The 50,598-nt window shown below is 68.7% G+C and carries 44 protein-coding genes, 1 tRNA gene and 1 pseudogene (1 of these 46 running past the window's edge); 28 read left to right on the top strand and 18 right to left on the bottom strand.

Annotated features, from left to right (window positions below):
• A partial coding sequence (locus tag ACFPN1_RS11900; protein ID WP_386755218.1) for a hypothetical protein occupies nt 1-225 on the top strand: 225 nt, incomplete at its 5' end.
• 84 nt (nt 226-309) lie between these two features.
• On the opposite strand, the gene queA is transcribed toward ACFPN1_RS11900, so the two are convergent.
• Together queA and ACFPN1_RS11890 are read right to left on the bottom strand one after the other, a co-directional pair.
• Entirely contained in the window at nt 310-1,350 is a 1,041-nt protein-coding gene (gene queA, locus ACFPN1_RS11895) for a tRNA preQ1(34) S-adenosylmethionine ribosyltransferase-isomerase QueA (RefSeq protein ID WP_386755217.1), read from the bottom strand.
• Nucleotides 1,351-1,404: 54 nt separating this feature from the next.
• Entirely contained in the window at nt 1,405-1,836 is a 432-nt protein-coding gene (locus ACFPN1_RS11890) for an Lrp/AsnC family transcriptional regulator (RefSeq protein WP_386755215.1), read from the bottom strand.
• Between the two features lie 121 nt (nt 1,837-1,957).
• Between ACFPN1_RS11890 and ACFPN1_RS11885 the strand changes: the two genes are divergently transcribed.
• Complete coding sequence (locus tag ACFPN1_RS11885) at nt 1,958-3,457, top strand: aminotransferase class III-fold pyridoxal phosphate-dependent enzyme (RefSeq protein WP_386755214.1); 1,500 nt, start codon at nt 1,958-1,960, stop codon at nt 3,455-3,457.
• Between the two features lie 365 nt (nt 3,458-3,822).
• Nucleotides 3,823-4,455, top strand: coding sequence for a uracil phosphoribosyltransferase (gene upp, locus ACFPN1_RS11880; RefSeq protein ID WP_386755213.1), 633 nt, complete (start codon nt 3,823-3,825; stop codon nt 4,453-4,455).
• A 7-nt stretch (nt 4,456-4,462) separates the two neighbouring features.
• On the opposite strand, the gene ACFPN1_RS11875 is transcribed toward upp, so the two are convergent.
• The 7 genes from ACFPN1_RS11875 to rsmD form a co-directional block, all read right to left on the bottom strand.
• Nucleotides 4,463-5,191: a TMEM43 family protein gene (locus ACFPN1_RS11875; protein ID WP_386755212.1), complete on the bottom strand. Its 729-nt coding sequence runs from the start codon at nt 5,189-5,191 to the stop codon at nt 4,463-4,465.
• Nucleotides 5,188-6,078, bottom strand: coding sequence for an MBL fold metallo-hydrolase (locus ACFPN1_RS11870; protein WP_386755211.1), 891 nt, complete (start codon nt 6,076-6,078; stop codon nt 5,188-5,190). Before ACFPN1_RS11870 ends, ACFPN1_RS11875 begins: the two co-directional genes overlap by 4 nt.
• 79 nt (nt 6,079-6,157) lie before the next feature.
• Nucleotides 6,158-7,873, bottom strand: coding sequence for a gamma-glutamyltransferase (ggt, locus tag ACFPN1_RS11865; protein ID WP_386755262.1), 1,716 nt, complete (start codon nt 7,871-7,873; stop codon nt 6,158-6,160).
• A gap of 51 nt (nt 7,874-7,924) precedes the next feature.
• The gene (locus tag ACFPN1_RS11860) at nt 7,925-8,176 is read right to left on the bottom strand and encodes a YfhL family 4Fe-4S dicluster ferredoxin (protein ID WP_187711589.1); all 252 of its coding nucleotides are present in this window, start codon (nt 8,174-8,176) and stop codon (nt 7,925-7,927) included.
• Nucleotides 8,177-8,371: 195 nt separating this feature from the next.
• Nucleotides 8,372-8,863 carry a hypothetical protein gene (locus ACFPN1_RS11855; RefSeq protein WP_386755210.1) on the bottom strand — a complete coding sequence of 164 codons (492 nt, stop codon included), beginning with the start codon at nt 8,861-8,863 and terminating at the stop codon, nt 8,372-8,374.
• Nucleotides 8,864-8,921: 58 nt separating this feature from the next.
• Nucleotides 8,922-9,425 (bottom strand): pantetheine-phosphate adenylyltransferase, encoded by a 504-nt coding sequence (gene coaD / locus ACFPN1_RS11850; RefSeq protein ID WP_386755209.1) that lies wholly within the window; start codon nt 9,423-9,425, stop codon nt 8,922-8,924.
• Between the two features lie 30 nt (nt 9,426-9,455).
• The gene (gene rsmD, locus ACFPN1_RS11845; protein WP_386755208.1) at nt 9,456-10,091 is read right to left on the bottom strand and encodes a 16S rRNA (guanine(966)-N(2))-methyltransferase RsmD; all 636 of its coding nucleotides are present in this window, start codon (nt 10,089-10,091) and stop codon (nt 9,456-9,458) included.
• A 65-nt stretch (nt 10,092-10,156) separates the two neighbouring features.
• Here rsmD and ftsY point away from each other — a divergent pair, with 65 nt between their 5' ends.
• The 4 genes from ftsY to ACFPN1_RS11825 are packed head-to-tail and all read left to right on the top strand — an operon-like array spanning nt 10,157 to nt 13,955.
• Complete coding sequence (gene ftsY, locus ACFPN1_RS11840; protein ID WP_386755207.1) at nt 10,157-11,320, top strand: signal recognition particle-docking protein FtsY; 1,164 nt, start codon at nt 10,157-10,159, stop codon at nt 11,318-11,320.
• Nucleotides 11,320-12,600 carry an AsmA family protein gene (locus tag ACFPN1_RS11835; RefSeq protein WP_386755206.1) on the top strand — a complete coding sequence of 427 codons (1,281 nt, stop codon included), beginning with the start codon at nt 11,320-11,322 and terminating at the stop codon, nt 12,598-12,600. The genes ftsY and ACFPN1_RS11835 overlap by 1 nt, the downstream gene beginning before the upstream one ends.
• Nucleotides 12,597-13,679 carry an A/G-specific adenine glycosylase gene (mutY, locus tag ACFPN1_RS11830; RefSeq protein ID WP_386755204.1) on the top strand — a complete coding sequence of 361 codons (1,083 nt, stop codon included), beginning with the start codon at nt 12,597-12,599 and terminating at the stop codon, nt 13,677-13,679. Before ACFPN1_RS11835 ends, mutY begins: the two co-directional genes overlap by 4 nt.
• 3 nt (nt 13,680-13,682) lie before the next feature.
• Nucleotides 13,683-13,955 carry an oxidative damage protection protein gene (locus tag ACFPN1_RS11825; RefSeq protein ID WP_386755203.1) on the top strand — a complete coding sequence of 91 codons (273 nt, stop codon included), beginning with the start codon at nt 13,683-13,685 and terminating at the stop codon, nt 13,953-13,955.
• A 21-nt stretch (nt 13,956-13,976) separates the two neighbouring features.
• Here the strand turns inward: ACFPN1_RS11825 and ACFPN1_RS11820 are convergent, their stop codons facing one another.
• Nucleotides 13,977-14,408 carry a DUF6491 family protein gene (locus ACFPN1_RS11820; RefSeq protein WP_386755202.1) on the bottom strand — a complete coding sequence of 144 codons (432 nt, stop codon included), beginning with the start codon at nt 14,406-14,408 and terminating at the stop codon, nt 13,977-13,979.
• A gap of 154 nt (nt 14,409-14,562) precedes the next feature.
• Here ACFPN1_RS11820 and ACFPN1_RS11815 point away from each other — a divergent pair.
• Nucleotides 14,563-14,638 (top strand) — tRNA-Phe (locus ACFPN1_RS11815).
• A gap of 237 nt (nt 14,639-14,875) precedes the next feature.
• Here ACFPN1_RS11815 and ACFPN1_RS11810 read toward each other — a convergent pair.
• Together ACFPN1_RS11810 and ACFPN1_RS11805 are read right to left on the bottom strand one after the other, a co-directional pair.
• Nucleotides 14,876-17,917 (bottom strand): DUF7948 domain-containing protein, encoded by a 3,042-nt coding sequence (locus tag ACFPN1_RS11810; RefSeq protein WP_386755201.1) that lies wholly within the window; start codon nt 17,915-17,917, stop codon nt 14,876-14,878.
• 238 nt (nt 17,918-18,155) lie between these two features.
• Nucleotides 18,156-20,645, bottom strand: a complete 2,490-nt coding sequence (locus ACFPN1_RS11805) for a S8 family serine peptidase (protein ID WP_386755200.1) — start codon at nt 20,643-20,645, stop codon at nt 18,156-18,158.
• A gap of 361 nt (nt 20,646-21,006) precedes the next feature.
• Here ACFPN1_RS11805 and ACFPN1_RS11800 point away from each other — a divergent pair, with 361 nt between their 5' ends.
• The 10 genes and pseudogenes from ACFPN1_RS11800 (at nt 21,007) to dxs (ending at nt 34,448) form a co-directional block, all read left to right on the top strand.
• The gene (locus ACFPN1_RS11800; protein WP_386755199.1) at nt 21,007-21,867 is read left to right on the top strand and encodes a DUF6689 family protein; all 861 of its coding nucleotides are present in this window, start codon (nt 21,007-21,009) and stop codon (nt 21,865-21,867) included.
• A 65-nt stretch (nt 21,868-21,932) separates the two neighbouring features.
• Nucleotides 21,933-22,826 carry an FHA domain-containing protein gene (locus ACFPN1_RS11795; protein WP_386755198.1) on the top strand — a complete coding sequence of 298 codons (894 nt, stop codon included), beginning with the start codon at nt 21,933-21,935 and terminating at the stop codon, nt 22,824-22,826.
• On the top strand, nt 22,823-26,152 hold the full coding sequence (locus ACFPN1_RS11790; protein ID WP_386755196.1) for a protein kinase domain-containing protein: 3,330 nt from the start codon (nt 22,823-22,825) through the stop codon (nt 26,150-26,152). The genes ACFPN1_RS11795 and ACFPN1_RS11790 overlap by 4 nt, the downstream gene beginning before the upstream one ends.
• Complete coding sequence (locus ACFPN1_RS11785) at nt 26,070-26,861, top strand: sensor histidine kinase (protein WP_386755195.1); 792 nt, start codon at nt 26,070-26,072, stop codon at nt 26,859-26,861. Before ACFPN1_RS11790 ends, ACFPN1_RS11785 begins: the two co-directional genes overlap by 83 nt.
• 100 nt (nt 26,862-26,961) lie before the next feature.
• On the top strand, nt 26,962-27,615 hold the full coding sequence (locus tag ACFPN1_RS11780; RefSeq protein ID WP_386755193.1) for a response regulator: 654 nt from the start codon (nt 26,962-26,964) through the stop codon (nt 27,613-27,615).
• Nucleotides 27,616-27,856: 241 nt separating this feature from the next.
• Entirely contained in the window at nt 27,857-28,321 is a 465-nt protein-coding gene (locus tag ACFPN1_RS11775) for an LEA/WHy family protein (protein WP_386755261.1), read from the top strand.
• Nucleotides 28,322-28,458: 137 nt separating this feature from the next.
• Nucleotides 28,459-30,264, top strand: coding sequence for an acyl-CoA dehydrogenase C-terminal domain-containing protein (locus ACFPN1_RS11770; RefSeq protein ID WP_386755192.1), 1,806 nt, complete (start codon nt 28,459-28,461; stop codon nt 30,262-30,264).
• 224 nt (nt 30,265-30,488) lie between these two features.
• A pseudogene (locus ACFPN1_RS11765) lies at nt 30,489-31,064 on the top strand (HNH endonuclease); the annotation flags it as partial.
• Nucleotides 31,065-31,216: 152 nt separating this feature from the next.
• Entirely contained in the window at nt 31,217-32,338 is a 1,122-nt protein-coding gene (locus ACFPN1_RS11760; protein WP_386755191.1) for a hypothetical protein, read from the top strand.
• 205 nt (nt 32,339-32,543) lie between these two features.
• Entirely contained in the window at nt 32,544-34,448 is a 1,905-nt protein-coding gene (dxs, locus tag ACFPN1_RS11755; protein ID WP_386755189.1) for a 1-deoxy-D-xylulose-5-phosphate synthase, read from the top strand.
• A gap of 132 nt (nt 34,449-34,580) precedes the next feature.
• Here the strand turns inward: dxs and creD are convergent, their stop codons facing one another.
• From creD to creB, 3 genes are all read right to left on the bottom strand, one after another.
• Nucleotides 34,581-35,966: a cell envelope integrity protein CreD gene (creD, locus tag ACFPN1_RS11750; RefSeq protein WP_386755188.1), complete on the bottom strand. Its 1,386-nt coding sequence runs from the start codon at nt 35,964-35,966 to the stop codon at nt 34,581-34,583.
• An 87-nt stretch (nt 35,967-36,053) separates the two neighbouring features.
• Nucleotides 36,054-37,496 carry a two-component system sensor histidine kinase CreC gene (creC, locus tag ACFPN1_RS11745; protein WP_386755187.1) on the bottom strand — a complete coding sequence of 481 codons (1,443 nt, stop codon included), beginning with the start codon at nt 37,494-37,496 and terminating at the stop codon, nt 36,054-36,056.
• A 7-nt stretch (nt 37,497-37,503) separates the two neighbouring features.
• On the bottom strand, nt 37,504-38,169 hold the full coding sequence (gene creB / locus ACFPN1_RS11740; RefSeq protein ID WP_386755185.1) for a two-component system response regulator CreB: 666 nt from the start codon (nt 38,167-38,169) through the stop codon (nt 37,504-37,506).
• A 122-nt stretch (nt 38,170-38,291) separates the two neighbouring features.
• Here creB and ACFPN1_RS11735 point away from each other — a divergent pair, with 122 nt between their 5' ends.
• A complete protein-coding gene (locus ACFPN1_RS11735) occupies nt 38,292-39,149 on the top strand; it encodes a 23S rRNA (adenine(2030)-N(6))-methyltransferase RlmJ (RefSeq protein WP_386755184.1) in 858 nt (285 codons plus the stop codon).
• A gap of 45 nt (nt 39,150-39,194) precedes the next feature.
• Here ACFPN1_RS11735 and ACFPN1_RS11730 read toward each other — a convergent pair whose 3' ends face one another.
• The 3 genes from ACFPN1_RS11730 to ACFPN1_RS11720 form a co-directional block, all read right to left on the bottom strand.
• A complete protein-coding gene (locus tag ACFPN1_RS11730; protein ID WP_386755183.1) occupies nt 39,195-40,109 on the bottom strand; it encodes a cation diffusion facilitator family transporter in 915 nt (304 codons plus the stop codon).
• A gap of 94 nt (nt 40,110-40,203) precedes the next feature.
• Nucleotides 40,204-41,514, bottom strand: coding sequence for a chromate efflux transporter (gene chrA / locus ACFPN1_RS11725; protein ID WP_386755182.1), 1,311 nt, complete (start codon nt 41,512-41,514; stop codon nt 40,204-40,206).
• A complete protein-coding gene (locus ACFPN1_RS11720) occupies nt 41,498-41,860 on the bottom strand; it encodes an MmcQ/YjbR family DNA-binding protein (protein WP_386755181.1) in 363 nt (120 codons plus the stop codon). Before ACFPN1_RS11720 ends, chrA begins: the two co-directional genes overlap by 17 nt.
• A 62-nt stretch (nt 41,861-41,922) precedes the next feature.
• Between ACFPN1_RS11720 and ACFPN1_RS11715 the strand changes: the two genes are divergently transcribed.
• From ACFPN1_RS11715 to aqpZ, 9 genes are all read left to right on the top strand, one after another.
• Complete coding sequence (locus tag ACFPN1_RS11715; protein WP_386755179.1) at nt 41,923-42,537, top strand: GNAT family N-acetyltransferase; 615 nt, start codon at nt 41,923-41,925, stop codon at nt 42,535-42,537.
• Nucleotides 42,538-42,617: 80 nt separating this feature from the next.
• Nucleotides 42,618-42,890 carry a DUF4242 domain-containing protein gene (locus tag ACFPN1_RS11710; RefSeq protein WP_386755178.1) on the top strand — a complete coding sequence of 91 codons (273 nt, stop codon included), beginning with the start codon at nt 42,618-42,620 and terminating at the stop codon, nt 42,888-42,890.
• Nucleotides 42,891-43,025: 135 nt separating this feature from the next.
• Nucleotides 43,026-46,616, top strand: a complete 3,591-nt coding sequence (gene mfd / locus ACFPN1_RS11705; RefSeq protein ID WP_386755177.1) for a transcription-repair coupling factor — start codon at nt 43,026-43,028, stop codon at nt 46,614-46,616.
• Nucleotides 46,617-46,699: 83 nt separating this feature from the next.
• On the top strand, nt 46,700-47,218 hold the full coding sequence (locus ACFPN1_RS11700) for a histidine phosphatase family protein (RefSeq protein WP_386755175.1): 519 nt from the start codon (nt 46,700-46,702) through the stop codon (nt 47,216-47,218).
• Nucleotides 47,218-47,904: a deoxyribonuclease V gene (gene nfi / locus ACFPN1_RS11695; protein WP_386755174.1), complete on the top strand. Its 687-nt coding sequence runs from the start codon at nt 47,218-47,220 to the stop codon at nt 47,902-47,904. The genes ACFPN1_RS11700 and nfi overlap by 1 nt, the downstream gene beginning before the upstream one ends.
• A 79-nt stretch (nt 47,905-47,983) precedes the next feature.
• Nucleotides 47,984-48,373 carry a hypothetical protein gene (locus ACFPN1_RS11690; protein ID WP_386755172.1) on the top strand — a complete coding sequence of 130 codons (390 nt, stop codon included), beginning with the start codon at nt 47,984-47,986 and terminating at the stop codon, nt 48,371-48,373.
• Entirely contained in the window at nt 48,370-49,230 is an 861-nt protein-coding gene (locus tag ACFPN1_RS11685) for a pirin family protein (RefSeq protein WP_386755171.1), read from the top strand. The genes ACFPN1_RS11690 and ACFPN1_RS11685 overlap by 4 nt, the downstream gene beginning before the upstream one ends.
• 215 nt (nt 49,231-49,445) lie before the next feature.
• Nucleotides 49,446-49,886 (top strand): hypothetical protein, encoded by a 441-nt coding sequence (locus ACFPN1_RS11680; RefSeq protein WP_386755170.1) that lies wholly within the window; start codon nt 49,446-49,448, stop codon nt 49,884-49,886.
• Between the two features lie 109 nt (nt 49,887-49,995).
• Nucleotides 49,996-50,598, top strand: partial view of an aquaporin Z gene (gene aqpZ, locus ACFPN1_RS11675; RefSeq protein ID WP_386755169.1) — the 5' portion only. Its footprint extends 108 nt past the window's final position; the window shows 603 of its 711 coding nt (coding positions 1-603); it begins with the start codon at nt 49,996-49,998; its stop codon lies beyond the right edge, outside the window.

The raw sequence follows: 50,598 nt of genomic DNA, 5'->3' as shown, positions 1-50,598 counted from the left end.
CTGTTGCTGTTGCTGTTGCTGTTGCTGTTGCTGTTGCTGTTGCTGTTGCTGTTGCTGTTGCTGTTGCTGTTGCTGTTGCTGTTGCTGTTGCTGTTGCTGTTGCTGTTGCTGTTGCTGTTGCTGTTGCTCGTCATTCCCGCGAAAGCGGGAATCCAGCGACTTTGCTCTTCGGACTTATTGCGCCACGTACCGAAAGACACTGGATTCCCGCTTTCGCGGGAATGACGACTCAAATTTCCACTGCCCTTCGGACTGTTCTGCAGTACGTACCGAAAGACACTGGATTCCCGCCTTCGCGGGAATCACGACCTAATGCGGAAACAACAACATCGCATCGCCATACGAGAAAAACCGGTACCGATCCCGGATCGCATGCTCATACGCCGCGAACATGCGCTCCTTGCCGGCAAACGCCGACACCAGCATCAGCAGCGTGCTTTCCGGCAGATGGAAATTGGTGATCAGCGCATCGACCGAGCGGATGCGATAGCCGGGCAGAATGAACAACCGGGTCTCGCCGGCGAAGGGCCGCAACTCGCGATCGCCGGCCTCATTCGGGCGCGTCGCGCTTTCCAGCGCGCGCACCACGGTCGTGCCCACGGCCACCACGCGCCCGCCCGCCTCGCGCGTGCGCCGGATCTTCTCGACCAGTTCCGCCCCGACGTTGAGCCACTCGCTGTGCATCACGTGCTGGGCAAGGTCGTCCACGCGCACCGGCTGGAACGTGCCCGCGCCCACGTGCAGCGTGACATGGCCGAACTGCACGCCCTTCGCGCGCAAGGCATCGAGCAGCGCATCGTCGAAATGCAGGCCCGCCGTCGGCGCCGCGACGGCACCGACTTCGCGCGCGAATACGGTCTGGTAGCGCTCGTCGTCGTTCGCGCCCGGTTCCCGCTGGATATAAGGCGGCAGCGGCAGGCGCCCCGCGTGCAACAGCCACTGTTCCAGCGATTCGTGCACATGGAAGCGGACCAGATAGAACTCGCCTTCGCGGCCCAGCACTTCCAGCTCGCCGCCCGCGTCCAGCGCGATGCGCGCGCCCGGCTTGGGCGACTTGCTCACACCCAGTTGCACGCGGGCATCGCTGCCGCCGAGCAGGCGCTCGATCAGTATCTCGACGCGGCCGCCAGTCGCCTTCTGCCCGAACAGGCGCGCGGGAATCACCCGCGTGTCGTTGAACACCAGCAGGTCGCCTTCGCGCAGCAGCGATGGCAACTCCCGGAAGGTGCGGTCCTGGAACGCGGCATCGCCGGGCGGCACCACCAGCAGGCGGCTGGCCGAACGTTGCGGCAGTGGCGCCTGGGCGATCAGCTCCGGCGGCAGGTCGTAATGGAAATCGGACTTCTTCAAGGCGATGGCGCGCAAAAGAATCGGCAATTGTAGGGCGTTGGGCCGGCGCGCCCGTCAGCGTTCGAACTTGGCCGACAGGATGATCGAGGACGTCGTCCGCTCGACGCCGTCGATGGCGCCGATCCGGTCGGTCAGCTCGTCCATCTCGGCCGCGGTCGGCACCACGCCCATCGCCATCAGGTCGAACGGCCCGCTGACCGAGTGCAGCGCGCGCACCTCGGGCATGGCGCGCAGCGCCTCGACCACGGCCGCCATCTGCTTGGGCAGCACGGTGATCATGATGTGGGCGCGGATGTGGCTGCGTTCGGCCGCATCGTTGACCCGCACCGTGTAGCCGCCGATCACGCCCTCCCGCTCGAGACGCTCGATGCGGCTCTGGACCGTGGTCCGCGACAGCTTCAGCCGGCGCGCGATCTCGGCGGTGGACGCGCGCGCGTTCTCGCGCAGCACGGTCAGCAACTGCTGGTCGGAGGCGGTGATCTTCACAAAAGCGCGGCCTGATTCGTCGGATTGACGAAATATACGATTATTTCGTCCAAATCCGTACTACCGATCGACGAATTAATCCCGATAATAGGTCGGATTGGCCCCAGACCCGGAGACTCCCATGGCAGCCGTTACCGACAAACTCGCGCCCCTGCGCGCCCATGCCGGCAAGCGCCGCACCGTGGGTCTCGATGACGGGGTCATCGCCCGCTTCGCCGCCTCGCACCCCGACCTGGTGGAGGCCATCGACGCCGCCGTGGCCGAATACGAAGCCATCAAGGCCGACTTCGCCGACCTGCTCGACCTGGACGAAGACGCGCAGCTGCGCGCCGTGCAGGCCGGCTACGTCAACTTCTACCCGGACGACGGCGTGAACCCGTACGTCGCCCTCACCGCCCGCGGCCCGTGGATCGTCACGCTCAAGGGCGCGGTCCTCCACGATTCGGGCGGCTACGGCATGCTCGGCTTCGGCCACGCGCCCAAGGCCGTGATCGCGGCGATGGCCAAGCCGCAGGCGATGGCCAACATCATGACCCCGTCGCTGTCGCAGCTGCGCTTCGAGCAGGCGATCCGCGCCGCCATCGGCCTGAACCGCGGCGCGTGCCCGTACGAAAAGTTCCTGTGCCTGAACTCCGGTTCGGAGTCGGTTTCGCTGGCCTCGCGCATCGTCGATGCCAACGCCAAGACCATGACCGACGCCGGCGCGAAGCACGCCGGCCGCGCGATCAGGCGCCTGGTGGTCAAGGGCAGCTTCCACGGCCGCACCGAGCGTCCGGCGCTGTACTCGGATTCCACGCGCAAGACCTACATGCAGCATCTCGCCAGCTTCCGCGGCGAAGACACCGTGCTGACCGTCGAGCCGTATGACATCGACGCGCTGAAGAAGGTGTTCGCCGACGCCGATGCCAACGGCTGGTTCATCGAGGCGATGTTCCTCGAGCCGGTGATGGGCGAAGGCGACCCGGGCCGCAGCGTGCCGGTGGCGTTCTACAACGCCGCGCGCGAGCTCACCAAGACCCACGGCTCGCTGCTGCTGGTCGACTCGATCCAGGCCGGCCTGCGCGCCAATGGCGTGCTGTCGATCATCGACTACCCCGGCTTCGAGAACGTCGAAGCGCCGGACATGGAGACCTACTCCAAGGCGCTCAACGCCGGCCAGTACCCGCTGTCGGTGCTGGCCGTGAGCAAGCGCGTGGGCGAGATCTACAAGAAGGGCCTGTACGGCAACACCATGACCACCAACCCGCGCGCGCTCGACGTCGCGGTGGCGGTGCTCAAGCAGGTCACGCCGCAACTGCGCGAGAACATCCGCGCCAAGGGCAAGGAAGCGACCGACAAGCTCGAGCAGCTGAAGGCCGAGCTCGGCGGCATGATCACCAAGGTCCAGGGTACCGGCCTGCTGTTCTCGTGCGAGCTGTCGAACGAGTTCAAGTGCTACGGCGCGGGCTCGACCGAAGAATGGCTGCGCGAGCACGGCATCGGCGTGATCCACGGCGGGGTCAATTCGCTGCGCTTCACCCCGACCTTCGGCATCACCAGCGAGGAAATCGACCTGCTGGTCGGCATGGTCGCCCGCGCGCTGAAAGAAGGCCCGCGTGCGCAGCAGGCGGCTGCGGCCTGAGCGCGTTTCCCTCCCCCGATTTGCGCTCCGGAAGGCCGGCTCTTGCCGGCCTTTCTGTTTCTGGATGCGCACACAGGTGGGAGAAGCGAGTCGAAACGGTGTGCTGTTGCGTCCCCTCTCCCCGCCTGCGTGGAGCGGGTGCCGAAGGCGGGTGAGGGGGCGCGAGCGCGAGCTGCTGTTGCTTTTGCATTTTTGCTGAAGCCAGAAACAACTCGCTACGCTCGCCGCCCCTCATCAGCCCTGCGGGCAGCTTCTCCCGCGCGGCGGGGAGAAGCGCGAATCAAACGCGGCGCGCGCGCAGGGGGGGCCCTTCTCCCCGCGCACGGGAGAAGCGAAAACAAGAGCGCTGCGCTAACCTGCGCCGCATGAAAATCATCGAAGTCCGCCATCCCCTGGTGAAGCACAAGCTCGGCCTCATGCGCGCCGCCGGCATCAGCACGAAGGAGTTCCGCGAACTTGCTTCCGAGGTCGCCACGCTGCTCACCTATGAAGCGACCGCAGACCTGGAAACCGAAGACGTCGTCATCGAAGGTTGGGCCGGCCCCGTCGCCACGCAGCGCATCAAGGGCGCCAAGGTCACATTGGTCCCGATCCTGCGCGCGGGCCTGGGCATGCTGCCGGGCGTGCTCGAGCTGATTCCGGCCGCAAAGGTCGGCGTGGTCGGCCTGCAGCGCGACGAAGGCACTCTGCAACCGATTGGTTACTACGAAAAGCTCACCGGACGCATGGACGAACGCACCGCGATCATCCTCGACCCGATGCTGGCGACCGGCGGCACACTGATCGCGACCATCGACATGCTCAAGGCCGCGGGTTGCCGCCGCATCAAGGGGCTGTTCCTGGTCGCAGCACCGGAAGGCCTGCGCGCACTGGAAGCACGCCATCCCGACGTCGAGATCTACACCGCCGCCATCGACGAGCGCCTCAACGAGGTCGGTTACATCCTGCCGGGACTGGGCGACGCGGGCGACAAGATCTTCGGCACGCGGCAAGCCTGACCGCGCGCTACTTCCCGTGACGATGCCGCCGGCGACGCGCGGCGACCATCACCGCGATAACCACCACCAGGCCGCCGCCGAAGAACGGCCACACGCGCTGGGCATGCTGCGGCTGTGCCGATACCGACGGTGGCGTGTTCACCCGCGGCGCATCGGGATCCTCCGCCAGCCGCCAGACGCCATCGCGCAACACGATCTTGCCGCCCAGCGGCGGCAGGACCAGCTCGCGCCAGGTGATGCGCAGGTCGCCGATCTCCGGTTCGAGCGGATTCTCGGCACTGCCCAGGCCCTCGCCTTCGGGCTGGAACGACGCCGCCAGATTGGCCGGGAGCCGCGAGAAGCCGGGCCGCAACGTGCGCCATTCGCCCAGGGTGCGCAGCACCGCGGGATCGAGCGGCTTGCCGTCGAGCGTTGGCTTCTCCGCCCACCAACGGCGGTTCTCCAGCGGCAGCGCGCGCGGATTGGCGTGGGCCGCATCGAAGCCGCTGGAATCGATCAGCGCCCCATGCCACACCCGCTCGTAGCCGTCCTCGCCGATGCGCCACTGGTACATCTCGACGCGACGATCGAGGCCGAATTCGCGCGTGGCCACCTTGAAGTCGGGATCCACGATCGGCGCGCCCGGGTCGGGGAAATCTTCCGGCTCGGTCTGCGCCGCCACCGGCGTGGCGAACGCGGCCGCAAGCAGCGCTGCCACTCCCAGGAGCACGGCGCGCGGCGCGGCCACGCGGATCATGCCGCCAATGCCCGCGCGTGCAGTTCGGCCACTTCGTGGGCCGTGCCGAACCGGCCCTTCTCGTCCCTGACCACCTGCGCCAGTGCGCACCCGGGGTCGTGGGTGAAGAACAGATGCACGTTGCGTGCGAGCTTGTCCTCAAGGAACTGCTTCTTCTCGTCGATGAGCAGTTCCGCGTTGCGGTCGTAACCCATCGTGATCGGCACGTGGACCCACGGCCGCCCCGGGATGAGATCGGCGCAGAACACCACCCCGCCGTGTGCATCGCCGTCGACCATCTCGGGGCCGACGATCTCCGAAAGCATCAACCCCGGCGTGTGGCCGTCGCTGTAGTGGAAACGCACCGCGTTGCCGAGCAGCTTCGAATGCGCGCCTGCGACGAGTTCGAGGCGGCCGGTGGCTTCGAGCAGTCCCGGCAGTTCGGCGATGAAGCTCGCGCGGTCGCGCGGATGCGGATGCCGCGCGCGTTCCCAGTGATCGCGCCCGACGACGTAGCTGGCATTGGGGAACACCAGCCGCGGCGCGACGCCCTCCTCCCACTTCGCCAGCACGCCCCCGGCATGGTCGAAATGCAGGTGCGACAGCACGACGACGTCGATGTCTTCCGGCTTGAATCCGGCCGCGGCCAACGAATCGAGCAGCACGTGCCGCTCCTCGTTCACGCCGTAGCGCTCGCGCAGCTTGGGTTCGAAGAAGGCGCCGATGCCGGCTTCGAACAGCACCGTCTTGCCGGCCAGCGGCGTGGCCAACAGCGCACGGCAGGCCAGGTCGATGCGGTTCTGCGCATCCGGCGGCGACCACTTCTCCCACATCGCGCGCGGCGCGTTGCCGAACATCGCGCCGCCGTCGAGCTTCTGGCTGTTGCCGGTGAGGGACCAGAGTTTCATCGCCACGCATCCGATGGGGGATGCGCGGATTATCGCCCCGATCGCAGCTCGCGCGAAGCGGGCGCCGCTGCGCGCCGGATCAACGCTTGCCGCGCGTCAGCACTTCCGCGCTGCCGACCGGATTGCGCGGATCGGAGCCGCCTTCGAGCACGCCGCTGCGCTTGTCCCACGACACCGTCTGCAGGTTGCCCCACGTCGACTCGGCCGCGTTGACCGTGTGCCCCATCGCCTGCAGCGCCGCCACGGTGGCCGGATCGATCGCCCCCTTCTCGGCGGAAATCACGTCGGGCAGCCATTGATGGTGGAACCGCGGGAGCGCGGCGACCTGCTGCGCATTCAGGCCTGCGTCGTAACCGAGGATCCCCAGCAGCACTTCGGTGATGATGCGGCTGCCGCCGGGTGCACCGAGCACCGCGAGCTTGTCCGCGGACTCGATGAAGCTCGGCGTCATGGAACTGAGCATGCGCTTGCCCGGCTCCGGCGCATTGGCCGCGAAGCCCATCACGCCGAATGCGTTCGGCGTGCCGGGCCGCAGGGCGAAGTCGTCCATCTCATCGTTGAGCAGCACGCCGGTGCCGGGCGCCACCATGCCCGAGCCGTACAGCAGGTTCACCGTCTGCGTCGCCGACACGCGATTGCCTTCGGCATCGAGGATGGAGAAATGCGTGGTCTCGTCGTCTTCGAGCGGTGCGGGCTGTCCCGACAGCAGCGCACTGGGCGTCGCCTTGTCCGGATGGATGGTCGCGCGCAGGCCGGCGGCATAGTCGGGACTCATCAGGCGCCGCATCGGCACCTTCACGAAGTCCGGATCTCCCAGGTAGATGGTGCGATCGCGGTAGGCGCGGCGCATCGCTTCGACGACCACGTGATGGCGATGCGCATCGTCGAGCGCGGCCAGATCCCAGCCTTCCAGCACCTGCAGGATTTCCGCGAGCGCCACGCCACCCGACGACGGCGGCGGCGCCGTGGTGATCTCCCAGTCGCGGTAGCGGAACCGCAGCGGTTCGCGTTCCTTCACGCGATAGCCGCCGAGTTCGTCCGCGCGCCAACTCCCGCCTTCTTCCTTCACCGCGGCCAGCAGCCTGTCGGCGGTTTCGCCGCGATAGAAGCCGTCGAAACCCTTCGCGGCGATCAGTTCGAGCGTGTGCGCCAGTTCGGGCTGCCTGAGGACCTCACCGACGGTCGGTGGCGTGCCATCGGCCAGGAACACCGCGCGCGTGCCGCGATAGCGCTCCATCACCGCGCGCCGGCTCGCATAGCCCTTTTCCAGGCGCGGGTAGATCGGGAAGCCTTCGCGCGCCACGCGGATCGCCGGCGCCAGCGAGGTCGCCAGCGGCAAGCGGCCGTACTTGCTCGCCAGGTGCACCAGCGCCGCGGGCAGGCCCGGAATGCCGGCCGACCACGGTCCGTTGGTGGCGCGGTCGCGATCCAGTTCGCCTCCGGCGTCGAGGAAGGCGGCGGGCGTCGCGGACGCCGGCGCGGTCTCGCGCGCATCGACGAAGATATCGCGGCCGCTCTTTGCATCGTGCAGCAGGAAGAAGCCGCCGCCGCCGATGCCGGAACTGATCGGCTCGACCACCGACAGCATCGCCGACACGGCGACGGCCGCGTCGAAGGCGTTGCCGCCGGCGCGGATCATCTCCATCCCGGCCTGCGTGGCCAACGCATGCCCGCTGGCGATGGCGGCGCCGGGCGGTTTCGTTGCCTGCGATGCGCGGGGCGCCTGTGCGGCGAACGTCATCGCCGGTACGCACAGCAACATCAGAAAAAGCAGCTGGCGCAACGGCCGAAGCATCTTCGTCACAGGCGGTCACTCCTCCGCTGGGCGGGGTTCGTGACAGCTGCGTCAGCCCTGCGCCTGCAGGCGCGCCAGCTTGGCCAGCAGCTGTTCGTTGGATTCGGGAAAAGCGGGATCCGGATCGATGCATTCGACCGGGCAGACCACCACGCATTGCGGTTCGTCGAAATGACCCACGCACTCGGTGCAGCGCGCGGGATCGATCACGTAGATGGTTTCGCCCTGCGAGATCGCCTGGTTCGGGCACGCGGGCTCGCAGACATCGCAATTGACGCAGAGTTCGTTGATCTTCAGCGCCATGGTTTCAGATTGGCGGTAACGCCTACTCCTCTTCGACGGAATCCCGTCGTTCCAGCGGAAGCTGGAACCCATTTTGTTGTTGCCTTTGCGTTTGCTCATCGGTAACAGCAACGGCAACCGCAAAATGGATCCCCGCTTCGCGGGTTGACGCAATGGCAAAGGCGTCCGCGCCAGCGGCGCGGACGCGCCATTGCGTCACTTGGCTTCGACGAACTTGTAGCTGGCACCCGTCGGCTCGACCGCCGCCTTGACGCGGTCGCTATCGGCCTGCGCGCCGATGAAGAGCACCTTGACGCCCTTCATGCTGTCCGGCGCGGCCTTGGCGAAGGCGGCGACGGCCAGGTCGGCGCTCTTGGCCGAATTCGGGCCGCCGAACGCGAGCAGCGTGCCTTCCACGCCGCCGCGCGACATGTCGGTCTCGGCCTTTTCCAGCTGACGGTCGTACGCGCCCTGGAAGTCGGCCGACGAGTCGGCCGGCAGCGTGTAGACGTAAGTGCTGGTCGCGTTGTCGAGGTTGCGGGTGACGACGTCGGTCAGGTACGCGTTCCACGCGTTTTCGTCGGTGGCGACGGTCGGCATGGCCACCGGAGCCTTGACGGTTTCCTGCGCGGTTTCCTGCTTCTTGCACCCGCCCAGGAAGGGCAGCGCGAGGCAGGCGGCGAGCAGCAGTCGGGTCGAAATCTTCATCGGGCGTTCCCCCAGTCTTGGTGATGCGTGGTTGTAGTGCGTGGTTGATGCGGGTGGATCATGCAACGTGGTTCTGCTGCCACTGCGTCTGCAGCGCGGCGGCCACCGCCGGCGGCACGAAGCCCGAGACGTCGCCGCCGAGGCGGGCGATCTCGCGTACCAGCGACGAGGAAATGAAGCCGTATTGCTCTGCCGGCGTCAGGAACAGCGTTTCGACGCCCGGAATCAGGTGGCGGTTCATGCTCGCCAGCTGGAACTCGTATTCGAAGTCGGACACCGCGCGCAGGCCACGCATCAGCACGCCCGCGCCCATTTCCTCGACGAAATGCGCCAGCAGGCCGGAAAAACCCCGCACTTCCACATTGCCGTGGTGGGCGATCGCATCGCGGGCGAGCTGCACGCGCAACTCGAGCGGCAGCGCCGGGCCTTTGCCCGGACTGGCGGCGACGCCGATGATCATCCGCTCGAACAGCGGTGCGGCGCGGTCGACCAGGTCGACATGACCGTTGGTGATCGGATCGAAGGTGCCGGGATAGACGGCGATGCGGTTGCGGGCGGTCATTCGCGGGAGGGTCGCTCTGGAGTGGCTCGCTCAGATTGGCGATGTGGCGGCTGGCCCGGCCGGACTGTCCGCAAGTGTAGCAGTGGCCTCCGGCCGCCGCCGGTAGAGCGCGTAGTGGACCTCGCGGGTGCGGCCCTCGCGATGCAGCGACCATTCCTGCGGCGGGGCGGCATCCGCCGTGGGCGGCGCCTCGACATAGAGCCAGCCCTCCGCGGAGAGCTTGGGGGTCAGCGCCGGCAGGATCGCGCCCCAGAAGTTCGCATCGAAGGGCGGATCGACGAAGGCGATGTCGAAGCTCCCGTGCGCCTGCCCGTGCAGCCAGGCCATCGCATCCGCCTGCACCACATGCGCCGCCTCGCCGCCCTGCAGTCGCGCGGCGGTACTGCGCAAGGCCGCGGCGAGCTTTGCATCGCGCTCGACCAGCACGGCGGAAGCGGCGCCGCGCGAAAGGGCTTCCAGCCCCAGCGCCCCGCTGCCCGCGAACAGATCCAGCACCCGCGCGCCCGGCACGGCCGCCTGCAACCAGTTGAACAGGGTTTCGCGCACGCGGTCGCTGGTCGGCCGCAGACCCGGCGCCGGCGGCACTTCCAGGCGCGTGCCGCGCCAGCGGCCGCCGATGATGCGGACCTTGCCCGGCACCGCGGACGCGGACGGCGGACGGTTCATCGGGCGAGGCGGGGTCGGAGGGCTATCATGTGCGCCATTCTCGCGCACTCCCGCTTTTGCCCGCGATGCTCAATTTTTTCCGCCGCAAGAAACCCGAAGCGCCGCCCGCGACGCCGAACGATCCGCGCTCGCCGCAACCGGGCCTTCCGGCTGCGGACGAGATGCCGCCGATCGCGGACACCATGGGCGCCGCAACCTCGCACGAACCCGTGCCCGCCGAAGTCATCGCCGCGGCGATGGACGTCGAACCCGCCCCGGCTCCCGTCATCGAAACACAGGAAGCGCCGGCTGCCGCCCCGGGAAAGAAGGGCTGGCGCGAACGCCTGCGCGGCAGCGCCTTCGCGCGCACGCTCGGTGGCCTGTTCTCGCGCAATCCGCGCCTCGACGACGAACTGCTCGACGAAATCGAGACCGCGCTGTTGATGGCCGACGTCGGCGTCACCGCGACATCGCAGATCGTCGATGACCTGCGCAAGCGGATGAAGGCGCGCGAATTCGCCGATGCCAATGCGTTGCTGGCGGCGCTGCGCGGCGATCTGGTCGCGATGCTGCGCCCCGTCGCGCAGCCGCTGCAGATCGAGCGCGATGCCCGGCCGTTCGTGTTGCTCACGGTCGGCGTGAACGGCGTCGGCAAGACCACCACCATCGGCAAGCTCGCGAAGCGCTTCAAGGACGAAGACCGTCCGCTGATGCTCGCGGCGGGCGACACGTTCCGCGCGGCGGCCGTCGCGCAGTTGCAGGCCTGGGGCGAGCGTAACGGCGTGCCGGTCGTCGCCCAGGGACAGAACGCGGATGCCGCCTCCGTCGCCTTCGATGCGCTGCAGGCCGCCAAGGCGCGCGGCACCGAAGTGCTGATCGCCGACACTGCCGGACGCCTGCACACGCAGCAGGGATTGATGGCCGAGCTCGGCAAGATCAAGCGCGTCATCCAGAAGCTGGATGCATCGGCACCGCACGAAGTGCTGATGGTGATCGACGGCACCACCGGCCAGAACGCGTTGTCCCAGCTGCGCCAGTTCCACGCCGCCGTCGGCGTCACCGGACTGGTGGTGACCAAGCTCGACGGCACCGCCAAGGGCGGCGTGGTGTTCGCGCTGGCCCGCGAATTCGGTATCCCGATCCGCTTCGCCGGCATCGGCGAGCGACCGGAGGACCTGCGCGTGTTCGACGCCGAAGCCTTCGTCGATGCGCTGCTGCCGGACACCCTGGGGACGACCAGTCCCGAGTGATGACGCGTCGTCGTCGCCTCCTGCTCGTCCTCGCGCTGATCGCGGCTGTACTGCTGCTGGCAGCGGGCTGGCTGTCGCGTCCGCGGACAATCGCGGGCCTGGTCACCGGCCAGGTCGGCAACGCCCTGGGCCTGGAAATCCGCGCCGAAGGCGCCACGCACTACCGCCTGCGCGGAACACCGCAACTGGTACTGCGCGAGGTCAGCGTGCGCGAGCCGGGTTCGACGCAACCGCTGCTGACGGCACGGCGCATCCTGGTCGCATTGCCCTGGTCGACCCTGCGCGCCGGCGGCAGCGCGCTGGTGGCACAGCGCGTCGAACTCGATGCACCGCACCTGGACCTGCCGGCGCTGCAGCACTGGCTCGCGTCGCGACCGCCTTCGGCAAAGCGCCTGCCCACGCTGACGCGGGGACTGCGCATCCGCCAGGGCGAGATCGCCAACGATGACTGGCACATCGACGGCATCGACGTCGACCTGCCGCTGCTGGCACCTGCGCAACCGCTGCGCGCGCGCCTGCGTGGCCGCTACCGCGATGCACCGCTCGCTATACCGGTCGATGTCGCGGTGGCAGTGATCCACCCGGAGGCGTTGATCGCCGACCGCGCGACGGGGTTCGCCGCGTACGGCCGGATTTCCGTCGAACGGGGCGCGCAATGGCGCCTGCCCGCGTACGTGGCGCTGTCCGGACCGTTGCGGCTGGGCGCCGACGAACTGCACGTCGTCCCGGCACGCCTGGGCGTGGCGGCCAGCTACGAATCCGCCGCGACGCACATTCCCTTCGCGCTGGGCCTGCACGGGCCGTTACGCTTCGATGAAGCCACCTGGACGCTGGCGCCGGTGGGACTGGCGCTGCGCGGCCGCGACGCGGCACACGACGATCCCGTGCCGACGCTCGACGCGCAGGGAACGCTGGCACTGGGACGCACGCTCGTGCTGCGGCTCGACGGCGCACTCGCGGGATGGCCGCCGTCGTGGCCGGCGCTGCCGCCGCCGTTGGGCCAGTCCCAATCCGCGTTGCCGTTCGCGTTGCGCTACGACGGCTCGCCTGCGCTCGACGATGTCGCCGCGTTGCGCCTGCGGCGCGACGCCACGCGCTTCGACGGCCGCTTTCGTCTGCCCGAAGTGCTGGCCTGGATCGATCAAACGGACGGCACGCCGCTACCGCCACTGTCGGGATCGCTGCAGGCGCCCACCATCGAAATTTCAGGCGCACGACTGGAAGGCGTGCAGGTGGAAATGGACGCGGGCGAACGCCCGTCGGAACGCACTACGCCATGACTTCGCACCACAAGACTGCAACCGTTTCGATCGCCCCGGCTGAAACGGAAGCCTTCGCCACGCGCCTGCTGCGCTGGTTCGATCGCAATGGCCGGCACGACCTGCCCTGGCAGCATCCGCGCACGCCTTACCGCGTGTGGCTGTCGGAGATCATGCTGCAGCAGACCCAGGTCAAGACGGTGATCCCCTACTTCGAGCGCTTCGTGGCCGCGCTGCCGACGTTGCCCGCGCTCGCCGCAGCAGCGCAGGACGAAGTCATGGCCTTGTGGTCGGGGCTCGGTTATTACGCGCGAGCCCGCAACCTGCAGGCCGCCGCGCAACGCTGCGTGGAACGGCACGACGGCGAACTGCCGCGCGACCTCAACGCGCTGACGGGCCTGCCCGGCATCGGCCGCAGCACCGCGGCCGCCATCCTTTCGCAGGCGTGGGGCGACCGGCACGCGATCCTCGACGGCAACGTGAAACGCGTGCTGTGCCGCTACCACGACATCGCCGGCCATCCGGGACTGCCGGCCGTGGAGAAGCAGTTGTGGACGCATGCCGAGTCGCATCTGCCGGATGCACGCATGGCCGACTACACGCAAGCGCAGATGGACCTGGGCGCCACGCTGTGCACGCGCAGCGACCCGGCCTGCGTGCTGTGCCCGCTGCAGGACAACTGCGTGGCGCGTCGCGAAGGACGCGTTGCCGAATTGCCCACCGCCCGCCCCGGAAAGGTCGTGCCGCAGAAGCACGCATGCATCCTCTGGCTGGAAAACAGCGATGGCGCCGTGCTGATGCAGCGACGGCCGCCGACGGGCATCTGGGCCTCGCTGTGGACGCTGCCGCAGGCGGAGGATGCCGCGGCATCCCGTGCCTGGTTCGAACGCGCGCTGATCGGCGACTACGACGCCGCCGAAGCGCTGCCGCCCATCGACCACGCGTTCAGTCATTACCGTTTGCGCCTGCATCCGTTGCGCCTGCGCGGCATCGCGCTCGATCGACGCGTCGGCGACAATGACGACCTGCGCTGGGTCATGCGCGACGAATTCGCGGGGCTGGGCATGCCCGCGCCGATCCGCAAGCTGCTGGAATCCTGATCGATGGCACGCATCGTCCATTGCGACTACGAACACCGCGAGACCGAGGGCTTGGATTTCGTGCCGTGGCCCGGCGAGCTGGGCAAGCGCGTGTTCGCCCACATCGGCAAGCCGGCGTGGGCGAAATGGCTCGCGCACCAGACGATGCTGATCAACGAAAACCGGTTGTCGCCGATGAATCCGCAGCACCGCGCCTTCCTCGAAGGCGAGATGGAGAAATTCCTCTTCGGCGGCAACGCGCAGAAGCCGGCCGGCTACGTTCCACCCGAAGAATGACCTGGTCGGTGTCGCGTCGCGTTAGCCGTTGTCGCGCTGCCGGCGCATGTCCTTCTCGGCGGACTTGATCGCCTTCACGTCGAGCGGCCGGATCTGACCGATGTGGCACGGAATCGGATTCGCGCCACCGTGCGTCCGCGGGATGACCTTGTCGAAACGCGAATACACCGTGCCGGATTGGTTGGTCAGGCCGATCGCGCTGGCGAAGTCGAGGTCGGGGCACGGCCCATCGACTTCGAGCAGGTACGCGACGTTGGGACGGGTCCAGACCGCGACCGCCGTATCGCCCAGCGGAGTCCATCCATCGATACGCCCCAGATAATGGAAGCTCGGCACCGGTGCCAGCGCATGGGCACGGTAGAGCGCGAGCTTCTCGGTATCGGTCATGCCGCCGCTGGCGCAGGCGGAAAACGCGAACGCGAGCGCGGCGAGAGTGATGTGCGAAAGCTTCATGGCAGCCTCGGAAAGGGAACCCTCGCCATCATGCGCCCGCACGATGGCGGCGGAAGACGCGGGGCATCCGGTGTTCAGCGCAGGTCCGGCTTGCCAGCACGGCCGGCGCACCGTATCATTTCGGTTCTTCACGGCCGTTGTGCGGCTTGTGACCGGCCGGGTAGCTCAGTTGGTAGAGCAGGGGATTGAAAATCCCCGTGTCGGGGGTTCGATTCCCTCCCCGGCCACCATTGAATTCATCAAAACTAAAACGGGCCTTTCGGCCCGTTTTTTTTGCGACCACCGTCGTCAAATCCAATTGCCCGGCGCGGCCACGAAAAGCGAGGTCGCCATCGACGACGTAGCACGGCCATTGCGACCCTTGCGAATCTGCCGCCAGGTCCACCCGCAGACAGGAAAGGCCGGCATCTGGGATACCGGCCTTCTGTACGCGTCACGCGGTCAGCTCACGACGCTCACCGCGACTATCAGGGGACAACCTTCCAGGCCTGGTTGGTCTGCGCACCGATCGTCACGCGGTAGTTGGGATTCCCCGAGCGCCACATCACGTTTGTTCCGGTGTTCTTGTTGCGCCAAAGAATGTCGGACCGCCCGTCCCCGGTGTAATCGCCCACCGCAGCCAGGTCGAAGTCCGGCCCCACTGCCGCAGCCGGAGGCTGGCTGGCGTAATCCGCTCCACGCCACATGGTGACCACGCCGGTATTGGCGTTGCGCCAAAGGACGTCGGATTTTCCGTCGCCGAGAAAATCCCCGACCCCGACAACCTTCCACGCAAGGTCGGTCACGGCAGTCGCCACCCGCGATGTGGAAGAGTTCGCCGACATCCAGATGACATTCGATCCGCGAACGTTGTCGCGCCAGAAGACGTCCGAGGCGAAATCCCCGTCGAAGTCACCGATGCCGGCTACGGTCCAGTTGGTGCCAGCTGCACGCATTGTCTGCGTCGTGGTCGAATCCCCCGACAGCCAGATGACATTCGCACCGGTCTGGCCATTTCGCCAGAAGATGTCGGAACGCCCGTCCAGATTGAAGTCGCCGATTCCGGCAACCTGCCAGTTCTGGTCTGCGACGGTCAGCAGCGACGCTGCGCTGGTAGCGACTCCTCCTTTCCACAGCACATTGGCACCGGTGCCGGTGTTCCGCCAGAGGATGTCCGCGTGGCCATCGGCATCGAAATCCCCCGTTCCCGCCACTTTCCACTGCGCAACATTCTGCGGGGCGACAGCCGTCACGGCCGTCGAACTCGCCGAACGCCAGATCATGTTGTCGCCGGTCGTCGCGTTTCTCCAGAGGATGTCGTCGGTCTTGTCCGCATTGAAGTTGCGCGCATTCGTGCGCAGGCTGCGGATCCCATATCGGGTGATGAAGGCGTCAGCGCCGCCGCTGTTGCTCGACTTGAAAGGCACGTTCGTGGCGAGGTTGGTCGAACCTGTCACGCCTCCCACGAAGATGGTGCTCGATCCGTAAAGGGCGACGGCGGAGCCTTGGTCGGTGCCGCCGCCACCGAGATACGAGGCCCAGAACAGCTCGCCCTCGTCGGAGTAGCGCGCGGTCATCGCGTCATAGCCGCCGCCATTCGTGGACTGGAGGCCAAAGTATGGCGACGTTCCGAAGACGTTTGTGGAGTTGGTTGTACCGATCACGTAGGCAGTGCCGAATTCGTCGACTGCGACGTCTTCGAGCCGATCGTCGGCGGATCCGCCGAAGTACGTGCTGTAGCTGACCGTTGGGGTGGATCCGAGCGCGATCTTGGCGATGAAGCCATCGGTGGCGCCGGCGGGCTTCGGCTGCCAGGCCTTCACCGTCGGGAACGGTGCCGACGAAGTGCCCAGCGTCGCGCCGACCACCACCGCATTGCCGTCGGAGTCCACAGCGATCCCATGGCCTGCGTCCGCGTTCGCGCTTCCCAGGTACGTGCCGAAATGCAAATTGACGTACGGTGCCGAAGCCACCGGGTTCAGTACCGCCACGAACGCATCCGCGCCGCCGTTCAGAGCCGTCTGGACGGCACCGGCGGTCGGGAAATCGGTCGAGGTGGTTTCGCCGGTCAGGTAGATGCCGCCCGCATGGCCCGGAGCACGATCGATCGACATTGCATTGATCTGGTCGCTACCCGCGCCACCGAAGAACGTGCTGAACACCATCGCAGTGCCGGCAGGAGTGAGCCTGGTGAGAAACCCGTCGCGCGTGCCGCCGATGGATGTGTCCAGCGCGGACGCGCTGGGGAAGTTGGCGGACGCCGTTGCACCGGCGACGTAGGTGTTGCCGGACCGGTCGAGATCGATTGCGGTGCCGGTATCGACGCCACTACCTCCAAGGTAGGTGCTCGATTGCAGTGCGCCAGCTGCATTCAACCGGGCGACGAACGCGTCTTCAGCGCCGTTGTCGGCGGCGTGCGTGGCCTGCAGCGCGGACAACACGGGGAAGTTCGTCGACTTGGTGGAACCGGTGATGACCGCATTGCCTGCGCCATCCACCGCGATCGCGCCGCCGGCGTCCGCGGCTCCGCCCCCGAGGTAGGTGCTGTAGACGAGCGCGTTGCCGTCCGCGTTGAACTTGCTGACGAATACCTCGTCCGCACCGCGATTCGCTGTCTGCGCGCCATTCTTCAGCGGGAAGTTCACCGATGTCGTAGTGCCGATGGCGTAGAGATTACCCGCAGCGTCGGTCGCCAGCCCGGCGATGCCGTCGTCGGCGCCGCCGCCGAAGTAGGTCGCGTATCCCACGACCGGATCGATCACCAGCGGCCGGGTCGCGTCGTAGCGCGCGACTTCGAAACCGACCCGGTTACCGCCCAGCAGGCGGTAAGCGCCCTGCACGGGGCGACGCTGGCCGTCGACTTCCTGGTACAGCACGGGCTTGTGCTGGACGAGATCGCCGCTGGCCGTACGCAGCAGCAGGTTGCCCTTGTCGTCCAGGCGCATGGAGTCGATGCCGGCGAACTGCACGGCGATGCGGGCCGGATCGCGACCGGGCGCGACGACGAAGTCGTATTCGAGTTGCTGCTGCTTGCCGTAATAAACGAGGTCGATGCCCGGGTAGACATCGCGATACCGGACCTCGCCGTAGTGCTGCACGTTGCTGTGCCACTCGGCCGGTGTTGCGCCGTGGTAGTAGTTGCTGATGCCTTCCTGCTCGCGTCCGCCCTCGACGACCGGGCGCGGATTGGTGCCGAGCAGCGACATCCGCACGATCGCGGGCGCCCTGGCCGTGGAAGCACCATTGGAGGCGTGCGTCAGGCTCAGGACCGCCTCGGTGGGCGTCAGGAACAGGCCATAGCCGGGACCCCGCGCCAGGAACAGGACTTCCGCGTCCGTCTGCCCCACGTTGCGCTCGAAGGCCATCGGAGCCTGGCTGAAGGCGGCCTCCGCGCTGGCTGCCGCCGCCGGAATTGCTTTCGAGAGAACCGGAGCTTCCGAGAAAACCGGAGCTTCTTGCGAACCCCTGCCAAACCACAGTGCGACAGCAATGCCTGCGGCGAGCGCCGCAAGCCCAAACTTCTTGTTCATTATTCACCCGGAATGGCAGGTTCTCCGGCGCATTCTACCGATCGACCAGTGCCCGTCCATTGGCACGGGCAGGTGCCGCCGACACCTGGCGGGGCGCGTTCAGCGAAATCGGGCGGCCTTGTTGCGGCCCGCCGGCACCCGACCGCCCACGGACGGTCCGCACGAGGCACCGGTGCCGGGACGAAAAAGCCCGCCGGATGGCGGGCTTTTTCCACATGCGGACGGAAGCCGGCGGTACTCAGTCTTCCGCTGCCTGATACGCAGCCTGGTAGCGGCCGGCCGCCACGGCATACGCGGCGCGCGTGACCGTCTTCGACGGATCGAAGTACGCATGCAGCGTCGGCTGCAGGTCGAACGGCCCCTGCGTGACGGTGAAGCGAGCGTTGATCAGGCCCTGGTCCAGTGCCAGTTGCGCATAGCCGCGCAGGCTCGCCGGGATCGAAGCCGCATCGTCGACGGGAATGCGCCTGCCGTCGTAGAACACGGTGAGGTTGCCTGTGAACGCCCGCGCTTGCTCCTGCAGGCCCAGCGATTGCACTAGGGAATACGCGAGGCTCGCGCGGGTGACGTAGTCGTTCGGGCGGAACTGGCCATTGACCAGGCCCATCACGCCGTCGTGCGAATTGCCCAGATCGCGCAGCGGCGCACCCTTGGCGACCGCAGCTTCCGCATAGGCATAGACCGGCGAGCTCGTCGACACGTCATTGAAGCTGCGCACGCCGTTGAACGGGAGGTGCTGGCGCACGCTGGCGCCCATCAGCAGGTACTGCGCCATTTCCCCGCGTCGGAGCGGCTGGTCCGGACGGAAGTTGCCGTCGGCATAGCCGTCCATCAGACGGTTGGCGATGGCGAACTCGATCGCCTGGCGGGCGGCATGGCCGGAGATGTCGTTGAGTCCGGTGTAGCCGCCGCTGCGCAGGAAGCTGATCTCGCCTTCGATTGTCCCGGGCAGCGCATAGCCATTCGTCACCTGCAACGGATCCAGACCGGTGCCGGAAACGGAACCGATGCCGCGCACGGTCACCGTCCAGGTGCCGGCCTTGCCCGGCGCGCCCGTGGTCACCGTGTCGCCCAGCACCGGCAGCGCGATCGCGGAGCCGTAGCTGATGCCGTCCGGATCGGTGAGGACGATGGCGACGGTGTTGGCGTCCACGGTGGCGCGCGCGGCGACCCAGGCGATGTCGCTGCCCACGGTGAAGCTCTGCGACTCGACCGTGCCCACGGGCGCGAAGTCGATCGAGAAGGGAACGTTCGGCACGCCGCCCAGCAGGATGACGTTGCTGTTGAACGTCCGCAGCGTGTTGACCGTCGCGCCGAAATCGTTGCGCAGTCCGCTCGCCGCGGCCAGGGCCTCGTAGGCATTGACGTGCCCGCTGCCGGCTTCCCACGCCAGGCGGCCGGTCATGTTGGTGGCAGTCCGGATCAGGATGTCCTTGACCTGCGCCGGGGTGAGGCCCGGATTGGCCTCCAGCATCAGCGCGATGATGCCGGCGACATGCGGCGTCGCCATCGAGGTGCCGCTCATGTGCGTGTAGAACGGCAGATACTGCGGCTCGAGCGTTTCGGCGTCGTGCTGCGCTTCCAGTGGCGGCAGGACGCCGAGCAGGTCGCGGGTCGACACGATGTCGACACCCGGTGCCACGATCGTCGGCTCGTTGACGTAGGTCCAGGTCTTGCCGTCGGCGGTGGTGAACGTGCCACTTTCCCCGCGTTTGCCGCGCGAGGAGAAACCGGTGAGCACGCCGTCCTTCTCGCCGGCGCCGACGGAGATCACCCACGGCGCCTGCGCGTACGGGTTGTGCGTGTCTTCGCCCGGACCGTCGTTGCCGGCGGCGAACACGCTGACGATGCCGCGCTTGTACAACTCGTAGCTGGCGATGTTGACGGGGTTTTCCGGATCGAACGCGCCCGACGACCCCCAGGAATTCGACACGACGCGGATCGGCGAGGCGTAGTCGAACTGGTGCGTGGCCGCGTAGTCGAGGCCGCCGACCGCATCGAGCACGAACAGCACGGCGCCCGAGCCATAGCCGACCAGGTCCGCTCCCGGCGCCGCGCCGCGGTACAGGCCGTTGCTGCGCGCGCCGTTGCCGCCGACGATGCCGGCGCAGTGGGTGCCATGGCCCGACCCCAGGTCGGTGTTGGGCACATTGTTGAGATGGGTGATGGGCACGATGCCCGGCGCGGTTTCCCCGGCGACTTCCGCCAGCACGTTCTGCGGCGCGAGCACGTTGTCGACCACGTGCGTGCCGAGCTTGACGTCGTCGTGGGTGGCATCGATGCCGGAGTCGTTGACCATCACGGTCACGCCGCGTCCGCTGAACGGCAGTGCGCGCCCGTAATCGCCCGGATTGTCCTGGGCACGGGCGACACCAGTGATCTCGCGCGCTTCGGTGTTGAAGTAGCGCAGCGGCGCATTCCAGTAGATCGAGGCGACGTCGCTACGCCGGGCCAGCGCGCGGATCTCCGCGGGAGTGGCCAGCACGCCGGCGATGGGCAGCGTGTGCAGGGTTACGCCGCGGGTGATGCCCAGCGACTGGAGGGCCGCGACCTGGCCCGGCGTTACCGCCGCGGATTGTTTGTAACTCACCACCACCTGCAATTCTTCGGTGGCAGCGGCGCCGTCCATGCGCGAAACCAGTTGCGGATCGAGATGCGCATCGGCAAGGGCGACGCCACTGGCCAGCAGGCCGATGGCGAGCGCGCTCAACTTGACGCTGCGACGCATGGAAGGAGCACGGAACGGCATGACGGGGACTCTCGGGGCGCTCGCGAAGTGGAGCACCGCAAGTGTTGGAGCCGTGCGCGAAGGCGCCCATCCGGGAGAGCCTCCATGCGGCGAGGGGGAAAGCCCCCAGCGCTCACCTGACGCATGCGTGGGGCTCACGGCCGCTTCATCCCGCTGAACCTCGCGCCAACCTGGGGGATTCCCCCTACAGACGGGCGACAGGTCGCCACGTACGCTCCGTGTGCGCGGCTGTGGCCATCGGGATGGGCAGGGATCGCGCCAGGCGCGCCGCCCGGGCCCCGCGGCGCGCGATCCGGAATGGAGCCGGATCATCGGGGATCGCTTTGCGGAGCAGTCTGTGATGAGTTCGCTCTTGTTCCGGAACCGCCCTGGCGTGTTCTTCTTCGTCGCGTCCGTGCTCGTCGCCTCGGTGTTCGCCAGCGGCACTGTCGCCGCGCAGAGCCTGCCCGTCGGCGTGACTGCCTCGGGCAACCATGCCGACATCGTCATCGGTACGCCGACCAGCCCGGTGGCCGAGGTCAGTCTCGATTTCCAGGACGCCACCGGCCTGAGTCCCGCAAGCCTGGGCGTCAGCGCGCAGCAGGTGAACCTGCTTGATCCGACGCTGCTCGCGCGCCTTCCCGACACCAGCCTCACGACCCCGCCGGGCGCCCTGCCCTTGCTCATCACCATCGAGCCGCCGGCCATCGGTGGCCTGCGCTTCCGCAACACCGGCCGCCTCGAAATCCACACCCACGCGATCCCCTACGCCGTCGGCAGTTCGTTCCGCGTGCTGAAGGCGCCGCTGGGTGGCGCGTTCCGCGACGTGACCGACGAAATCGCCCCGGGCAGCGTGCGCGCGCGCACGACCTACGGCGGCTTCTCGCAATTCCTGATCGTGACCGATCTGCGCACCAGCGGCGCGGTCATCGACGAGAAACTCGCCTGGTTGCGCGGCAAGGTCGCCGCACTGCCCGTGGCCGAACGCGGCGCGCTCTCCGCCTTCCTCGACCAGGCCGAAGCCGCGGTGGACGAGAACGACTTCGCTACCGCGATCGACGCGATCGACGCCTTCCGTTCGCGCGTGCAGGCGCGCGCCGGAACGTTCATTCCCAACGAATGGCGCGCCACGCACGACGTCGACAACCAGGCCGGCGACCTCGTCGCCGGTGCCAATACCCTGCGCTTCAGCGTCGCCTACCTGCGCGACTACGGGCAGTAGGCGACGCGGACCGGCGCCCGGGTCGGCTTGCGCCTGCGCCACGGACCCCGCGCTAAGATGCGGCCATGCAGGCCCGCCTGATTGCGTATCCGCCCGATACCGCGGCCGTGAGTCGATGGCTGCAGCCCGATCGCGGGTTGCGCATCGGCCGCGACCCGGGCTGCGATCTCGTCATCGCCCATCCTTCGGTCTCGCGCACGCACGCCGAGCTCTACCATCGCGACGGTCGCTGGTGGCTGCGCGACCTGGGCAGCAAGAACGGCAGCTTCGTCGATGGCATTGCGGTGGCCGACCATCCCCTGCCCGCCCAGTGCTGGCTGCGCCTGGGCGACAGCTACTGCGATTTCGGCGAACTCGACGACCGCCAGGCGGAAGCCCTGCGCGATCGCCAGCACGACCGGCGTGCGCTGTCGCAGGCGATGGCGCTGCGGGTTTCGCAGCAATCCGATCCGGACGCGCTGCCCGCGCATGTGTTGCGCGGCGTGATCGAACTGTCCGGCTGCACGCGCGGCTTCATGCTGCTCGCCGACAGCGCGGGCGAACTCGTCGTCGGCGCCGGCCTGCAACTCGACGGCGATGCGCTCGACCAGCGGGTGTTCCCCGGCAGCGTGGGCGCGGTGGAACGCGTGCTCGCCAGCGGCCAGCCCCTGGTGATCAACAACATCGGCAGCGATGCGTGGCTGTCGGCGCGGGCGTCGGTGATCGCGGGCGGCCTGACCACGCTGGTGTGCCTGCCGCTGTTCGACGGAAGCCGTGTTTTCGGCGCGGTCTACGCCGACCGGAGCGGGCCGGGCGAACCCATCACCGACTTCGACCTGGAACTGCTCGGCGCTTTCGCCGAAAGCGCGACGCTGTACCTGCTGACGCGGCGCGCGATGCGTTCCATCGACGACGCGCCGCGCTGGCAGGCCGTCGTCGGCGACCGGAAATCTGCGACCCCCCTGGATACCTCGACATGAGCGAGCCGACCGCCACCGGCCTGCATGCCCAGCACCAGCACGCGCCCGGCACGGTAGTGGCCGGGCGTTTCCGTATCGAGGCGATGCTGGGTATCGGCGGCATGGGCGTCGTGTATCGCGCTACCGACCTCGCTCTGGACGTTCCGGTCGCGCTGAAACTGTTGCGTCCCGAACTCGCCGCGCGCCCCGATGCCTTCGAGCGCTTCCGCCAGGAACTGCTCGTCGCGCGGCAGGTCTCCAGCCCGCGCGTGGTGCGCATCCACGACCTCGCGCAGCACGAGGGACAGTGGCTGATCAGCATGGACTACATCGATGGCGAGGGCCTCGACCGCCGCCTCGATCGCGATGGCGCGCTGGCGCCCGAAGTTGCCGCCGGCATCGCGCGGCAACTGGCCGAAGGCCTGGCCGCAGCGCACGCGCGCGGCGTGATCCACCGCGATCTCAAGCCGGCGAACGTGCTGATCGATCGCGACGGCAATGCCTACATCAGCGACTTCGGCGTCGCCCGTTCGCTCGCCAGCAATGGCCTGACCCGGACCGGCGCCGTCGTCGGCACGCCCGACTACCTGTCGCCGGAACAGGCGCGTGGCGACACCGTCGATGCGCGCAGCGACCTCTATGCGCTGGGACTGATCCTGTACGAAATGCTCGCCGGCGCGCTGCCGTTCCAGGGCGGCACGCTGAGCGAAATCCTCGCCCAGCGCATGCTGCGCTCGCCGCCGCCGGTGACGCAGGCCAGGCCGCAGACCCCGGCGTGGCTGGCGCGACTCACCGATCGCCTGCTGCGCGTGCAGCCGGCGCATCGCCTGCAGAGCGCGCAGGCGGTGATGCGTGCGCTCGATACGCGCGAAGTGCCGCGCGACTTCACCCTTACCCGCCGGAATGCGATCGCTGCCGCCGTCCTCGTCGCGGCGCTCGCCGGCGGCGGCTACTTCGTCTGGCAATCGCTGCATCCACCGCCGCGCGCGGAAGTCACCGAAGCGAAAATCGCGGCTGTCGCGCCGCTGCATCGCGTGCTGGTGCTGCCGCTGCAGGCGCCCGCCACCGCCGTGGACGCGGCGCATGGCGCGGCGCTGACGGCACTGCTGCGCGACGCTCTGCAAGCCACGCCGGGCCATGCGACCGTCGACGACGAACGCACGCACCAGGCTCTGCGTCAGCTGGATCCCACCGGCGCCGCCCGCGTCGACGGCGCGGCACTGCAGCGCAGCGTCGGCGCGGATCGGATCCTGCGTGTGTCGCTGCAACCGTCCGGCACGCGCTGGCAGGCGATCGCACGGCTGCAGCAGAACGGGAAGCAGGACGCGTCGTTCGCCGCCACGGCGGGCGATCCCGACGCTGCGTTCGCGCGCCTGGCGACGCTGCCCGGACTGGCGGCCGCACTCGGACGCAAGTCGGCGCTCCCGTTTGCCCTGCCCTGCCCAGACGCCTGCGGCAAGCAGGCGCTGGACGCCTTCGGCCAGGCCCTGCTCGCGCAGCAGCGCAGCGCGCCCGCCGTCGCGCTCGCGCAGGTGCGCAAGGCGACGAGCGCGGCTCCCGGTTTCGCATCCGCATGGCTGCTGCAGGCGGAAACGGCGCTGGCCATCGGCGAAGCCGACATCGCCTATGAAGCGATCGAAGCCGGCCAACGCCGTGCGGATGCCGCGCGCGCGGTGTCGCTGCAGCACCGCTTCCGCGCCGAACGCGCGCTGCTCGACGGCGATCCACCGACCGCCGCCGCGGAGTGGCAGGCGCTGCGCGCGCAGTCGCCGGACGACACCTTCGCGGAACTCGGCCATGCACGGGCGCTGGGCGCAGGCGGCGACTTCAAGGGTGCGATCGCCGCGCTGCAGGCGCTGGTTGCGCGCGATCCGAACGATCCTCGCGCCTGGTTCGAACTGGGCAAATTCTCCATCCTCGCCGGCGGCGCGCAGCGCGCGGTCGACGATTACCTGGTCCGCGCCCTGGTGCTGTACAAGCGCAGCGGCAATCGCTACGGCGAAGCGGAAACCGCCAACGCGCTCGGCATCGGCTACGCGCGCCTGGGGCAGACCGCCGATGCGGAGAAGCAATATCGCGAAGCGGTGGATCTGCGCCGCGCAGTCGGCAACCGCCGCGGCCTGGCCACCAGCCTGCGCAACCTCGGCAACATCTTCAGTCAGCAGGGCAAGTTCGCCGAAGCCGCCACGGTGCTCGGGCAGGCCGCGGAACTGCATGCGGCGCTGGGCGACCGCGGCGGCCTGGCCGCGGTCGAGAACGAGCGCGGCATCCTCGCCGAGGAACGCGGCGACTATCCGGCCGCGCTCGCGCATTTCCGCGCGGCCCTGCAGACCTGGCAGAAACTCGGCGAGAAGAACGGGATCGCGCAGGCGCTCAACGACATCGGCTTCGCGCACTACCAGCTCGGCGCTTACGACGACGCGCAGGCCTACCTGGTGCAATCGGCCAATGCCTACGGCGAACTCGGCGACCAGACCGGCATCATCCGCACGCGCCAGAACCTCGGACTGCTGGCAATCGCGCGCGGCCACTGGAGCGAGGCCCGGCGCCAGCTCGAAGGTTCGCTCGAGGCTGCCGAACAACAGCAGATGCTCGAGGAAGCCGCGGTGAGCCGGCGCAACCTCGCCGAACTCGAACTGCACCAGGGCCACATCGAACAGGCCATCGCGCAGGCCACCAAGGCCGAGACCCTGTTCCGCGAACGCGAAGACGATCGCGGCGTCGCCGATGCCGGCCTGCTGCGCGTGCAGGCATTGCTGGCCGCGCGCGCGGACGCGGATGCGGACAAGGCACTGGCCGGACTCGCCGACGCGATCGCGTACGCATCGGCGGAACAACGCGGCATCGCCGCGTTGCTGCAGTCCGAACTGGCGGCGCGGCGCGGCGACGAAGCCGCGGCGACGAAGGCGGCCGCGCTGGCCGCGCAACTGGCGCAGGCCTCCGGCGTGCGCCAGCTGCAACTGCAGGTCGCACTGCAGCGCCCGCAATCCGGCATCGAACTGGACCGCGATACCGCTGCACTGGGCAACGTTCCGCTGCGGCTTCGCTACCTGCTGACCGCGATGCGCGGCGCAGCGCAACGCCACGACGACAAGGCGCTGCTGGCCGCCTATCGCGAAGCCACGCCGATCCTGCGCCGTGGCGACTACCTCGAGGCGTGGCGCCTGCACGACCTGGCCCGCCGTGCCTGCGTGGACAGCGCCGGCCGTGCTTCGACGTCCTGCGCAAGCGCCGCGGACAGCGCATTGGGCGCGCTGCGTGCGCATGTCCCCGCTGCGCTGCGCGACGGATTCGACCGTGCGCTGCCACGGCACGACGACCTGCCGCTGGCCGACGCCGATGGATGATCTCGCCGCGTTGCGCCAGCAATACCAGGCCCTGCTCGATCGCCTGCAGCGCAACGAGCGCGAATTCCGCCGCCTCGGCCGCGCGGTGTGGCGCGTGCAGGAAGACGAGCGCCGGCGCCTCGCCCGCGAACTGCACGACGGTGTCGGCCAGAACCTCACCGCGATCAAGCATCGCCTCGCGGCCATCGCGAACACCCTCCCGCAGGACGCGAACAACGTGCAGGCGGCGCTGGACGCGGCGATCGCCCTGTGCTCGGACACGCTCGAGGACACGCGACAACTCTCGCGCCTGCTGCGTCCGCCGGTCCTCGACGATCTCGGCCTGGAAGCGGCGTTGCGCTGGCTCGCGCGCACGCAGGGCGAAGCCAGTGGCCTCGACATCGCCGTGGAGATCGGCCCCTTGCCGGCGCTCGACACCGACCTGCAGACGCTGTTGTTCCGCGTCGCCCAGGAAGCGTTGAACAACATCGCCCGGCACGCGCAGGCGCGCAGCGTGCTGCTGCGCCTGGTGGAGCGCGCGGGCAAGGTGCAGCTGCAGGTCGCGGACGATGGCCGCGGCTGCGAGCCCGAAGCCGCCATGCGCAGCGGCGGCAGCGGGCTGGGCGGCATGCGCGAACGCCTGCGCCTGTACGACGGGACGCTGGACATGCATTCCACGCCGGGCGCGGGCACGCGCCTGCGCGCCGTGGTGCCGCTGCCTGCCGGCTGACGCCGCGCACGCGCCGTTCGTCGCGACAGGCTCGCAACATTTCCTGCGGCCTCCTGCGCCGTCTTGACGCCGCCGCCTCGCGGCGCGCAGGTTAGCCCGCATGGGGAACCTCGCCGCCGTCCGTGTCCTGATCGCAGACGACCACACACTCGTCCGCGAATCGCTGGTCAACCTGCTGCAGGCCTCCGGTGACATCACGGTCGTCGCCCAGGCCTCCGACGGACTGGAAACCGTGGAGAAGGCGCTCGCCACGCGCCCCGACATCGTCATCACCGACATCTCGATGCCGCACCTCAACGGCATCGAGGTGGTACGGCGCCTGCGCGAGTCATTGCCCGAGGTGCGCGTACTGGTGCTGACCATGCACAGCGAGGACGAGTACGTCCTGCAACTGGTGCGCGCCGGCGCGTCCGGCTACCTGGTCAAGGACAGCGCGGCTTCCGAACTGCTCGCGGCGATCCAGTGCCTGCGCGACGGTCGCGGCTATTTCGGGCCGCAGGCGTCGCGGATCCTGGCCGAACAGTTGCAGAACCCCGATCGCCAGGTCGACGACCCCTACGGCCGGCTCACCGCGCGCGAGCGCGAGGTGTTCCACCTCATCGCCGAAGGCATGACGACCAAGGAAATCGCCCGCGCGCTGGACATCAGCGCCAAGACCGCCGAGAACCACCGCGCCCGCGTGCTCGACAAGGTCGGCGTGCGCAACACGGCCGAACTGGTGCGCTTCGCCCTCAGGAAGGGCCTGCTCGACTGACCGCCACGCGGCAAGTCGTTGCCGCGCGTGGGGGAAATTCCGGATATCGCCGGCGACCGCGTACCGACATGCTGGCCCTGCCCCGCGAATGCAGGCCCGACACTCGCGCGGACGCAGTACGGGCCGGACCATCCCCTGGCCCGCGAAGCCCGCTACAGGAGTGGCGGGCTTCATCTATTTGCGTGCGTTGTATGCTCGTTCCTCCACACGGCGGAGCGACGGCATGAAGGCAGGACAGTGGATGCGCGCAATGGCGGTGACGGGACTGGTCCTGTTGCTCGGTGCCTGCGCGAACGGCCCGGTGCGCCGGGTTTCCGAGCCTTCCGCCCTGATCCAGCAGCTCACCGTGCGCGCCGACGGACGCTGGGCCGTCGAACTGCGCATCGAAAACTTCAGCAGCATCCCGATGCGTTTCGATTCGGTCGACCTCGCCCTGGCAATCGGCGACAACGAAGCTGGCCACGTGACCGCGCAACCGGCGATGTCGATCGGGCCGGAATCCGCGGATGTCGTCACGGCGGTGTTCACTCCGCAGGCCGCGGGCAAGCTGGCCGTCGCCGACGCGCTCGCCGCCGGACGGAGCGTGGGCTACACCCTCAGCGGCGACATCACCGCGACCCCGGACGACAAGCGCCAGCGCAGCTTCACCATCCAGCGTAGCAGCCAGCTCAACCCGGCCCCGGGCCTGCCCGGCGTGTTGCGCTGATCCCACCGCACGACGCCCGATCGCCAACGCCGCGCGGCGCTTGAAGTCCCGGCTCTAGCGCACGCACGCAGACTGCGGCGCAGCCGCTTCGCGACCCGCCGCGGTACTCCGCCCTTCCGCTTCCATCGGTTGCAGACATGAGCCTCTACAAAGCCCCGCTCGGCGACATCCGCTTCGTGCTGTTCGATCTGCTTGGCGCCGCGGAGGAATACGCGCGCCTCGGCCATGCCGATGCCACCCGCGACGTGCTCGATGCCGTGCTCGACGAAGCCGCGCGCTTCACCGAGACCGTGCTCGCGCCGCTCAACGAAACCGGCGACCGCATCGGCTGCACCTTCGACAAGGCCACCGGCGCGGTCACCACGCCGTCGGGCTTCCGCGAGGCCTACGCGCAGTTCGTCGAAGGCGGCTGGACCGGACTGGTGTCGCCGGTGGAATTCGGCGGCCAGGGCCTGCCCTACAGCGCCGGCGTGCCGCTCAAGGAAATGATCGACGCGGCGAACCTGGCCTGGGGCAACTTTCCGCTGCTCTCGCACGGCGCCACCGATGCGCTGCTGCATCACGGCGAGGACTGGCAGCGCGAAGTGTTCCTCAAGCCGCTGGTCGACGGCCGCTGGACCGGCACGATGTGCCTCACCGAACCGCACTGCGGCACCGATCTGGGCCTGCTCAAGACGAAGGCGGTGCCCAACGACGACGGCACCTATTCGATCACCGGCACGAAGATCTTCATCACCGCCGGCGAGCACGACATGACCGACAACATCGTGCACCTGGTCCTGGCGAAACTCCCCGATGCGCCCGCGGGCAGCAAGGGCATCTCGTTGTTCATCGTGCCCAAGTTCAAGGTCGCCCGCGACGGCACGCTGGGCGAAGCCAATGCAGTCCGCTGCGGCAGCATCGAGCACAAGATGGGCATCCACGGCTCGGCCACCTGCGTGCTGAACTTCGACGGCGCGCAGGGCTATCTGATCGGGCAGCCGAACAAAGGCCTGATGGCGATGTTCACCATGATGAACACCGCACGCCTCGGCGTCGGCGTGCAGGGCCTGGGCCTGTCCGATCGCGCGTGGCAGAACGCACTGCGTTACTCGCGCGAACGCCTGCAAAGCCGCGCGCTGTCGGGCGCGAAGTTCCCCGACAAGCCCGCCGATCCGATCATCGTCCAGCCCGACGTGCGCCGCATGCTGCTCACCTGCAAGGCGCTCGTCGAAGGCGGCCGTGCGCTGAGCTACTTCGCCGGATTGCAGGTCGACATTGCCGAGCGCGCACCGACGGAAGAAGAACGCCAGCAGGCCGATGCGCTGGTCGGCTTCCTCACCCCGATCGTGAAGGCCTGCCTCACCGAGTGGGGCGTGGAGTGCACCTACCACGCACTGCAATGCTTCGGCGGCCACGGCTACATCGCCGAGCACGGCATGGAGCAACTCGCCCGCGACGCGCGCATCACCACCCTGTACGAAGGGACCACCGGCATCCAGGCGCTGGACCTGCTCGGCCGCAAGGTCATGCAGTTGCAGGGGGCCGGCCTGAAGCAGTTCCTCGGCCTGATCACCCGCTTCTGCGATGCCTGCACCGCGGGCACGCAGCCCGGCAGCGAAGCGGCGGCGGAATTCATCGGACCGCTGCGAGAGAAGGTCGCGCAGTGGCAGCAGATGACGCTGCAGATCGGCCAGCGCGCGGCGACGAACCCGGAAGAGATCGGCGCCGCGTCCTACGACTACCTGATGTACTCGGGCTACGTCGCGCTCGCCTACTGCTGGGCGCGCAGTGCCGCCGCGGCGCAGGCGTCCACGCAAACGGAGGCGTTCCGCCAGGCCAAACTGGAAACCGCGCGCTTCTATTTCGCGCGCATCCTGCCGCGCACGCTGACGCACGCCGCGGCAATTTCGAGCGCGGCCGTCACGCTGACGGCGCTGGACGAGGCGGCCTTCGACGCGTGAGGCCGCCTGTTCACGTGACCCGCCGGGCGAGCGGATCGGCCGGCTCCCCGCGGGCAGGTACACAAAACGTAAACATAGGCGTATAAGCTGGTTTCCCGATGGAGACCGACAGAGCCAGACTGAGGCTTGTCCGCACCGGCACCCGCGCCGCCGACATGCTCGCGCGCGATCCGGCGCTCCATTCGACGCCTGAAATTGTTGCTGCCCGCACCCCGACGGACCGCCTCAATGCGGTCCGTTTGCTTTCCCTGGATGCCTACGGCCGCGTGCTCGACTGGATGAGCTGGCAGGACGCGGCGTGCCTGTATGCCCGTGGCGCAGTGGCGTGGACGCTCGGCGATCCCTGCCTGCAGGTGCATGGCGGCACCTGTCGCCGGACCGGTTCGCAGAGCCTCATCGAACTGCATCCCATCGTCGCCGCGCGCGGCCATGCGCGCGCACATGCGCTCGATCCGACGCCGGCGCTCACCAATGCCGCGCTGTTCGCGCGCGATGCCTACCTGTGCATGTACTGCGGCCATGACTTCTGCCGCCCGCAGCTGACCCGTGATCACGTGCTGCCGGTCTCCAAGGGCGGTCGCGATGTCTGGGAGAACGTCGTCGCGGCATGCTTCCAGTGCAATTCGCGCAAGGGCAACCGCACCCCGCAGCAGGCGGGCATGCCGCTGCTGGCGGTGCCGTACCGGCCGAGCTGGGTCGAGCACCTGATCCTGAGCAACCGCAACATCCTGGCCGACCAGATGGCCTTCCTTAAGGCGCAGTTGCCCAAGCGCGCACGACCGGAACTGGCGGTCCAGTAACCCCTGCCCGGCAGGCGTCCGGCACGCGGCACGCGCGTGATCCGGGTCTCATCTGAACGGCTCGCGTCACAAGCTGACGTTCACCGCGCGTTGACGGCCCATGGCCTGCGCGCAACACTCGCCGACTGTCATTCACCAGAACGGACCGGAACATGCTCCCGACTTTCGGCCTTACCGGCATGGATGCCGCTACCGAAACCGCTTTGAAATCCGCCTTCGCCGAAGCGAGCATGCGCCTGGGCGGCAAGTGGCCGCTGGTGTCCGAGCAGGATGCCAGCCACGTCGTCGTCGACATGGACAGCATGTACGGTCCGATGAGCTGGCTGCGCCTGCACGGTGCAGGCAAGGTCGTGATCGGCCTGACCTCGGCCCCGCGCGCACAGACCGACTTCCGCCTGGGCAAGCCCTTCAGCGCCGAATCCGTCGCCGAGCTGCTGCAGCAGATCGCACCGTCCGACGGCGCCCCGCACGGCGTGACGCCTGCCCCGGCGCCGGAACACCAGCTGCCCGAAGAGATCGCCAAGCCGGTCAACGAGGAAGCCGCCGCCCCCGACCAGCGCCCGTCGGCGGCCGTGTCCGCGACCCTGGAAACCCCGGCCGCGCCGCCCGCCCGTCCCGTCGAGGCACCCAGCGCAGCCCCGCCGGCACCGAGCGCGACCGCGCCGGTGGTCGAAGCGCCGGCGGCCCCGCCGCGCCCCACCCCCGAGGTTCCGCAGGAACGCACACTGATCGACTGGCTCGCGCCCGGACAACTGAGCGGGCGCGTGCGCCTGGAGCGCGCCGGCACCAGCGTGTTGCTCGACCTCGACCAGCACCAGTATTTCGGCCCCGCGACGCTGAAGCCGCTGGCGCCGCACGTGGAAGCCGTGCTCAAGGCCGGCGATTTCACCCCGGTCGATGCCGCCACCTGGAACAGCGAGTCGACCATGCACGGCCAGGCCCAGCCGCTGGCGCGCCTGCTGTGGTTCTGCGCACTGCAGGCCGGCAAGGGCAAGCTGATGCCGGGCTTCGATCCCGGCGCACAGTACCGCCTGCTCAAGTGGCCGCAGACCGAGCGCGAGTTCCCCAAGCACTTCCGCATCGCCACCGCGATGATGAAGGGCCCAGCGACGCTGGATGAAGTCAGCACCGCGTGCGGCGTGCCGGTGCCGGAAGTCGCCGATTTCGTCAACGCGAATCTCGCCACCGGGTACGCCGAGCCGTACCGCGAGCCCGAACCCGAACCGGAACCGCAGAAGAGCGGCGGCCTGTTCGGTCGCCTGCGCGGTCGCTGATCCACACACACCCGCGCCGCGCGCCGACCCGGCTTCGCGCCGTCGGTTGTCGCGCGGGGCCCCGGGCGGGACAATGACGGACTTGCCGTTGCCCCCGCCCGCCGAAACTCCGGCGATCCGGTAAGCAACGCCGCACGCGCGGCCCGCCAATGCACGGCAACGGGCCGGTTGCGAGCCCGTCCCCCTTCGCTTGCCCGCCATTCCCATGATCGATCCGCAGCGTTACCCGCTCCTTTCCCGCATCCAGGTCCCCGCGGACCTGCGCCAGGTCCCGGAAGACGACCTGCGCGCCGTCGCCGACGAGCTGCGGGCCTACCTGATCGAGCAGGTGGCCATGGTGGGCGGGCATTTCGGCGCCGGCCTGGGCGTGATCGAGCTGACCACCGTCCTGCACTGGCTGTACGACACGCCGGTCGACCGCATCGTCTGGGACGTCGGCCACCAGTGCTATCCGCACAAGATCCTCACCGGCCGCCGCGACGCCATCCACACGGTCAAGCAGAAGGACGGCATCGCGCCGTTCCCCAAGCGCGAGGAGTCCGAATACGACACCTTCGGCGTCGGCCATTCCTCCACCTCGATTTCCGCGGCGCTGGGCATGGCCGTGGCGCTGCAGCGCGCGGGCGACGAGCGCAAGGTCATCGCGGTGATCGGCGACGGCGCGATGACCGGGGGCATGGCCTTCGAGGCGCTGATGCACGCCGGCGGCATGGAGCCCGAACCGAACCTGCTGGTGATCCTCAACGACAACCAGATGTCGATTTCGGAGAACGTCGGCGGCCTGACCAAGATGCTCGGCCGCATGACCGGCAGCCGCACGCTCAACGCGATCCGCGAAGGCGGCAAGAAGCTGCTCGGCGACAAGCACGGCAAGCCCGCGCGCTTCGTCAAGCGCTGGGAAGAGCACTGGAAGGGCATGTTCGTGCCGTCCACGCTGTTCGAGGAAATGGGCTTCCACTACACCGGTCCGATCGACGGCCACGACATCGACGCGTTGCTCGCCGCGCTGAAGACGCTCAAGACCCTCAAGGGCCCGCAGCTGCTCCACATCATCACCACCAAGGGCAAGGGCTACGAACTGGCCGAAGGCGATCAGATCGGCTACCACGCGGTCGGTCCGTTCGATCCGAGCAAGGGCCTGGTCGCCAAGCCCGGCGCGAAGAAGCCCACCTACACCGACGTCTTCGGCGACTGGCTGTGCGACATGGCCGCCGCCGACCCGAAGCTGATGGGCATCACGCCGGCGATGCGCGAAGGCTCGGGCCTGGTGCGTTTCAGCAAGGAATATCCGCAGCGCTACTTCGACGTCGCCATCGCCGAGCAGCATGCGGTCACGCTCGCCGCCGGCATGGCCTGCGAAGGCGCCAAGCCCGTGGTCGCGATCTACTCGACCTTCCTGCAGCGCGGCTACGACCAGCTCGTGCACGACGTGGCGATCCAGGACCTCGACGTGCTGTTCGCGATCGATCGCGGCGGCGTGGTCGGCCCTGACGGCGCAACGCACGCCGGCAACCTCGACCTGTCCTACCTGCGCTGCGTGCCGAACATGGTGGTGATGGCGCCGGCCGACGAGAACGAATGCCGGCAGATGCTCTCCACCGGCCATCGCTACGAAGGCCCGGCCGCGGTGCGCTATCCGCGCGGCACCGGTCCCGGCGTCGCGGTGCAGCCGACGCTCGATACGTTGCCGATCGGCAAAGCGGAAATCCGTCGCCATGGGTCACGCATCGCGCTGCTCGCCTTCGGTGCGATCGTGCCCGCGGCGATGACCGTAGGCGAGGAACTGGGCCTCAGCGTGGTCAACATGCGTTTCGTGAAGCCGCTGGATCGCGATCTGGTCCTCGAACTGGCGAAGAACCACGACGGCTTCGTCACGCTCGAGGACAACGTGATCGCGGGCGGCGCCGGCTCGGGCGTGGCCGAACTGCTGGCCGCCGAAGGCATCGTCCTGCCCGTGCTGCACCTGGGCCTGCCCGATGCCTTCCAGCACCATGCCAGCCGTGAACAACTGCTCGCCGAAGCCGGTCTCGATGCCGCCGGCATCCGCGCATCGGTACTGCGGCGCTGGCCGCAGCTCACCGCGGCGTCGCCGCGCAGCGCGGCGCTCTGAATCAAGGTCCCTGCACTTTGATGGGGTGAGCGGGCACTCCCGTCTCACCCGCCTTGCAACTGCCAGCGACGCACCTTTGGCGACCCGCCGCAAGCGCGCCGATGTTCCCGGCGCGCTGCGGCGTGTTGATGCTTACGGGCGAGCGAGTGCCGAAGCGGCGCGATACCAGTCCACCTTGCGCGTCACCACCATGATTACCGCGAGGATGACGAACAGCAGGCCCGATCCCAGCACCAGCGCGTTGTCTTCCGACACCAGCAGGCCGTAGAGCGCCGCATACAGCGTCGCCAGCATCGCCGCGAACCCCAGGCCGCGTGCGGCGCTGCGCAGCACCGCGCTGAGGTAGAAACCGAGCAGGCCGATGCAGGCCACGCTGGCGACCAGGTAGGCCCGGTGGAACGCGATGTGCTCGCTCAGGCTGACCAGCAGCAGGAAGAAGATCGCCAGCGCGAGTCCGACCAGGCCGTACTGCACCGGGTGGATCGGCAGCTGCTTGATCAGCTCGAACATGAAGAAGCCGACGAAGGTGAGCACCACGAACAGCAACCCGTACTTGCTCGCGCGATCGGCCTGCGAATAGACGTTCACCGGATCGACCAGAGCGACGCCCACGGCGTCGATGCCGCTGGTGTCGAACGCGGGACCGTTGTCGTTGCCGTCGCGGCCGGAACCACGCATGGACTCCAGCGACGGCAGGGTCTTGCCGGCCAGAAACTGCGCCTGCGCGTTCGACGCCAGCGACGACACCTCCCACTGCGCGGTGAAGCCCTTGTCGCTCACTCCCGGCTGCCGCGGCAGGAAGTCGCCGCCGAAGCGCGGATGCGGCCAGGACGATTCGAGCCGGAAGGTGTTGCTGCGCGCCAGCGGCACCATCGCCAGCGACTCGGTGCCGGCGAGCTTGATGTCCAGGCGGGTGTCGAGCTTCAACGCCGCACCCGCCACCGGTGCGGGCAGACGCACGTGCACGCCGCCGCCTTCGCGGCTACCGAAGCCTTCTTCCAGCGTCAGCTCGCGTCTGTCGACGCGCAGCTGCGGGGTGCCCGCCAGGCCGCGTACGTCGGCGATGCCGTAGCTGAGCCACGGTCGGCCGATCCTGCGCGGCAATTCCGGGTTCTCGTCGGCGGGAATGCGCACGTCGAAGCCGGCCTGCGCGAGCGCCTGCAGTTCGTACACGCGCACCTCGTGCAGGCCGAGGCGCCGCGTGTCCGGCAGCAGCTTGCCGCGCACGTCGAGGCGGTCGGGGAAGAAGGTCCACTGGCCGGAGGCGCCGTCGCGCTTCACCTTGCGGATCACCTCCCCCTTGTCGTTCTTCTCCTCGACTTCGACGGTTTCGACGTAAGGCACGACGAGCACGGGGCCGGAAAAGGCCTGGGCCCCGGCCGAACTGCGCGCGATGTTGGCGACGGCCTGGTTGCGATAGAACTGCCGCTCGCTGATCGTGCCGCGGATCATCAGCAGCGGGATCATGATCGCGATGGTCATCGCACCGACAAACAGCAATTTGAGCAACAGACGCATGGTTTCCTCCGGCAGGGCGAGGCCTGCAGGGTGGGACCAATGCGTGCGCGCACGATGGCGCATCGGTGAAGCGACGGTGAAGTCGGGTCAGGACGACGCCACCATCAGCGTGGCCCGGGCGCCGTGTTCCGCACGATTGGCGAGCGTGGCTGTGCCGCCGTGCAGCGCCGCCACTTCGGCCACGAAACACAGGCCCAGGCCGCTGCTGCGGCTGCCGCCTTCCGGCCGCGGCAACGAATAGAACCGCTCGAACACGCGCCCCAGCGCATAGTCGGGGACGCCCGGGCCTTCGTCGAGCACGTCGAAGCGGACACCCGTCGCATCGCGCTGCGCACGCAGCCGGATCGACGCGCCGTCGGGCGAGAAGTCCGCCGCGTTCTCCACCAGGTTCACCAGCGCCTGCCGCAGCAGGAAGGCATCGCCGTGCAGCGGCGATACGCCGTCGGCGATCTCCAGGTCCAGGCGCAGGCCATTGCGGGCCAGTCGCGGCTCGCACTGTTCGCGCACCGACTGCAGCAATTCGCCGGCGTCGATGGCCTCGCGGTTCTCGAGGCGCTGGCGATGCTCCACCGCGGCCAGCGCCAGCAGCTTGTCGATCATCTGCGCCAGACGATCGCTCTGCATGCGGATGCTGGCGGCGAAACGGGCGCGATCCGCCGTGTCCATGGCCTGTCCGCCGGACTCCTCGAGCAGTTCCGCGCTGCCGCGGATCGCGGCGAGCGGACTCTTCATCTCGTGGGTCAGCGTGTGCACGTACTGCTCGACGTACTGCTTGCCTTCCAGCCGGTTGCGCATGGTCTCCAGCGCGCGGCCGAGCTCGTCGAACTCCCCCACGGCCTTCGGCGGCGTCGCCCGCTCGCCCGCGGTGACCGCGTGCGCGTAGCGACGCAGCCCGCCCAGCTGCCGCGACAGCCACCACGCGACGAGGAGACCGATCAGCAGCGCGATGCCCAGCAGCAACACGCCCCAACGCAGCACCACCGCCTGGCTGCGCGCGATCACCGGCGCGATGGCGCGGTTCGGCTTGGCCACGGTCAGCACGCCGACGATGCGGCCGCGCGCGTCGTGCAGCGGCGCGGCCACGTACATCACCGACGAGCGTTCGTCACCGGGATCGTTCGGCGTCGAGCGCGCGCCATAGCGTCCGCGCAGGGTGAGGTACACGTCGTTCCAGCGCGAGTAGTCCTGCCCCACCGCGATGCCGTCGCTGTCGAACACGACGATGCCGCGCGCGTCGGTGACATAGACGCGGTAACTCGTGCCGTGCTTGCGCAGGCCCCAGATGTCGGCATCGACCTGGCGTCCACGCAGTGCGCGCACGCGCCGGGCGAACTCGCCGTCGCCGATATGCCCGGACAGGAAATCCGCCGTCGCCAGTTCGGCCAGCACGTTGGCCGTGTCGACCAGGGTGTCCTCCATCGCCTGGCGCACGCCGGGCTTCACCTCCGCGACGAACACGCGCATCAGCAGGAACGCCGCCAGCGCGACGATCAGGAAATAGCCGAGGAAGATGCGCAGGCCGACTTTCATGCGGTGCTCAGGAGGATTCGAGCGAATAGCCCAGGCCGCGGTGCGTGCGGATCGGATCCACCTCCGCGTCGATGGCGCGAAGCTTCGCGCGCAGCGTCTTGATGTGGGTGTCGATGGTGCGATCGCCGCTGTCCAGCGCATCGCCCCACACGCGATCCATCAGCTGCGTGCGGCTCAGCACCGCGCCAGGCCGCTGCAGCAGCGCGGCGAGCAGGCCGTATTCGTAGCGGGTCAGGTCGAGCGTGCGGCCGCGATAGCGGATGCGGTGGCCTTCGGCATCGTGTTCGAAGCCGGCCACTGCCGGCACCGCATTCGCATGCCCGCGACGCAGCACCACGCGCACGCGCGCCACCAGTTCGCGCGGGGAGAAGGGCTTGGTGACGTAATCGTCGGCGCCGATCTCCAGGCCGAGGATCCGCTCGGCCTCGGCGTCGTGCGCGGTGAGGAAGATCACCGGCAGGTCGCGGCCGCGGCGTAGTTCGCGGCACAGCGCGAAACCGCCGATGTCGGGCAGGCCCACGTCGAGTATCGCCAGGTCGAACGCGCCCTCGCGCGCAACGTGCAGGGCCTCGCCGCCGGTCAGGCAGTGCGCCGCCTCGAAACCCTCGCTGCGCAGCGCATAGAGCACGGTTTCGGCGATGGCGGGTTCGTCTTCGACGAGCAGGATGCGCATGAGAGGCGGGATTGGGGATTGGAGATACGGGATTCGATAAAGCTACCGCATGGCGGGCATTACGGGTGCCGTACGCCTATGCTTGCCAATCCCGAATCCCCAAACCCGAATCCCGGCCTTCAATGAACTACCGCCACGCCTTCCACGCCGGCAACCATGCCGATGTGCTCAAGCACGTCGCCGTGCTGGCGATCTGCGACGCGCTGATCGCCAAGCCGACGCCGGTGTTCGCGCTCGACACGCACGCCGGTCGCGGGCTGTACGCGCTGGACTGCAACTCGGCGCAGCGCACCGGCGAGGCCGAGGGCGGCATCGGCCGCCTGCTCGCCGAAGCGCCCGGCAATCCGCTGGTGCAGCGCTACCTGCAGGCGGTGCGCGCCTGTCGCAACGAACATGGCCGCACCGCCTACCCCGGTTCGCCCTGGCTGCTGGCGCATGCCCTGCGCGCGGACGACCGCATCGCCGCCTGCGAACTGCACCCCGAGGAAGCCGCGCAACTGAAGGCGAACTTCGCCGGCGATACGCGCGTGGCCGTGCACGAGCGCGACGGCTATGCGGCGATGAAGGCGCTGCTGCCGCCGCGCCTGGGCGAAACCCGCTTCGGCCGCGGCCTGGTGCTGATCGATCCGCCGTACGAGGCACAGCTGGAAGAGTTCGACGCGGCGATCCACGCCCTGCGCGAGGCGCTCGGCCGCTGGCCGCAGGGCTGTTACGCGTTGTGGTATCCGATCAAGCTGCGCCGCCACCTGCAGCCCTTCTATCGCCGTGCGGCCGCGTTGCCGGCGAAATCCGCGCTGGTGGCGGAACTGCTGGTGCGCCCGGACGATTCGCCGCTGCACATGAACGGCAGCGGCCTGCTGATCCTCAATGCGCCGTTCCAACTCGACGAAAAACTCGCGCCGGCGCTGCACGCGCTCGCCGCGGCCCTGGGCGAACGCAAGCCGCAATCGCACCTGGAATGGCTGCGCGCGCCGCCCTGAGGGCCGGCATTTTTCCGTCGGGCCGCCCATGACGGGCGACCGGCCTCACAAATGCGGCTTCAGATCCGGCTCGAAGAAGCTCCAGCGCACCTCGGGGAACTGCGCCTTGAACGCGCGTTCGACGCGGTTGATCTCTTCGGCCAGGTGATGCGTGGTCTGCCGCTCGCTCATCTCAGCCTGCACCGCCACCATCACCTCGCTGCCCAGCTGCAGCGTGATCAGGCTGATGACGCGGCCGACTTCCTCGCGTGCTTCGATGAAGGCGCGCATTTCCTTCTCGCGCTCGGGATCGACGCTCTGGCCGATCAGCATCGCCTTCACCTCGATGGCGACGAACACCGCGACGATGACCAGCAACGCGCCGATGGCGATCGTGCCGATCGCATCCCACAGCGGATTGCCGGTGACCACCGACAGGCCCACCGCGGCCAGCGCGAACACCAGGCCCAGCAGCGCGGCGAGATCCTCGCCGAAGATCACTACCAGTTCGGCCTGGCGGCTCTGCCGGAACCATTGCCACAGCGAGCGCGCGCCACGCGCCTTGTTCACTTCCTGCAGGCAGGCGCGCATCGAGGTGCCTTCGGCGACGATGCCGAACACGAGCACGCCCACCGCCCACCACCACTGCTGCAGCGGCTCGGGATGCTGGAGTTTGTGGATGCCTTCGTACAACGAGAACATGCCGCCGACGCTGAAGAGCATCAGCGCGACCAGGAACGACCAGAAGTAGATCGCCTTGCCGTAGCCCAGCGGATAGTCGGGCGACGGCGGGCGCCTGGCCTGGCGCATGCCAAGCAGGAGCAGCAGCTGGTTGCCGCAGTCGGCCAGCGAATGCACGGTTTCGGCGAGCATGGCGCTGGACCCGGTGAAGAACGCCGCGACGCCCTTCGACACCGCGATCGCGAAATTGGCGCCCAGGGCGAAGAAGATCGCGCGGGTCGAGTCACCACCACCGGCCATGCATCGTTCCTTTGTCGTGTTCGCTTCCGCATGGTTGGCGCGGAAAAAGCGGCGGGATTCTAGCATCGGGCCGAAGGCGTCCCGGCTCCTGGCTTCACGCCACCACGGGCAGCAGCGCCTGCGCGATCGCGCCGACGAGTCCCGCCAGGGGAACGGTCGCGACCACCGGCCAGCGCCAGCGTGCGAGTCCCACGTACACCAGCGCCGCCATCGCCAGCGCCAGCAGCGCCGATCGCCAGTCCTGCGCCGACAGCAGGCGCCAGCCGAACCACAGGGCGAGGTGCGCGATCACGCCGACCACTGTCGCACTCACGGCCATCAGCATCGCGTTCGCACGCGGCCAGCGGCCGATGCGCTCGATCCACGGCGCGGCGGTGAGCACGAACAGGAAACTCGGCAGGAACGTCGCCCATACGGCGACCGCGGCGCCCAACACGCCCGATGCCATCGGACCGGCGAGGTCGGGATGCTGCCACGCACCGGTGAAACCCACGAATTCCAGCACCAGGATCAACGGACCGGGCGTGGTCTCGGCCAGGCCCAGGCCCGTCATCATCTGTGCCGGCGTCAGCCAGCCCTGCACGTCCACCGCGTGCGTCGCGACGTAAGGCAGCACGGCATAGGCGCCGCCCAGGGTGAGCAGCGAGGCCTTGCTGAAGAACACGCCCATCGCGAACGCGGTGCTGTCGCGTCCCAGCCACGCACCCAGGACAAGGATCGGCAGCCACCACAGCAGCAGGCAGGCCATCCCGATGCGCACGGCGCGCCAGCGGATCGCGGCTGGCAGCGGCGCGTGTCGTGCTTCGCGCGTGTCGACGCCCGGCAGCCAGTGCGGTCGCCGGCGCCATGCCCACCATCCGACCGCTGCCGCTCCGGCGAGCAGCCACGGGAACGGCACGTGCAGCAGGCCCATCGACAGCAGCGCGACCGCAGCGAGCGCAATGCCCAGCGGTGTCTTCAGCACGCGGCCGCCGATCCGCTGCACGGCATGCACGACGATGCCCAGCACGGCCGCCTGCAGGCCGAACACCACGCCGCTCATCACCGGCAACGTTGCCCAATGCAGGTACGCCCAGCTCAGGAGCACCATCAGCACCGCCGCCGGCAACACGAACGCGACGCCCGCGACGATGCCGCCGCGCAGGCCGTGCAGCCGCCAGCCCAGCCACGCGGCCAGCTGCGTGGCTTCCGGCCCCGGCAACAACATGCAGAAGTTCAGTGCGCGCAGGAACGTGGCCTCGTCGATCCAGCGGCGCTGGTCGACCAGGGCGTTGTGCATGATCGCGATCTGACCTGCGGGCCCGCCGAAACTGATGCAGCCCAGCAGCAGCCAGAAACGCGTCGCCTCGGCGAAGCCGGGCGACGCGGCGTCCGTGGCCTCGCCCACGTCAGTCGGCGAGTTCACGCTGCGTCTTCTTCGGCAGCTTCGCCCGCACCAGTTCGTAGCTGCGCCGGATCAGCGCGCGCAGTTCCGCCGCGGGCAACGGCCTGGCCGAGGCGATCTGGACCCAGTGCGCGCGCGCCAGATACGGCGCGGGGATGAAGCCCGGACGCCCCGTGAATTCGAGGAAGCGCTCGTCCTCGACCTTGAAGCTGATCGAGCCCTTGTGCGCGCCGCGGATGCAGGTCACGCAGAACATCTTGCCGGCGACCGTGAAGACCAGGTCGTCCTCCCACTTGATCCCCGCCTCGACGCCCGGCCAGGCGTCGGTGAGCTTGCGCAGCGCGGTTTCGTTCATCGGTTCGTTCATCCACGGGGCACCCGAACGGGTGTGATGAAGTTCTAAACGGGCAGTGTGCCAATATCGGCACCATGACAGGAGCATCCCCCACGCGCGAGCGCCTCCCGCCCTGGCATGAACGCCTGACGCTGTCCAACGGAAGGCAGGTGCTGATTCGCCCCGTTCGCCCCGAAGACGGCGAGCCGCTACGCGTCGGCTTCGGCCTGCTCGAGCCCGACGAAATCCGCCAGCGTTTCCTGCACGCGGTGCGCGAGCTCTCCCCGGAAACCGCCGAACGCCTCACCCACGTCAATCCGCGCACCGAGTTCGCGCTGGTGGTCGCCGAACCGCTGCCGCCGGGCGAAGCGCTGATCGGTGCGGTGGCGCGCGTCGCCATCGACGACAACGGCCGCGATGCCGAATTCGCCATCCTGGTCAGCCGCTACATCAAGCAGATGGGCCTTGGCCGTTATCTGATGACGCGGCTGGTGAAGTGGGCGAAGGGCAAGAAGCTGCACCGCCTCTATGGCGACGTGCTCGAGAACAACGGGCCGATGCTGTCGCTGGCGCAGTCGCTGGGCTTCCAGCGCGAATTCGTCCAGGACTCGCCCGGCCTGGTGCGCGTATCGCTGGAGCTGAAGCCGCGCAACCAGAGCCGGCCGCCCTCCGACCAGCGGTCGTCCGTCCAGCCGCACCACGGACGTTAGTCACCTCGAGGGAGTTGCGCGGCTGCGGCCGCGTGCGTGTGCCGCGTTGCGCGGCGTCGCATCCAGCCAGAGGTGATTCCATGCCCCGGTACGTCATCGAACGCGACATCCCCGGCGCCGGCTCGCTGTCCGCCAGCGAACTGCGCGCGATCTCGCAGAAGTCGTGCAGCGTGCTCGACGCGCTCGGTCCGCAGGTGCAGTGGGTGCACAGCTATGTCACCGGCGACAAGGTGTACTGCGTGTACATCGCGCCCAATGAGGACCTGATCCGCGAGCATGCGCGGCAGGGCGGCTTCCCGGCCGACCGCATCTCCGAGGTGAAATCCGTCATCGACCCGGTGACCGCGGAATAGCAGCGGAACGCTGCACGCCACATCGCGTAACGGTCCGGTCCGCCACCCCGGGGTAAACTGCGCGCCCTTGCCGCGCTGGGCGCCCTGAACCGCGTCCGGCGCTGCCGTTGTTTTGCGCCGCGCCGAACGCTGTTCATGACCGATCCGACTTCCGTCTTCCCCGCCCCCCCGCTCCCGAAAGCCGGCCAGCAACGCGCCTGGTGGCGCGCGCCCGCCTCGTCGTCCGCGCTCGCCTTCCACATCGCCTCGGCGGCGATGGCGCATGCGGGCCCGATCCTCGCAGTCGCGCGCGACAACCACGGCGCGAACCAGCTCGAATCCGACCTGCGCACGCTGCTGGGTCACGACGACGCCTTGCCGGTGCTGCCGTTCCCGGATTGGGAAACCCTGCCCTACGACCAGTTCAGTCCGCACCCGGACATCGTCTCGCAACGCCTGGCCGCGCTGCACCGGCTGCCGACGCTCAGGCGCGGCATCGTGGTGGTGCCGGTGCAGACCCTGCTGCAGCGCCTTGCGCCGCTCCGGCATGTGGTGGGCGGCAGCTTCGACGTGCGCGTGGGCCAGCGACTGGATCTCGACGCGGAGAAGCGGCGTCTGGAAAGCGCCGGCTACCGGCACGTGCCGCAGGTGCTCGATCCGGGCGATTTCGCGGTGCGCGGCGGGCTGCTCGACGTGTATCCGATGGGCGCCGATTCGCCCTTCCGCGTCGAACTGCTCGACGACGAGATCGAGACCATCCGCGTGTTCGATCCGGAATCGCAGCGCTCGCTCGATCGCATCGACGCCGTGCACCTGCTGCCGGGCCGCGAGTTGCCGCTGGACGAGGCCTCGCTCAAGCGCGCGCTCGACACCCTGCGCGACCGCTTCGACGTCGACACGCGCCGCAGCGCGTTGTACCAGGATTTGAAGGCGGGCCTGGCGCCGGCGGGCGTCGAGTACTACCTGCCGCTGTTCTTCGATCGCACCGCGACGCTGTTCGATTACCTCGCCGACGATGCGCTGCCGGTCATCGCCGACGGCGCATTCGAAGCCTCCGAACAGTTCTGGAAGCAGACCGCCGATCGCTACGAACAGCGTCGCCACGACATCGAGCGGCCGCTGCTGCCGCCGGCGGAGTTGTATCTCGCTCCTGATGCCTTGCGCGAACGGCTCAACGCCGGAGCCCGCATCGAGGTCTGCGGCGACGCGCATCCGCAGCGCGAACGCGCGATCGCGCTCGGCGACCAGCCGGCGCCTGCGTTGCCGGTGGCGGCGAAGGATGCACAACCGGCTGAAGCACTGAAGTCGTTCCTGCGCAGTTACCCGGGACGCGTGCTGATCGCCGCGGATTCGCCAGGCCGGCGCGAAGCGCTGCTGGAACTGCTGCAGGCCGCGGATCTGCGGCCGGACGTGCTGCCGGACTGGTCGGCGTTTGCCTTTCCTTCTCCCGCCGGGAGAACGTGGCGCGAAGCGCCGGATGAGGGTACGGCGGAGCCGGCGCAGGTTGAACCGCCATCGCTTCGCCGCACCCTCACCCCAACCCCTGTCCCGGCGGAAGAAGGGCTAAGCCGCTTCGCGATCGCGGTGGCCCCGCTCGAAGACGGCTTCGCCCTCACCGAACCCGCGCTCGTCGTCCTCACCGAGCGCCAGCTCTTCCCCGAGCGCGCCGCCCAACCGCGCCGGCGCAAGCGTGCCGGACGCGAGCCCGAAGCGATCATCCGCGACCTCGGCGAACTCACCGAAGGCGCGCCGATCGTGCACGAGGATCACGGCGTGGGTCGCTACCGTGGGCTGATCACGCTGGAAGCCGGCGGCATGCCCGGCGAATACCTCGAGATCGAATACGCCAAGGGCGACCGCCTGTACGTGCCGGTCGCGCAGCTGCACCTGATCAGCCGCTATTCCGGCGCATCGGCGGAAACCGCGCCGCTGCATTCGCTCGGCGGCGAAGCCTGGACCAAGGCCAAGCGCAAGGCCGCCGAGAAGGTACGCGATGTCGCCGCCGAACTGCTGGAGATCCAGGCCAAGCGCCAGGCGCGCGCCGGCCTCGCCCTCGACGTCGATCGCGCGATGTACGAACCGTTCGCGGCGGCGTTCCCGTTCGAGGAAACGCCCGACCAGCACGCCGCGATCGAAGCGGTGATCCGCGATCTCGCCAGCTCGCAGCCGATGGACCGCGTGGTCTGCGGCGACGTCGGTTTCGGCAAGACCGAAGTCGCGGTGCGCGCGGCGTTCGTTGCGGCCACTGCCGGCAAGCAGGTCGCGGTGCTGGTGCCGACCACGCTGCTGGCCGAGCAGCATTACCGCAATTTCCGCGACCGTTTCGCCGACTGGCCGATCAGGGTCGAGGTGCTGTCGCGCTTCAAGACCAAGAAGGAAATCGAAGCCGAGCTGCAGAAGGTGTCCGAGGGCAAGATCGACGTCATCGTCGGCACCCATCGCCTGCTGCAGGGCGACGTGCGCTTCAAGGATCTCGGCCTGGTCATCGTCGACGAGGAGCAGCGCTTCGGCGTGCGCCAGAAGGAGGCGCTCAAGGCGCTGCGCGCCAACGTCCACCTGGTGACGCTCACCGCCACGCCGATTCCGCGCACGCTCAACATGGCGATGGCGGGGCTGCGCGACCTGTCGATCATCGCCACGCCGCCGGCGCACCGCCTCGCCGTGCAGACCTTCGTCGTGCCGTGGGACGACGCGCAGCTGCGCGAGGCCTTCCAGCGCGAACTGGCGCGCGGCGGCCAGGTGTACTTCCTCAACAACGACGTCGAGCAGATGGGAAAGATGCAGAAGCAGCTGGGGGAACTCGTTCCCGAGGCGCGCATCGGCATCGCCCACGGCCAGATGCCCGAGCGCGAACTGGAACGGGTGATGCTCGACTTCCACAAGCAGCGCTTCAACGTGTTGCTGGCCTCGACCATCATCGAGTCGGGCATCGACATCCCCAACGCCAACACCATCATCATCCATCGCGCCGACCGCTTCGGCCTGGCGCAGCTGCACCAGCTGCGCGGACGCGTCGGTCGTTCGCATCATCGTGCCTACGCCTACCTCGTCGTGCCTGACCGCAAGGCGATCACCGAGGACGCGCGCAAGCGCCTGGATGCGATCGCGGCGATGGACGAACTCGGCGCCGGCTTCACCCTCGCCACGCACGACCTGGAGATCCGCGGCGCCGGCGAACTGCTCGGCGAGGACCAGAGCGGGCAGATGGCGGAAGTCGGCTTCAGCCTCTACACCGAATTGCTGGAACGGGCGGTGCGGTCGATCCGCCAGGGCAAGCTGCCCGACGTCGACGCGCACGAGGCGCGCGGTGCGGAAGTGGAACTGCACGTGCCTGCGCTCATCCCCGACGACTACCTGCCCGACGTGCACACGCGCCTGACCCTGTACAAGCGCATCAGCGGCGCGCGCGACATCGAGGAACTGCGCGAACTGCAGGTGGAGATGATCGACCGCTTCGGCCTGCTGCCGGATCCGGCGAAGCATCTGTTCACCATCGCCGAACTCAAGCTGCAATCCACCGCGCTGGGCATCCGCAAGCTCGACCTGGGCGACAAGGGCGGGCGCCTGCAATTCGTCGAGCGCCCCTCGGTGGACCCGATGGCGGTGATCAAGCTCATCCAGGGTCAGCCCAAGCTCTACCAGATGGATGGACCGGACAAGCTGCGGGTGAAGCTGGAGTTGCCCGATGCCGCCGCGCGCGTCGCCGCGGCACGCGGCCTGCTCACGATGCTGGATCGCGCGGCATGATGCGCGGCCCTACCGTCGCAGGATCCCTCACCACCATGCCTGCCGCCGCTTTCGAAAACACGAACAGGACTACCGGACCCCGCATGCCCCGCCTCATCGGACAACTGCTGTTGACCACACTGCTGGCGATGCTGGCCGGCGGTTGCGCCACACGTACCGCTGCCACCGATCGCCTGGAGTTCGTGGTGGTGCGTCACGCCGAAAAGGCGGACGACGGCAGCCGCGATCCACCGCTGTCCGCTGCGGGCGAGGTGCGTGCGCGCGCCCTGGCCGCGGCGCTCGACCACGCGCCGCTGCGGGCCGCGTACGCCACCGCCTACCGACGCACGCAGGCGACCGCCGCACCGGCCGCACGCGCGCATGGCGTGGCGGTCGCCACATACGACGCGAACCGTGCTGCCGCCGATTTCGTCGCGCAACTGCGCCGCGAACACCGCGACGGCACCGTGCTCGTGGTCGGCCACAGCAACACCGTGCCAGCCATCGCCGCCGCGCTGTGCGACTGCCAGGTGGCGGCGATGGGCGACGACGAGTTCGACCGGCTGCTCACCATCACGATCGATGCCGACGGCCACGCCACGCTGCACGAGGGACGCTACTGATGGCCGCCGATCCGCTGCCGCCTGGCTGGAGCAAATGGAATGGCGATGCCGAGGCGCTGCGCGCATTTCAGGAGGAACTGGCGGCGCGGGTGATCGTCAAGGACGCGTATCCCAGGCCGCTGCGCACGGTCGCCGGCTTCGACGTCGCCTTCGACGAAAACGACGCGACCGCGCACGCCGCCGCCGTGCTGCTCGATGCCACCACGCTGGACGTGCTGGAAACGCACGTCGTGCACGCGCCCGTGCGCATGCCCTACGTGTCCGGACTGCTGGGCTTCCGCGAATTGCCGGCGCTGCTCGAAGTCCTGGCGGCGCTGTCCGTGCGGCCCGACCTCGCCTTCGTCGATGGCCACGGCATCGCGCATCCGCGCCGGCTCGGCCTGGCGGCGCACTTCGGCGTCGCCACCGACCTGCCCACGATCGGGGTCGCCTCCCGGATCCTGATCGGCGAAAGCACGACCGCCCTGCACGACATGCGCGGCGCCTTCACCACGCTGCGCGACGAAGGCCGGCACATCGGCTGGCTGCTGCGCAGCAAGCCGGGCGAGTCGCCGCTGGTCGTTTCGCCCGGCCACCGCGTGGCGATGGCGACCGCGCCGGAGATGACGATGCGCTTCGTCACCACGCATCGCCTGCCCGAACCGACGCGCCTGGCCGGGAACATCGCCGCGGCCCGCAACGGATAGACCGGACCGTTGCGCAGCGGCGGCCATCCCGCGCAGGGCGCGGTGCTAGCCTTGCCGCACCCCAGCGACAGGAGTGGCCATGGTCCGCAGGTTCCGCGTTGCCGCACTCGTCGCCGTCGGCGCGCTGTGCGCGTGTGCCACGGGCGGCGCCGTGCCGGGACAGGAGTTCGCGATGACGCCGGGGCAGCGCATCGCGTTGCCGGATACATCGTCGCTGCATTACCTCGGCATCGCCAACGATTCGCGCTGCCCGCCGAAGGTGCAATGCATCCGCGCCGGCGATGCCGACGTGCAGTTCGATCGCGCCGTCGCCGGCCAGGCCGGCGTGTCGCGACTGAGCTTGAACACCGAACGCATGCGCTCGGTCACCCTCGATGTGTGGCGCCTGCAGCTGGTCGACCTCGATCCGGGCACGAAGCCGCGGGTCGTCCTGCGCCTCGATGCCGTCACCGGAGCATCCACGCCATGAGCCTGATCATTGCGCCGCGCGTCCATGACCTGGGCGGTTTCCAGGTGCGTCGCGCCGTTCCCTCTCTGCAGGCGCGCTCGGTGGGGCCGTTCGTGTTCGTCGATCACATGGGACCGGCGACGTTCGATGCCGGGCGTGGCGTCGACGTGCGTCCGCATCCGCACATCGGGCTGGCGACGGTGACCTTCCTCTGGTCGGGCCGCATCACCCACCGCGACACGCTGGGCAGCGTGCAGGACATCGAACCCGGCGACGTCAACTGGATGACCGCCGGACGCGGCATCGCGCATTCCGAACGCACGCCGCCGGCGATGCGCGAGCAGCCGCATCCGCTGCACGGCCTGCAGACGTGGGTGGCGCTGCCGCGCGGCGTCGAGGAAACCGAACCCGCCTTCTTCCACCACGCCGCGGCGACGCTGCCGCAGCAACGCCGCGACGGCGCGTGGTTGCGCGTGGTTGCCGGACGCGCCTACGGCGAGGAGTCGCCGGTGCGTGTGTATGCCGACACGCTGTACGTTGCCATCGATCTCGACGCCGGGGCGGAGCTCGCGCTCGACGACAGCCACGCACAGCGCGCGCTGTATGTCCTGGAAGGCGACGCGCAACTCGATGGCGTCGACATTCCCGCGCAACACCTGGTGCTGCTCGATCCCGGCACCCGGCCGCGCCTGCGTGCGAAAACGCCGCTCCGGGCGATGCTGCTTGGCGGCGAGCCCCTGGATGGCCCACGCCACATGTGGTGGAACTTCGTGTCCAGCTCGAAGGAACGCATAGAACAGGCCAAGCTGGACTGGATCGAGGGCCGGTTTGGCGCAATCGCGGGCGAGACCGAGTTCATCCCGCTGCCGGATCGTTAGGCGCCGCCTTCATCCCCACGCGCAAGTCATTGACCCCAAAAGGAACGGTTGCTACCGAAACAGTTGCCGGCGAGACCGCCGCCGGATTCAGCGAAGTGAAACGCCGGAATTTGTCAAGCCCCCAAAACAGCGCTATGGTCGGTCCAGGGGTGGGAGTTCACCGCCCCTTAACAGATCGCAATACCGCACAGCAATACCGCACAGGGGGACACGCGATGAACAAGCCTCTTTGGCTACTGCCGCTGCTGCTGCCGCTCGCCGGCGCCGCTTCGGCCCAGGACGCGGGCGGCTGCCCGTACCTCGCTGCCGACACCGGACTGACCTGGGAACACCGCAGCACCGCGGACTCCGACTTCTGCCGCGCGCTGCGCGCCGACGGCAGCGAAGCGTTCGGCCTGACCATCGCGAAGGATTCGCCGTTCAAGCCCAAGGGGGGCAACCGCGCCGAGCACGTCAACATCGATGGCCGCGATGTCACCTGGTACCGCACCGAAATCGCCGGGACCGATATCCAGGCGCGCGAGACCGTGGTGGAGCTGCCGGACGGCCGGGTCGCCTACATGTGGGTGCAGGCGCAGACGCCGGAGCAACTGAGCCAGGTCCTGCAGCAGACGCAGTCGATGAAGTTCGGCGCCACGCGCCTCAGCAGCAACTGACGATCGGGTACGCAGGCGGCGCCGGCGGGAAGACCGCCGGCGCCGCCTTTCTTTTTGCGGCGTAGCATCGGCCGCGGACCGGTCCATCCCGGACCGGGGGAGCAGGCTCATGCTGAAACGACTGGGCGCCGAATTCGTCGGCACGTTCTGGCTGGTGTTGGGTGGCTGCGGCAGCGCGGTACTCGCGGCGAAGTTCGGCGGCGACGGCAATCCGCTCGGCATCGGCCTGCTGGGCGTATCGCTCGCCTTCGGCCTGACGGTGCTCACCGGTGTGTATGCGCTGGGCCATATCTCCGGCGGCCATTTCAATCCCGCGGTGAGCCTGGGCCTCTGGGCGGGCGCACGCTTCCCCGCGCGCGAGTTGCTGCCGTACATCCTGGCGCAGCTGGCCGGCGCGATCGTGGCCGGCTTCATTCTCATGCAGATCGCCAGCGGTGGCGGCACGTTCGCGATCGATCCGAACGCCGCCGGCGTGTTCGCCAGCAACGGCTACGGCGCGATGTCGCCCGGCGGTTACAGCGTCGCGGCGGCCTTCCTGTGCGAAGTGGTGATGACCACGATGTTCCTGGTGGTGATCCTGGGCGCGACCAGCGCCCGCGCACCGGCGGGCTTCGCGCCGATCGCGATCGGCCTGGCGCTCACCCTGATCCACCTCATCAGCATTCCGGTGACGAACACGTCGGTGAATCCGGCCCGTTCCACCGGCGTCGCC

The sequence above is a fragment of the Lysobacter yangpyeongensis genome, from assembly GCF_042655745.1.
GTDB classification, from domain to species: domain Bacteria; phylum Pseudomonadota; class Gammaproteobacteria; order Xanthomonadales; family Xanthomonadaceae; genus Agrilutibacter; species Agrilutibacter yangpyeongensis.
The sequence above is the reverse complement of the archived record's forward strand: the minus strand, read 5'-3'. Positions and strand labels throughout refer to the sequence as shown.

Bases quoted from the DNA above. Each gene is read 5' to 3' on its own strand.
- ACFPN1_RS11885 (WP_386755214.1), top strand. From the start codon at position 1,958: ATGGCAGCCGTTACCGACAAACTCGCGCCCCTGCGCGCCCATGCCGGC.
- upp (WP_386755213.1), top strand. From the start codon at position 3,823: ATGAAAATCATCGAAGTCCGCCATCCCCTGGTGAAGCACAAGCTCGGC.
- ACFPN1_RS11875 (WP_386755212.1), bottom strand. From the start codon at position 5,191: ATGATCCGCGTGGCCGCGCCGCGCGCCGTGCTCCTGGGAGTGGCAGCG.
- ACFPN1_RS11870 (WP_386755211.1), bottom strand. From the start codon at position 6,078: ATGAAACTCTGGTCCCTCACCGGCAACAGCCAGAAGCTCGACGGCGGC.
- ggt (WP_386755262.1), bottom strand. From the start codon at position 7,873: ATGCTTCGGCCGTTGCGCCAGCTGCTTTTTCTGATGTTGCTGTGCGTA.
- ACFPN1_RS11860 (WP_187711589.1), bottom strand. From the start codon at position 8,176: ATGGCGCTGAAGATCAACGAACTCTGCGTCAATTGCGATGTCTGCGAG.
- ACFPN1_RS11855 (WP_386755210.1), bottom strand. From the start codon at position 8,863: ATGAAGATTTCGACCCGACTGCTGCTCGCCGCCTGCCTCGCGCTGCCC.
- coaD (WP_386755209.1), bottom strand. From the start codon at position 9,425: ATGACCGCCCGCAACCGCATCGCCGTCTATCCCGGCACCTTCGATCCG.
- rsmD (WP_386755208.1), bottom strand. From the start codon at position 10,091: ATGAACCGTCCGCCGTCCGCGTCCGCGGTGCCGGGCAAGGTCCGCATC.
- ftsY (WP_386755207.1), top strand. From the start codon at position 10,157: ATGCTCAATTTTTTCCGCCGCAAGAAACCCGAAGCGCCGCCCGCGACG.
- ACFPN1_RS11835 (WP_386755206.1), top strand. From the start codon at position 11,320: ATGACGCGTCGTCGTCGCCTCCTGCTCGTCCTCGCGCTGATCGCGGCT.
- mutY (WP_386755204.1), top strand. From the start codon at position 12,597: ATGACTTCGCACCACAAGACTGCAACCGTTTCGATCGCCCCGGCTGAA.
- ACFPN1_RS11825 (WP_386755203.1), top strand. From the start codon at position 13,683: ATGGCACGCATCGTCCATTGCGACTACGAACACCGCGAGACCGAGGGC.
- ACFPN1_RS11820 (WP_386755202.1), bottom strand. From the start codon at position 14,408: ATGAAGCTTTCGCACATCACTCTCGCCGCGCTCGCGTTCGCGTTTTCC.
- ACFPN1_RS11810 (WP_386755201.1), bottom strand. From the start codon at position 17,917: ATGAACAAGAAGTTTGGGCTTGCGGCGCTCGCCGCAGGCATTGCTGTC.
- ACFPN1_RS11805 (WP_386755200.1), bottom strand. From the start codon at position 20,645: ATGCGTCGCAGCGTCAAGTTGAGCGCGCTCGCCATCGGCCTGCTGGCC.
- ACFPN1_RS11800 (WP_386755199.1), top strand. From the start codon at position 21,007: ATGAGTTCGCTCTTGTTCCGGAACCGCCCTGGCGTGTTCTTCTTCGTC.
- ACFPN1_RS11795 (WP_386755198.1), top strand. From the start codon at position 21,933: ATGCAGGCCCGCCTGATTGCGTATCCGCCCGATACCGCGGCCGTGAGT.
- ACFPN1_RS11790 (WP_386755196.1), top strand. From the start codon at position 22,823: ATGAGCGAGCCGACCGCCACCGGCCTGCATGCCCAGCACCAGCACGCG.
- ACFPN1_RS11785 (WP_386755195.1), top strand. From the start codon at position 26,070: ATGTCCCCGCTGCGCTGCGCGACGGATTCGACCGTGCGCTGCCACGGC.
- ACFPN1_RS11780 (WP_386755193.1), top strand. From the start codon at position 26,962: ATGGGGAACCTCGCCGCCGTCCGTGTCCTGATCGCAGACGACCACACA.
- ACFPN1_RS11775 (WP_386755261.1), top strand. From the start codon at position 27,857: ATGCGCGCAATGGCGGTGACGGGACTGGTCCTGTTGCTCGGTGCCTGC.
- ACFPN1_RS11770 (WP_386755192.1), top strand. From the start codon at position 28,459: ATGAGCCTCTACAAAGCCCCGCTCGGCGACATCCGCTTCGTGCTGTTC.
- ACFPN1_RS11760 (WP_386755191.1), top strand. From the start codon at position 31,217: ATGCTCCCGACTTTCGGCCTTACCGGCATGGATGCCGCTACCGAAACC.
- dxs (WP_386755189.1), top strand. From the start codon at position 32,544: ATGATCGATCCGCAGCGTTACCCGCTCCTTTCCCGCATCCAGGTCCCC.
- creD (WP_386755188.1), bottom strand. From the start codon at position 35,966: ATGCGTCTGTTGCTCAAATTGCTGTTTGTCGGTGCGATGACCATCGCG.
- creC (WP_386755187.1), bottom strand. From the start codon at position 37,496: ATGAAAGTCGGCCTGCGCATCTTCCTCGGCTATTTCCTGATCGTCGCG.
- creB (WP_386755185.1), bottom strand. From the start codon at position 38,169: ATGCGCATCCTGCTCGTCGAAGACGAACCCGCCATCGCCGAAACCGTG.
- ACFPN1_RS11735 (WP_386755184.1), top strand. From the start codon at position 38,292: ATGAACTACCGCCACGCCTTCCACGCCGGCAACCATGCCGATGTGCTC.
- ACFPN1_RS11730 (WP_386755183.1), bottom strand. From the start codon at position 40,109: ATGGCCGGTGGTGGTGACTCGACCCGCGCGATCTTCTTCGCCCTGGGC.
- ACFPN1_RS11720 (WP_386755181.1), bottom strand. From the start codon at position 41,860: ATGAACGAACCGATGAACGAAACCGCGCTGCGCAAGCTCACCGACGCC.
- ACFPN1_RS11715 (WP_386755179.1), top strand. From the start codon at position 41,923: ATGACAGGAGCATCCCCCACGCGCGAGCGCCTCCCGCCCTGGCATGAA.
- ACFPN1_RS11710 (WP_386755178.1), top strand. From the start codon at position 42,618: ATGCCCCGGTACGTCATCGAACGCGACATCCCCGGCGCCGGCTCGCTG.
- mfd (WP_386755177.1), top strand. From the start codon at position 43,026: ATGACCGATCCGACTTCCGTCTTCCCCGCCCCCCCGCTCCCGAAAGCC.
- ACFPN1_RS11700 (WP_386755175.1), top strand. From the start codon at position 46,700: ATGCCCCGCCTCATCGGACAACTGCTGTTGACCACACTGCTGGCGATG.
- nfi (WP_386755174.1), top strand. From the start codon at position 47,218: ATGGCCGCCGATCCGCTGCCGCCTGGCTGGAGCAAATGGAATGGCGAT.
- ACFPN1_RS11690 (WP_386755172.1), top strand. From the start codon at position 47,984: ATGGTCCGCAGGTTCCGCGTTGCCGCACTCGTCGCCGTCGGCGCGCTG.
- ACFPN1_RS11685 (WP_386755171.1), top strand. From the start codon at position 48,370: ATGAGCCTGATCATTGCGCCGCGCGTCCATGACCTGGGCGGTTTCCAG.
- ACFPN1_RS11680 (WP_386755170.1), top strand. From the start codon at position 49,446: ATGAACAAGCCTCTTTGGCTACTGCCGCTGCTGCTGCCGCTCGCCGGC.